The following is a 57,671-nucleotide window of genomic DNA, read 5'->3' on the forward strand; positions in this document are numbered from 1 at the left end:
AAATCTTTTTTATTATAGAGGTTTTCTTCTGATCCAACATGGTAAAAGTTATCTCCAAACAACGTTCTATCCGGATTTGGAAGAAAACAGCAGCAGGGGAATAAAATCAGGGGCGATATCTTGGTATCAACGAAACGTCTTTCTTTATCCTGCTGCTTTTCCTTTAGGTTAATTTTTTTAACTAATCTATATCTATTTTTTTCTATTTGCAAACTTACCATAGAAATGACATCCTTTTTTGTGGCGGGCGGAGCGAAGCGCAGACCGCAACAAAAAAGATATAATGGAGAGCGGGAAATAGCTACTGAAAAAAAGTCAGAGAGTGGGAGTGTTAGAGTGCTTGAGAGTTGGAGAATGTAAGGGTTGAAGGGTTTTGAGATTGCTTCGTTGCTACGCTCCTCGCAAGGACATATAAAAAAAGCAGAAATTAATTACTCTGCTTATCTTTTGTATATATCGTGCTTAAAAATTCTGCGTAGGATTTTTCCAGTCCGATGATGTCGCCACTTTTGAGGTTTAATCCTCCTACTCCGCTTTCGTCGGACTTTATTTTGGTGGAAGAAATCTGAAAATATTGATTTTGTTCTCCCGACTTAGGTTGTAACTTGATCGTAGAACCTAATAATTTCTTGGTCGAAATGGTATAAATTTCTCCGGGAACTGTTTTTAGCTTCAAATAAGTTCGTGGAGCTAAAGTATAATCTTTTTTATTGATGCTTATTTTCTGATCTTTATCTGCAGAAGCAAATAAATACAGATTTCCTGTTTGATCTTCCAATTTTTCCTTTGGCAAATAATATAAATTCAGTACATAATTTGCCGGATTGAATGTTACAGGTGAACCGTCTACGTTTTCAAAAGGTTTAAATGCAAAAGTATTTGCTCCGATTTCCTTTGCTTTCTTATAAATTAATGAAAAAATTTCTGCATCGTATTTAGAGAAACCCTGTACTTCGACTTCTCCTAAATATTCGGCATCTTTAATCTCTTCATTTATTTTGTATAAAAACTTATCTGTGTTGTCATGGGTTTTGGCAACTTTCGTCATGTACACATTTTGAGCATGAAAAAGCTGAGCAAAAACCGCAAAAACGATGATAATTAAATTTTTCATTCTTTATTTATTGTTTTGAAAGGATCTCAACACATTCTTCCAAGCTATTTTCCCAATGTTTTGGTTCTATTTTGTAGATTTCCTCGATTTTATCTAAAGACATCGTACTTCTTTTCGGTCTTTTTGCCGGAGTTGGATACTGCTCTGTTGTTAAAGCATTCAATTTAACTGAAGATTTTGAGAATTCAGCGATTTTTTTAGCAAAATCAAACCAAGTGGTTTCAGGATAGTTTGAAAAATGGAAAACACCAAACATTTTATTTTCAGATTTAATAATCTCCATGATCGCTTCAGCTAAATCGTTGGCATTTGTAGGCTGACCAAACTGATCGGCAACAATTCCTAACTCGTTTTTTTGCGAAAACAGATTCAGCATCGTCTTCACAAAGTTTTTGTTGAATTCAGAATACAGCCAAGACGTTCTTAAAATAATAGTTTTAGGATTGATTTCTAACGCCAGCTCTTCACCTTTTAGTTTTGATTCACCATACACTCCAATTGGACTTGTAAAATCGTCTTCGGAATAATCAAGATTCGTTTCACCATCGAAAACATAATCTGTTGAGACATGAATAAACGTAGTTTTATATTCCGCACAGGCTGTTGCAAGATTAGCAACTCCATCTGCATTTACAGCAAAAGCTTTTTCCTTTTCGGTTTCAGCTAAATCTACCGCTGTGTATGCTGAAGCATTGATGCAAAAATCGGGTTTGTTGTCATAGAAAAATCCGTTAACCTGATCTTCGTTGGTAATATCTAAAGTTTGTGAATCTGTAAAAATGAATTCATAGTCTAATTCAAAATCGGGTGCAATTTTTCTGATGCAGTTTCCCAATTGACCATTACTTCCAATGACTAAAATTTTCTTCATTATGAATTTTTTGCGTTTTGAACTCTTAAAAATTTAACTCTTGACTGGAAATCTTTCTGTTCCAAATCTACATAAAACTTACCGAATGTCTCGATGATATCTTGCGGATGAACTTCCGACCTTCTGGTTTTAATATTAAAATAAATAACGGTAACCCATAAAACCGCATGAATTGTTTTTTCATCTAAACTTTTCATTAAGATTTCCACTTTCGCAGTTCTATCTCCCACTTCGATGGTTTTGCTGCTGATGACGACCTGGGTATTATATCTTACTTCTTTTAGATAAGCTATTTCGTTTTGAATCGCAATCCAAGTGCAACCCGTTTTTTTTGTATATTCTTCGTAGGTAAAACCATAAAACGTTTCTACATGATCTTCTCTGGCATTGAACATATAATCCAGATATTTCACATTGTTTAAATGACCTATCGGATCACAATCGCTGAAACGAACTTTTACCGTAGTTGAGACTTCTTTTTCCATAGTGCAAAAATAAAAAAACCACCTCGAAGGGAGATGGTTATTTTATAAATGTTTGTTAATTTCTAAAAATTATTGAACACCTAGTTCTTTTTTCACAGCTGCAGTAGCATCAGGACCTCCTTTGAATACAAAAGCAGAAGAGTTTGCATCCATGATATAGTCATATCCGTTAGCTTTAGCCACTTTAGAAACTGCATCGTTCAATTTCTTTTCGATTGGTTCGTAAGCTGCATCTTGCTTAGCAACGAAATCCTTCTGAGCTTTATCGTTCATTTGTTGGATTTCTTCCTGCATTTTAGCTAATTCACCTTCTCTAGCTTTGTTCTCATCAGCAGTTTTCTTAGGAGCTTCCTCAGAGTATTGCTTTAGTTTAGCTTGCCCAGCATCTGCTTTTTTCTTGATTTCAGCTTGTTTAGTATCTAAGAAAGTTTTTAAATCAGCATCTGCTTTCTTTTTCTCAGGCATAACATTTAGTACCCCTGCAACGTCTAAAGTAGCTACTTTTTGTGCTTTCGCCATACCTACAGATACAACCATCATTGCAGCTCCAAATAATACACTTAATTTTTTCATAATTGGTAAATAAATAATTTAATTTGTTTTTAGATTTTAAAATTAGGTAAAAGTTAATTACTTTTTCCCTTTTGTATTAGTTTTTTCCTTTTTCTCGTTTCCTTTTAGCAAAATATCTAATACTTTATCTGTATAATCGTATCTTTTCTGTAGGAAAATTACATTAGTGGTTGTTTTATCAATAACCATGCCCAATCCGTTTTTTTCAGACATCGTTTTGATAGCCTCCCAAATTTGATCCTGAAAAGGCTGAACTAAATTTGTTCTTAGCTTTTTGATCTCACCAGTGGCTCCGAAACGTAAGCTGGTAGTGGTTTTGATGTTTTTATCCAAATCCATCACCTCTTTTTCTCTTAGCTTAAGTTGCTCGCCAACCAATAAAACTCTTTCGTTTTCGAAAGCTGATCTTTTTTTATCATACTCCGCCTGCAGACTTTGCAATTCTGACTGCCAAGTATCGATTTGCGAATTTAATCTTGCTTCCGCCTCTTTGTACTGCGGAAGTTTATCCAAGATATATTCCGTATCTACAACGCCTACTTTCTGTGCGTTTCCGAAACCGAAAAGCAAAAGTAGTACAAATGTGAAAACTATTTTAAAATTCTTCATATAATGGATTATAATGATTGGTTCATTAAGAAGTGCGTCTTGTTTCCTGAAACCTGACCACTGATTGTTTTATCAAATCCGTAAGCAAAGTCAAATCCGATCAAACCAAACGCTCCCATATAAACCCTCACACCAACACCGATTGATCTTTTCAACTGGAATGGATTATAATTACCCCACGAGTTCCAAACGTTACCACCTTCAGCAAATGTTAATGCGTAGATTTTAGCTGTTTGGTTCAAAGAAATCGGGTATCTTAATTCTAATGTAAATCTGTTATAGATTGTACCCCCTCCTTTTTGAGTAATATCGTCTGCTTCACCACCATACGTAGAAGCATTTTCGTAACCTCTTAAAGGAATAAGTTCTCTACCATCGAATCTACCTCCGAATAAACCAGTACCCCCTACATAGAATCTTTCAAATGGAGGAGCTCCCAATTCTTTGTTGTATCCGTCCATAAAGCCCATTTCAGCAGAAGACCTTAGTACTAATTTACCAATGATCTCGTTATAAACGTCTGCTTTGAACTTCACTTTATAGAATTCCATCCACTTATACTTATCCGTAGCACTCATTGTAGAGTAATCTTTGTTACTAAACAATGAATATGGAGGCGTAAATTTAGCAGAAAGTTCAATATTTGAACCTGTTGTCGGGAAGATTGGATCTATACCCGCCGAGTTTCTGCTTAATCCTACATTCAAACTGAAGTTGTTTGCCGTACCGTAATATTCAGTCGTATTTCCGAATTCAAAAGGATAATTCTGGAAATCATACTTTTGATATTGAATACCTGTATATAATGAGAAATAATCATCCGGCCATTTCAATAATCTGTTTAGACCAACTGATGCCGAGAAGATATTTAATTTCTGAGAATTTCCGTAAACATCAGAATATTTTACTCTTGAGTTGTTCAAACTTACAGAAAGTGCCGTAGGTCTTGTTCCGAATAACCAAGGCTCTGTGAAAGACACCCCATAGTTTTGGAAATACTGTCCAGCCTGTGCCTGAATCGATAATGTTTGACCATCACCTTGAGGAACTGGCTTGAAATCTTTAAACTTCAAGAAATTTCTTAACGAGAAGTTGTTGAACGTTAATCCCAAAGTACCGATGAAGCTGTTACCACCGTAACCTGCCTGCAACTGAACCTGAGAAGAACCTTTCTCTACCAATTTCCAGTTGATATCTACCGTATTATCCTGCTGATTTGGCTGAATGTCCTGACCTACCTGTTGTGGATCGAAGAACTGCATACCTGCTAAATCAAAGTATGTTCTTTTAATATCACTTTTAGCAAAAAGACTTCCCGGCTTTGTTCTCAAAGCTCTAAGGATAACGTGGTCATGCGTAGTTACGTTACCTTGCCAAGTTACTTTGTTCCAAGTTGCTTTTTCACCTTCAGTAATACGGATCTCAAGATTAATTTTATCTCCGTCTACAGATTTTTCAACCGGCGTTACGTTTGAGAAAAGGTAACCGTTGTTCATGTAGATAGATTTGATATCAGAATCATCTTCTTTACCACCATCTTCACCAACTTTTTTGTTGAATCCTACTGCATCGTAAATATCACCTTTCTTATATCCTAAAAGTCTTTGTAAATATTCTGTAGAGAAAACAGTGTTACCTGTAAATGTTACATCACCAATGTAATATTGTTTTCCTTCTTTTAGTTTAACATTGATTTCATAATTGTTTCTCTTGTTTCTCCAAACAGAATCTGAAACAACAATCGCATCTCTGTAACCCAAAGAGTTATAGTAATTGATTAAGTTTTGCTTGTCTTCCTGATATTTATCTTCAATGAATTTTGAAGACTTCAGGATACCGCCAATACCGAATCTTTTTTGTTTAGTTTCTTTGAAAGCTTTGTTTCTAAGCTTTCTGTCTGTAACATTATCGTTACCTTCAAACTCGATATGATCGATTTTTACTCTTTTTCCTTTTTCTACATTAATCGTCCAGTCTACCAAGTTAGGATCTCCTGCATTCACTTTATCCTGAATGGTGATCTTAGCATCTGCAAAACCTTTCTTTACGTAATCTTTAGGAATATTTGTTTTAAGGCTTGAAACTAAGTTTTGAGTAATTTTAGTTCCAGGCTTTAAATTATTATCTTTTGCAAGTTTTTCGTTTTTAGATTTACCGATACCTTTTCCGGTAAACTTCACTTCTCCAAGTTCTTTCAAATCCTGAAGATAGAATCTCAGCACGATCGTTTCGCCTTCAATACTTTGCACATACACCTCTACTTCCGAAAAAGACTGAGTATCCCAAAGTTTTTTTACAGCATTGCTGATTTTTTGCCCCGGAATATCTACACTTTCTCCTTTAGATAAACCTGTAAATCTTAAGATTTGCGCCGGTGTGTATTTTTTCACCCCATCTACAACAATGTCCTTAAGAACATAAGTTCCTGTTTGGCTATCTGCGTGTACAGCAGCATTATTTACTTTTGTGCTGTCTTGTGGCGTTGCCTGTCCATAGAAATGTGCAGAAGCAGCAAACATAACGATGGGTAATAGTCTAAACTTCATTTTATCGTAGTCTTTCTTTTCTTAAAATTATTGGATTTTTACTTGTTCACCGGTAAGGCCGTATCTTCTTTCTTTGTTTTGATAGTTTACAATACATTGGAAGAAAATATCCTTACTGAAATCCGGCCATAGAACATCTAAAAACTGCAGTTCAGCGTAAGCGATTTGCCAAAGTAGGAAATTGCTGATTCTAACTTCACCACTTGTTCTGATAAGTAGATCAACAGGAGGAAAATCTTTTGTATAAAGATAGCTTTCAAATAATTTTTCATCTATATTTTCTACATCCACCTTGCCTTCTTTCACATCAGAACTTATATTTTTTACGGCATTCAGAATCTCATTTTGTGAGCCATAGCTAATTGCTAACACCAAATTGCCTTTTGTGTTTTCTTTTGTAAGTTCTACCACGCGTAATAATTGTTCTCTTACCAGCGTAGGTAATTTTTCTAAGTTACCAATCACATGCATTCTTAGCCCTTTGCTGAAGATCTCCTCTGCTTCCAGCAATAGTGTTTCCACCAGCAAACTCATTAGTGTGTTTACTTCTTCAGCAGGTCGACTCCAGTTTTCTGAAGAAAAAGTATAAAGAGTCAGATACGGAATATCAATTTCATTACAAGCATTAATGGCATTTCTTACTGCATTAATGGCATTCTTGTGACCAAAAGTTCTTTCTTCGCCACGAGATTTTGCCCATCTTCCGTTGCCATCCATAATGATGGCTACATGTTTTGGTAAATTCTCAGAATTTATTTTATCTTTAATCAACGACATATTTAATTAATCACAATAACACGGAGGTCTTCCGAAAGAATAAGTTAACCCTAAGCTAAGAGTATTTATCCAATCTTTCGAATTACTGTCTCCAACGTTTCTTCCATTTGTAAATTCAGCTTCTCTTTCTTTAGAAACAACGTAATAAGCACCCGACTGTAATAAAGATCCGTTGGTAGCAGGGTTTATAATATCTGCATTATAGTGAGACTTTACATCTTTAGAAAGTATCGTGCTATAATCTAACTGATCTGTAAGTGTATATCTAAATGTTGCTTCCGCAAAAATTCCCCAATTATGGTTAAACTTATATTTTAAACCTACTCCAAAAGGAATATGTACGGTTGTTTTTGTTCCTGTAGAATATTGTGCCGTAGTCACAAAATCTAATTCATTAATCGGAGCCTGTGCCACCCCGTCTGCATCTCTTCTAAAATCATGATTCAGCGTAGCTTTTGGGGCATCATATACCAAAGCACCGATACCTCCAAAAATATATGGGCTTACCATGCTCACCTGCTCATTATTTATCGGCAAGAAGTTGTATTCAAATACCAAACTTCCTTCGTACACATCATTCTTTCCATAAGAGTTTCTGTGTCTTCTATAATCTTCCTTAGCAACTTTATCGCTAAACTGAATCTGGTTGTACCCAAGATCTAATCTTACAGTTTGATAGGGATTAAAATTAAATCGATATAATATACCTCCATAAAACGGCACCCCCCAATCTGATGCTCTCCCTAAATCCAATGGCTTTTGTAAAAGATAATTCGTTTTTCCTATATCCCCAACTAGGTTACTCATACCTAGACGAACCCCTAGTTCGTTTCTTTGAGCTTTAACACTTACCACAGTTCCTAATGCGGCAAGGAAGCTAAACAATAATTTTCTATTCATAAAAGAATATGGATTTATGGTTATTTTAAAATTTAATTTTTGCAAATATAAAACATTTTTATATTAATGATAATCTTAATGTTTAGTTAAAAATAAACAAAAAAACATAATTTGTTATAAAGTAAACGACAAAGTAGCAAAAATATTCTTTTTTTAATAGAAATCATATACTCTGTATAAAACAAACCCCCATTAAATGAGGGCTTGTGCTTTTTATTTTCTGCCTAAGAGCGTTTGTACTCTATTTCTGATTCTTATCAGGAATGGTTCTTTATAATTCTTATCTTCATCAAAATAGCCATAACCATAGCCATAACCGTAGCCATAACCATATCCGTAGCCATATCCCTGCTTCGTATTATAATCGTTGTAAACAAGCCCAAGATGCTCGATTTCGTTGTTATGATACTTTTCTGTAATCATTTTCAACATGTATTTTTCTGTGTATTCGTGACGAACAACGTAAATATTGGCATCAGAATATTTCATTAATTCATAAGAATCGGCAACCAAACCTACTGGCGGCGAGTCGATAATAATAAAATCATAAATCTCTTTAAGCTCTTCGATGAACTTAATATTTCTCTGGCTCATTAATAATTCTGATGGATTTGGAGGAATTGGCCCTGAAGTCGCCACATCCAGATTCGGAATATTGGTTTTGTTGATAATCTGGTCGATGCTTACTTCACCCGTCAGGTAATTCGAAATACCGTATTTATTATCAATTTTAAAATCTCCGAAAATCTTAGGTTTTCTAAGGTCCATCCCTAACAAAATGGTTCTTTTATCACTCAAACCAAGTACTGAAGCCAAGTTGATGGAAACATAAGTCTTTCCTTCACCACCAATGGAAGAAGTCACCAAGATCACTTTGCTCTTACCATTTTCATTCGAAAGAAACCTCACATTGGCTCGGACTCCCCTGAAGGCTTCCGAAACTGAAGATTTCGGCTGCTCCAACACCGTAAGCATATTTTCGTTATTATTGTTACCAATAACTCCCAACAAAGGAATTCTCGTTGCGCTAAGCAATTCTTTAATGTTTCTGATTTTATTGTCTAGCAATTCTCCGACTAGGATAAATAACAGCGGTAAACATAATAAGCCTCCGTAGATCCCCATCTTAGTAGCCTTTACATTCGGTCCGATTGGGCCTTGTCCTACATTTTTAGCAGGGTCAATTACCGAAATATCAGACTGGTTGGTAGCCATTCTCATCTGAGTTTCGTTTTGTCTACTCAATAAACTATTGTAGGTAGCTTCAATCATATTATATCCTCTCTCAGCATCAAGATATTTTCTCTGCTTTTCAGGGTATGCAACTAAATCTGAATTAGCTTCTGAAACCTCTGTGTTAATTTTATTAATCTCTTCGTAGAATTTCGCGTAATAATTTCTCAAAGAGCCGTTAGAAGCATATTTAGCATCATTTATCAGCCTGTCGATTTCCTTCATCGGCTCAGAGTTTGGCTTGTAAATAGAAGCCATCTCTCTTCTTTTAAGATACAAAGCTTTAAGCTCGGTAACAGACGCACTGAATAATCCATCTTCGAAACCAGCAGCATTTGTACTGATCATATTATCAAAATTCTGCGTTTCAAGATTTCTTTTAATTTGATTTAAAGAAGCCAATTTGCTTTCAAGATCTGCTTTTTTAGCCTCAAGATCTTTAATTTTAGTTAAAGATTTTTCATCTCTATCTTTAATATCATATAATTTTTCGGATGTTTTCAAATAATTCAGCTCTGCAGCACTAGAATCAAGCTTTTTTCTGACATTATTTAGATTACCCTGAAGATAATCTTCAGTATTCTTATCAACTGTATTTTTGTCAAGAAGTCTTTTCTTTTGAAGTTCATTTACCGATTTGTTCAGGAAATTCACCGTACCATTAAGATTAAAGCCTTTTTTGCTGATAATCATGATCGTTCCGATTTCCTTATCAAATTCAATATTAATTGTAGAAACGATATCGTTTACCGTTTGGTTTACAGTACCTAACGTTACAATAATATTGTCTAGTTTCAGTTTTGGCGTCACCATATTCTGAACTAGTTTGAACCTTAAATTCGGAGAATTATACCATTCTCCTATTTTAATGATTTTATTAGCCGGTCTTGAAAAAGGATTTATGCTTTGATATCCCTCTGCTTCATAACTATATAAATTGGTTGACTGACCTTCTTCCGGCAAAACTACTTCGTATGTATTTTCGCTCTTAGGAATAAGCGTGATCGGATAATTTACCTGCTGAAGATGCTTCTTATCGATTTGTAAAAAAACCGGAGAATCATCTTTGTCCAGATAAGTAGATTTTATCACTCCTTTTGTAGAATAGTTTACAAAAAGATCAAGTTCTTTTACCAAAAATTCGTTGTGAGATCTTGATACCAACATTTTTTTCAGGAAAATACCATCCTGATTTCCATTTTGTCCCCAAATGAAGTTGATGGACTGGCTTGGCGTAAAATAACTCGCCGTATTGCTGGAAACACTTAAAGAAAGGTTGGACGAATATACATTCTGTGCATAGTATTTGCCATATACCCAAGATACGGCATAACCTATCAGCAGCATGAATGCAAACCAATACCAGTTTTTAAGAATTCTTCTTATAAAATGTTCAATATCAAATAAAGCAAAAGAGCCGTATTTTTCTTTGGCTTCCGTTTTTTCTACAGTAGCGTCTTTTCCTGGAATCATGATTAAAGCGTTTTAAATAGTAGATAAACAGTTGCCACCGCTGAAACTAAAGAAACTACTGTTGTTAAAGTTTGTGAAGGATCTTTTCCGAATCCGTTCAAGTTTTTAGCTCTGGTATTTAATAAAATTTCGTCTCCGTTTTGTACATAAAAATAAGGAGAGTTCATTACATCTTCACGGGTAAGATCAATTTGCGCAATTTTCACCCCTTCCGGCAATTTTCTGTGGATAACGATATTTTTTCTATCAACAGTTCTGTTCAAACCACCGTTAATGGCTAAAGCTTCAGTGATAGTAAGCGTATTTTTGTGGGCAACCTTTTCACCTGTAAGACCTGTTGTTTCAACGTCTCCTAAAATATAATAAGTAATACCGTCTGTATTTAATCTTACCTCAGATTTACCTTCCTGGAAGTTTTCATTAACTTTCTGTTGAATTTCCTGAGTAACATCTTCTATTGTTCTCCCTTCAGCTTTGATATATCCAATTCCAAAAACATTGATATCCCCTTTAGAATCAACTTTTAACCCGTTAAAGTAAAAATTAATATTTCCTCCTCTAGAGCCTCCATTACCGCCACCAATTCCTCCACCAATTCCTCCGCCTCCTGCAGAACCTCCTGCGGCAGCATTATTAGTACCCGGAGCTACACTACTACCAGAAGTATTCAAAGAAGAATAAAACTGTGCAGCATCTCCTTTGGGAGTGGTAACAATATTAAGATTTAAAATATCATTTTTTGTAATTCTGTAAATAGGAACATTATAAGGAACAAGCCCTTCTTCATTAATAACGAGGGATTCATTAGGTTGCATATACCTCACATCTTTTGTTGTAACACAAGATGTTAATAGAAAAGGTGCTGCTAAAAATAAATACTTTAGGTTTTTCATCATATTTTTCAACGTTGTTTGCAAAAGTAAAAATTTAATTGGTTGTCTTCTTATTATTTTTGAAAAGATAAATAATATCAGGCAAATAAGCTCCTGCGAAGCCCAATAAAAGTATAATAAATAATAATAGATTTACATTTAAATGTCTGAAATAATACGCACTAGCGACTATAAAAAGATAATAACAAATAATATAAAAGCTAGATCGTCTATGCGTTAAATTCAGTTTTAATAATTTATGGTGAATGTGATTCTTATCTGCATCAAAAGGCGATTTTTTATTATACAATCTTATACAGATTACATTCAACGTATCTACAATAGGCAAAATTAAAATAGCAACCGCTACCGCCGGAGCAGATTGCAGGTGATATCTTGGGATGTTTGGAAGTGCCTTATCTATAAAAATATCAATAAAACAAATAGATGTAAATGCCAATAAAAAACCTAATAACATAGATCCCGTATCGCCCATAAAAATCTTATTGGTTCTGTAATTTGACAAATTATAATATAAAAAGGCGAGCACAGCCCCAATAATAATCACGGAAAGAACTACCAACGGATAATTATATTCCCCTAATCGATAATAGCTTATCCCAAAAAGAGCACTACAAATAACAGAATACCCACCGGCCAGCCCATCGATTCCATCAATCAAATTAAAAGCATTAATTAGGATAATAAACGTTACAATACTAAAGATAACGCTGATCCAATACGCCATTTGATATATACCGAAAATCCCGAAAAGATTTCTGATTCTGATATCCGAACCAATGACGATAATTGCAGAAACAACAATTTGTGCCACCAACTTTTTATAAGCCCTCATCACCACAATATCATCCATCACACCAATGTATAGAAGAATTACCAACGAGGCAAAAAGAAATTTATACAGATCAAAAAGTTCGTAAGCAAAAATAGAAGTACAGATTCCTATCGAGTAAAATATGGCGATTCCGCCTAAATTAGGGATTTTTCTGATGTGAGAACTTCTGACACCAGGCTCATCCATTAGATTTTTTCTTCGGGAGATCTTTATAATTGTGGGAACCGAGAAAAAGGTAATTAGAAAAGATAATAAAAAGCCAAGCCCTATTTTCACATAGAAAATAGAAATACCTATCTCGCGCAAGAACAATTCAAAATTTTTCATTTTTTTTCTTATCAAGTACGTGTTTAAAATACCATAGATAATAAAATCTTCGTTGTTAAGATTCTAAAGAAACCGAAACAATAGTACTTACATTTGTGTTAAATTATTTTTTTTATCAATTTTTTCTGCCCTGCAAAAAATAACAGATAAAATATCTTTTTTTTCAGAGGCAAATATAATAGATAATTTTTATCAAAACGACTATACTTCAATATATCTTTAATTTTAATATCTCTTTGCTTTAGAAAATCATCCAATTTATCAGACATTTTGTAAAATAACTCCTCATCTTTCACAAAGGCCAGATAGGCTAAAAAGGAATAAACTCCTTCAAAAATCTGAAAATTTTTCAGCTCATATTTTTTATTTGAATATTGAGAATCTTTAAAAGCAATTTCCACATCTTCAACGGCTTTTAAAATATCAAGACCTCTTTCCGTATGAGTTTTTGTGATAGAATCTGTTCGCTCCAGATATTGATAATGAAAATTCTGCGTCTGCGCAATTACATCACATTCAAGCAAAAGCTGCGGAATTAACTGAATATCTTCAAAATGAGCTCCTTTTTTAAATCTTTTTTCGCTAAAAAGCTCTTTTTTAAACAATTTATTACACGCAAAATAACTTAGATCCGAGAAAACAGAAAAGTTTTTATTCAAATCAATTTTCTCCGGCATGTTCGGTATTTGCGTCAGCTTTTGAGTTATATTTCCATTTTGATCAACCTTTTGGATGTTGCAGATCACTATTTTAGAATGATGTTTTTCAGCAAGATTCACCATTTCTTCAAACATCGTTGGCGTTACATAATCGTCGCTATCTACAAAACCAAGATAATCTCCGGTGGCTCTGTCAATTCCGAAATTTCGGGCATCGCTCAATCCGCCATTTTCTTTATTGAATGGTTTGATTTTTTCAGGATACTTTTGAGCATATTCTTGAATAATTTGCTCAGAATTATCTTTACTTCCGTCATTTACCACCAAAATTTCCATATTTTGATGAGTCTGATTAACTAATGAATCAAGACATTTTGCCAAATAATTTTCGACATTATAAACGGGAACAATGATGGAAACTTTTGAGGGAACGTTTGTCATACATTAAATTTTCGTCAGTCGTGCGTTGAGCCAACCTTTTTTGGCTTCATCAAAATCTTTCCTCGAACAAGGAATACAATTTTCTATATTTTCATCATCACCAAAATACCAAAGATTGCTGAACGTATCGCGTTTGAAGGCATATTGCCTTTCATCCACCAAAACATAAAAAATTTCGTAATGTCTTTCTTTCGGATGAGATTGCTGAATATTGATACCTTCTATCAAATACCAGATCATTTGTGCTAAAAGCTGATGATTTAATTGATTTTCAGAATAAATATTATAATTAAAAATACCTACAGATTTTAAATTTTCGCTTAACCCGATTTCTTTCATATAAGCGCAAACTTCTCTTCGGTTCAAACCATTTACTTGTGGATTCATAGAAAAAGGCTCGCTGAAACTTTCAATGGCGTCACAATTTACCGTTACCAGATCAGCTTTTCGGAAAAATGGCTCTGTTTTTTCGGTGGAATTCATCATTTCTGCCAAACGGATGATATCAAACTCAACTTCTTTAATCAATCTCACAGAATCAATTTCATTCAAATGCTTTTGATACCCTAAATGATGATAATTTTTGATGGCAAAACTTTTCGAACCAAACATTTTACTTAAAAAAGTATGTTCGTTGATTGCTTCGCCTTGCTGAAGCGAAATAATATTGCTGATCTGAGTATAATTAATACTTTTCGTATGAAAATTTAACGCTGAAAAAAGCGAAAAAGCAAAATCATTAGAACCGCCAATCACCACCGGAATCGCTCTTTTATAATGACAAGCCGACAACACTTCCTGCAAAATATAATGAGAATCCTGAACAGATTTTCCGGAGACCAAATCTCCTAAATCCACAATAGGAATTTCAAAATCCAGCTGTGACAATTTGTACAATTCTTTTCTGATGCCTGTAAAATCCTGCACTTCTGCATCGCCATTTGCCCCTCTGTAATCCGAAACAAAGAGAAGTACAATACTGTCTTCCTTTATATGTTTCGAAATTCTGCTACCAATCTGCCAGCTTTCAGTTTTGAAATTTCTTGGTGAAATGATAAAATCTTCAAAATCCATTCTCTTACTTTACAATTTTTATAGAAACATCGTTAGGTATTTGCTTAGAAAACTCGGTTAACTGCGCTCTAAGCTTGTCCGCATCCTGTTTTTTTATCGCATAAAAAGTAACAGTAGGACCTCCGCAAATATAGTTATTCTGAATAGAAAGCGTTCCTACTTTGGTAAAATCTTCCGGCATGTGTGCCCAATCTTCGTAAACAATCGCCAACTCGAAATGATCGTTAATTGCCGTTTTTTTGATGTAATTTTCTAATGGCTGATTTTTAACAAATTTAGCATGATCGTTTTTGCGAAGTTTGGCCACTTCTATACTTCCCAAACCAAATGTATCTAACAAATGAATATTGTTGAAATAAGCAATGGCACCAATATCATTTGCCACCACTTTTGAATTTCTGTAATATTGATGAAGAAAATCTGCCAGCTGAATCTGCTGATCGTAAATATTTTTAGAGGCAACCGTCTGATAATTCAACATTTTCACAAAACGAATGAAAAATGTAGTCGCAAACAGCAAAATGATCGCTGCGAAAACAAATTTCATCTGTTTTTTATTTTCGAAAACGGTTTCTAAAAACGGAGCAATCGACAATAAAACCAAAACGACCAAATAAGCTTCATAACGAATCAGCCAACCAAAATTCGCAAATAATACATGAATGGAAAATCCGCCTAAAACAACCAATGCCATAGCATTTTTTTTAATTTTATCAAGGAAAGAATTTTCTTTTTTGGAAGTGATAAAAATTTGAACCAATAAAATTAAAACTAAAATTACCACAGATAATCCGCGATAGGCATTTCCGGCAATTCTTAATAAAAATCCACCAAGTCCGCTGAAAGTGTTTCCTTTTAAAATCAATGAATTCGGCAAAAAGAATGAGCCTTGTTGCAAGGAAATCAAACCATAAATAACCACAGGCAATAAAGAGAAAAGCCCTAAGAGAATGCTTTTGACAAAATCTTTTTTAATAAAGAAAAGATAAGCGCATATAAAAATGATAAAAAATAAACTTTCGTATCTGAAACCTGTCGCCAAGATGGAAAATAAAATCAATGCCACGAAGCTTTTCATATTTCCTTTTTCCAGATATTCTCTGAAAAAAAGTAAGATGAGCACCATCGTCAAAGTATGGAAAACGTGCTCCATTCCTGAGATAATCATCAAATGCAAAGGCATCAGAAAAACTACTCCTAGCAATACAACAGCATACGTTACTAAAGAATATCTTTTTAAATATTGATGCAAAACCAATAATAATGCAGCTCCGGCAACCATATTCGCCACCAACGGAATATATTGCCAGTCTCCGAATAATTTAATTAAAACTGATAATAAAAAAGTAAAAAAAGGAGATGAAGTGGTGGAAGAAAACTCGTGCTTTGTAATTCCCCAAACTCCCGATTCTGCAAAACTTTTTGCCATCGAAAGGTGGATGTAGCTGTCATCCAACGGATAAATAAATCTTCCTGCAAATCCTGCCACCGATTGTATGCTGTAAACAACCAAAATTCCCAGTACGAGAAATACTGCGAAAAGTAATACCTTTTTTTTCATCTTTTTCATTTATTGAAAAAAAAGAATGTTTTTATTTTCTGTGTTGAAAATTTTCGGTGAATTGATACAATCGCCAAACTCCATTCTTTCGTTTCCTCTTATGGGAATCAAAAATATTAAAATTAAATTACTTATCAAGCATAAAAGAGCGATTGTTAATGGCTTCGTTGTATTAACGTTGATTAACTTTGTCAAAGTTTTAATCTTTGACAAAGTTGTGCTGTATCTAAGATTTCAAAATCTCAAAAACAAAAGTTGTAGAAGTATCATATTTTCCGCCCTGTGTGGCTCCGAATAAAAATCTTGGTGTTTCACCGTCTTTATCAAGCAAAATCATTGGTCGTTCTAATCTTCCGAATCGGTTTAAATTTTTCGGCGGAGTTAGTTCATTAATATAACTTTTCATATTCAAATAAGCGATTTCTGGTTTCGACCACTGAAGTCCGTTTTTTGAAGTTAAGTGTAAACCATATTCATGATTAAAAAATCCCATATCACGGGCAATCATGTGATATTTTTCTTTTTGTTTCCACACAAATGCATCTTCCAACTGTGCATTATTGGGTAATGATGAAAAATCAATCACCGGGTTTTCCGAAACTTTCACATAAGGTCCCGTTGGAGAATGTGATTTTGCTAAACCATATTTTCTGTTGCCACGAATTGATCCCTTTTGAGTTTCATACTCATGTGTGTTCCATGATTTGTAAAACAGCCAGTATTTTCCGTCATTTCCTTTTACAAAAGCCGGATTTGTGGTACAATGATCGTCCCACGAACCTTCTTTTCCGGGAAGTAGCAATGGTTCATCCGGCCTTTTCCATTCTCCATCCAGACTTTTCGAAGTCGCCAAACCAATTCTTTTCGTATTTGTTTTTCCGTTGGAAGTCCCCATGAAGAAAAGCAGATAATCTTTACCTACTTTTTTAATTAAAGGATTATGACAAGTTGTTGCATCCCAAAAACCTTCACCTCTCGGCGCAAGAACAACTTGTTTATGTTGAAATTCGTCAAAAGGAGAATCGGCTTCCGCACGACAAATTTCAGAACCGTTGAGCCAACCTCCCATTCCTTTTTCTTTTTTCCATCGGGAATAAAAGAGATGTACTTTTCCGTCTTCACCCCAAATCGGAGAACTGCACCAAATGTAATATCCTTCCACAGCCAATGACCTTCCGATTGGTTTTAAATTGAAATAAGGCTTTTCATCCGAAGACATCAAGCTTGTAAATGACGATCCTAAAAATACAGCAGCAATGCCTAAAGCTGAAGTTTGCAGAAATTCTTTGCGGGTGAAAGGTTTGTGATTACTCATCTTATTTGTTTGATGACTAATTTAGATTAAATGTATTCAAGCAGTGTCCTGCGCCATCAGGTTTAGTTTTTACTAATTATACTTTTCTTTTTAATTTCACACAGTTTGTCATCCTGGAAGGATCTAGGCTAACATATTTTCTTCCTACCTTCTAATACTAAGTTTCGATCCCTACGGGGATGACAAATGCGGATAATAATGGTAAAAAGAACTTTTCAAAAAAAATAGAAAGTGTATATTAAAATTTATTACTTTTAATTTCTAAATAAAAATTCACAAAACGATGAGTACAAAAAATCAAATCAGTGTAGAAATACCGCTGAACGTAATAGCAGAGGTAAACCAAAAATTACAGGATTGCAGAGCACTGCTTGCTCCTTATTTACAGGGATTAACCGTAGAAGACAGAAAATCTCTTTTTAAAATGGGCGACAAAACATTAGCCACTGTACAGAAAGTAAAAGGCTATATGGAAACCAATCCTGAATTCACGCCTAACTACATGAACCAAACAGAATTTCTAAAAGACGAAGCTGTAGTGAGCGCACTTACACCACTCGGAAATCTGGCAACCCAGCTGGCTGCCGATATTGAAGATACCGTGATGCTTGCCGGAAGCGAAGCCCTTACAGCTGCCCTTTTCTATTACGGAACCACAAAAGAAGCTTCCGACAAAGGAATTGCCACTGCAAAACCTATTTACGAAGATCTTAGTCAGCGGTTTGTAAGAAAAGGAAACAGAACGATTCCTAAAAAAGAATAATTTTTGACTTATATTTTAAAAAACGACTCTTTTAGACTCATCAACCAGTATAAAAGAGTCGTTTTTCATAGTAAAAGATTCAACAACGAGCCTAAAAGACTCATCCACGAATCTCAAAGAGTGAACAACGAGGTAAAAAGACTGGTTATTCAGCCTAAAAGACTCGTTTTTGAGTATAAAAGATTGGGTGGTGAGTGTTTTTGGGTGGATGAGAATTATTATATACTTAATTATTTAATGAAAAGATTCGAGCTTAGATCCTTACAGGATGACAAATAGTGTGGATAAAAGTCGTCTTCGATTTCGCATACTCACAATCTTCAGCTACCTATAATAAAAACAAAAGCGCAGGTTAATAATCTGCGCTTTTCTTATAAAGTTTTATTTCTTCGCTGCCGGTTTCTTAGCCGCAGGCTTTTTCACTGTTGTCGTTGCCTTCTTAGTGGTTGTTGTTTTCTTAGCCGCGGTTGCTTTTTTAGCCGCAGGTTTCTTTTTCTCTGTAAAAGCTTTCGGATCTTGATCGGTGATCCATTTTTTAACCTCATCAAGAGAAATATCTTTCAGCTCTTCGCTTTCGTATTTGGTATCGTCTTTCTTCTTTGGAATTTTATAGATATTCTTTCCATGTTTTACGATAGGACCCCATCTTGCATTTTCAATGGAAATTTTTTCAGCTTCCCATTGTTGAATATAACGGTTGGCTTCTTTTTCCAACTTAGCTTCTACCAATTCGTTGATGTCGCTTTGAGAAAGATTTTCGAAGTTATATTTTTTCGGAACATTAATGAAAATACTTTGATACTTAATGAAAGGGCCAAATCTTCCCGTTCCTTTTGTAATAGGCTCGCCTTTGTACGAAGCAATCGGTGCGTCTGCCAATTTCTTTTCATTGATGATCTCTTCGGCACGTTTTTGATCTACAGAAAGCGGATCTTCACCTTTCGGAATACTGATGTACGTTTCGCCCCATTTCACATAAGGTCCGAATCTTCCGACACCTACAGAAACCGGCTGACCGTCTACTTCACTCAGGTCGAAAGGCAGTCTGAACAATTCCATCGCCTCATCAAAAGTAATCGTTGCAATGTTTTGTCCGGCCATTAATGATGCGAAAATTGGCTTTTCCTCATCATCCGTCTCACCAATCTGAATCATCGCTCCAAATCTTCCGATTCTTGCGTGAACGTTTTTACCAGTTTTAGGATCAACACCTAAAAGTCTGTCTCCAGTTGCTCTGTCTGCATTTTCTTCTACATCTTCAATTCTCGGATGGAATTTTGAGTAGAAATCTGTCATCATTTCTTTCCACTTCTGGTCACCGTTGGCAATTTCGTCGAAGCTCTCTTCAACTCTTGCCGTGAAACCGTAATCTAAGATTTCTTTAAAATTATCTGTTAAGAAATCACTTACAACCTCACCCGTGTCCGTTGGAACGAATTTATTTTTATCCCCTCCGAATTTCTCGTCAAGAACTTCTTTTTTAATTTTATCTTTTGCTAGAGACATCTTCACCACTTCTCTTGTCTGTGGATCGATCTCTCTTTTATCAACATATTCACGGTTTTGGATTGTCTGAATTGTCGGTGCATAAGTCGATGGACGACCGATTCCCAACTCTTCCAGCTTTCTTACCAAACCAGCTTCCGTATATCTCGCGCTTGGTCTTGTGAATTTTTCTGTTGCAGTAATTTTTTTATATTCTAAAACTTCACCAACTGTTACTTTCGGAAGCAATTTATCGTTGTTTTCATCGTCATCATCTTCCGCTTTTACGATTCCGTACGCTTTTAAGAAACCATCAAAAATGATTACTTCACCTTGCGCTTCAAAGTTCTGAGGAAGTTTTGCGTTTCCGATTTCGATTACTGTTTTCTCAATTTTAGCATTTGCCATCTGAGAAGCCAGTGTTCTTCTGTAAATTAACTGATACAATCTGTTTAATTGTGCATCACCGATACTTTTCACAGCAAAATCAGTTGGACGAATTGCTTCGTGAGCTTCCTGTGCCGATGCAGATTTCGTAGTATAATTTCTTGGTGCAGAATATTCCGCGCCGTATTCTGAGGTGATTTGTTTTTTTGCCCCTTCGATAGCCTCTTGAGAAAGGTTTACCGAGTCGGTTCTCATATAAGTAATGTAACCTTCTTCGTACAATCTTTGTGCAAGACGCATCGTGTTGGTTACATTATATCCTAATCTTGAAGAAGCTTCCTGTTGTAATGTAGAAGTGGTAAACGGTGCAGAAGCAGAACGTGTTCCCGGTCTTGTTTCAACATTTAAAACTTTAAACTCAGTTGTTCTTGCTAATTCTAAGAATTTTTCTGCATCTTCTTCTTTTTCGAAGTCTTTTTTAAGTTTAGCAGCAATTTCCTGCTCGGTTTTGTTTAAGAAAACACCATCTAATTTGAAACTTGCCTTCGGAGTAAACTCACGAATTTCTTTTTCTCTTTCAACGATTAATCTTACCGCAACCGACTGTACTCTACCTGCCGATAATCCCGGTTTTACTTTTTTCCATAGTACCGGAGACATTTCGAAACCTACGATTCTGTCTAAAACTCTTCTTGCCTGTTGCGCATTTACCAAGTTTTGATCAATATCTCTAGGATTTTCGATAGATTTTAGAATGGCATTTTTAGTAATCTCGTGAAAAACAATTCTTTTTCTATTTTCCGGTTTCAGTTTCAGCTCTTCCGCCAAGTGCCATGCAATAGCCTCTCCCTCGCGGTCTTCATCGGAAGCCAACCAAACCATTTCGGCTTTTTTCACAGCGGCTTTCAACTCAGTTACCAATTTCTTCTTGTCTGCAGAAACTTCATAATCCGGACTGAATGTAGACAAATCAATCCCCATTCCTTTTTTAGGTAAATCTCGGATATGCCCAAAGCTAGATTTCACTTCGAAATCCTTCCCTAAATATTTCTGAATAGTTTTTGCTTTTGCCGGTGACTCAACGATTACTAAATTTTTCGACATTCTAAAAATTTTTTGCAAAAGTAAAGCTTTTTTATTATATAGGTTTTGTAATCTGAGTTTAATTTAAAAATGAATATCATTTAATTAAGATCCATTAAAAAGAACGGAACCTCATCAAAACCTTTCATTAAAGCATTTTAGGCTAAAAAATAAAACACCTGAATTTGAAATTTAACCATTGAATAGAAATTTTCTTCAATGATGATAGACGGGGAAATTTCATTTACATAAAAAAGGATGAAATATTTTAAATATTCCATCCCTTTCACATTAATCAATTAATTAACTTATTGCTTGATGATCTTTACCATTGTATCAGAGTTTACCCTTACCAGATACACACCGGAAACCAATGTTGAAAGATCGGTCTTTCCGTTTTCAAACTCTCCGGATTTTACGATTTGTCCGGACATATTGTAAACCTGAAAAAAATATCCTCTTTCCTCAGGAGCTTTTATATAAAGTACATCTTTCACAGGATTTGGGAAAAGTGAGATTTTATTTTCTTTAACCTGATCTACGACCTCAACCGCTTTTAAAACAGCTGATGGTTTCGTTAGAGGCAATGAAGTAATTTGCAACTTAGGAATTGGGCCGCTTTCGCTTCCGTTAGCCTCGAATTTCATTTTCACACAACGACAGTTCATTCCAAAGTATGGATCATTGTTATCATTGTAGGCAATCATTCGGTTGGCAGTAGAAGCTGCATCAAACATAATATTAACCGGCCTTCCAAGGTAATTTGAATTTAAAGCATCCGTCCAGATTCCCGGAAACTGGAAGTTGATCATATTATAAGTACCTTGCGCTGTTTGATTTCCGATAACACTTCGAATTCCTCTGGAACCCGAGTTTGGATAACTTCCGACGCTATAGGTAGGATCGTTGTACATATATCCAATGGTTGTAGAAGTACTGTTTCGCACCCTTACACCGAGATAATCTGTAAGCACGCTCCACCAACTTGCTGCATTTTTGCCTTTTTTGTACCAAGGTGAATGACCAAAGTCTTGATTTGAAACTATAGAAACACTTGTAACATCAGGAATTCTCCAACCTTCTGGACACGGATCGAATGGCGATTTTGGTCCTCCTCTACCCCATCTGTCGGAAGCTAAATTAGGCTCCGTTGCCAACCAGTCGGTTCCATTGGTATAAAGCGGCTGCGCTGAATTGTACGCAGCATAAGTACTCGGAATCATATACACTAAAGGATTTTTCACAGAATAAGACAATACTTTAGCTACTTTTTCTGAAGGCTTATCGGTTGTTAACACATTCGCGTTGGCTGCGTTGGAATATGTGTTATATGGAATGATATAGCTTCCCGCTAAATTATTATAAGTTGCATAATTCAATGTAGTGTAAGTAAGACTTCCGCTCGCTCCCATATTTCCTAAAAATACAGAATTCGAACTTCTGTTATCTGCGTTTTGTAAAATAGGAATCGGATCTTTTCTTCCCCATTGATAATGCAATCCTGCAGATGCTCTGATTTGCAATAATTCTGCACTTGTTGGCGTAAGAGGATTTGCTACTAAAGGAAAAGCATCAGTTGCTCCAAGGTTTCTATCCATAAATTCAGTTTGAAGCACAGAATATCCCTGAGTAACATAATTTACATAGTTCGTAATATTCAAAGGCAACTCCGTTACATAAGGTTTTGAGGCAATCGGAGTATCGGTTACCCAAATGTGCCAAGACCAATAGACAGGATTTGTGATGCTTCCGTTGTGAAGCGTAACAACAGCGTTTCCGCTTTGATTCGGATTAATAACCACTGAAATTTTTGAGTTGGCAAGTGCCGTTACTGAACTTGGCGCAGGATTCACAATAGATAAACCACCAACCAATGCCGTATTCGTAGTCCAAAGAACATTCGCTTTTAAATTATTAAAACTTGAAGGATCTAAAATCGTTTGGTTATTTAATAATTGACTTTGAACCGAAAATGCTTTACTTACGGGAATTTCAATCGTTGTTGCCACCGTATTTTTTACCATCTGATACGAGTTTGGATTATTAATTCCTTCTCTATATTCTACCGGTGCTGTTAAATATTCTGTCGGGAAATTGTAATTATTTACAATATATAACGGATCTTTAATGCATCTACATGCATTAGCATCGGATGTTCCCCCTGTCATTAAAGGCATATAAAAAAATCTTCCCTTTGCATTCGGAATATTTGGATCCTGAATATCCGGCTGATCTTTATCCGGAATCATCCACAACATTCTAGCTCCAACTGCCGGAGAAGCATCAAAATGTCTTGGCATGGTAGCCGTCCAAAGTGCTGTATGATGCTCATCACTATACTGCCCTTCGTGAGCATTTCTAATCAACTGACCCGATCCCGGGAAAACGCCCATATTATTTCCACCCACATTCGACATATCAAAACCGAAATTGGCATATACTCTAAAGCCCGTCATATATCCCGGAACTCCTGCATCGGTAGGTTTAATTAAATGATACTTATTAGTTTCAAAAGTATTCTTACCCAAGTTTGTTCTTACGCCAAAAGGGGAATAATCTATTCTAATATCATCAATATAAGACGTAGAACCCTGATTAGCTACTAAGACAGACGGAATACGCCAACCGTTGGGACAAGGATCAAAAGGAGACTTATCCCGATAAGGATTTGCATTCGCATCTGCATTATAATTGGTGGTAATAATTTTTCCCTGAGAATTATCAGACCATAAATTAAGCTCTCCCAATTGCGCATCTGCAATGCCAGAAGCTTTACCAAACCAATTGACAGGCAAGTTTAAATTGTTATTATAATACGCCTGCCCTGTATTGTCATCTTTGTTTACATAAATTAAACTCAACGGATTCTTTACCGCCAACTTCATATTATTTTCAACCAAAGCATTAGAAAGCATTACGTACTTTGTAAGATTATCTATCGTAGCGGCGTTGGTCATATTCTTCGCTTGTCTGTGGCGAATTCTACCAATCGTTCCACTTACTTCGTAAAAATCATCAGATTTGGTTACCAAAGAAGGAATAGGGTCTTTTCTTCCCCATTGATAAAGTAATCCGCCCCCTCTGTTCCATTCCGAAGAAGTCATAGAATTGCTTATTGCGCCTAGGTTTCTATCCATCCATTTCCAATCAGAATCCGGAATAACTTCTATGACTCCGTTGCTTCTCTGTCGTGTAACTCCAGGATAACTTTTGTATGTAGAACCATTTGTAGGATCATCCGTTACCCAAATATGCCAGCTCCAATAAATTTCACCATTGATTCTTAATGCAACAACCGCATTCCCCTTTTTAGATTTATTCACGGGGACCCTAATTTTAGCATTTTCTGCAGAATCTGTGAGCTCCAAAGAATAACTTGCTCCGGTTTTTATCAGCCCATGAACATCTTCCCACAATACCTCAGCAACCATCTTCCCATCCGGAATTTTTACCCCCAGCCATTTATTATTCTGCCACATGGCATAGGCTTTTGCTACGGGAATTATGATTCCGCCACTATTCTGTGAAGGATCAAAAATGTAACTGTTGGGAGCCTTCGTCCAATCTAAAGGCTCCGCTTTTAGTCTTTCCTGTTGATTTTGATTAAATTGAGTAGAGTTTACAATACCATGCTGAGAATTTTCATTTTTAGTTAAAGACTCCGTGTTTTTCAAGCCAGAAATACTTGAATTACTAAATTTCGAAGGGCTATCATTCCATTCCTTATTTTGGGAATACATGAAAACCGAGACCAGGCAACAGGTTGCCGCTAAATGTTTTACTGACTTTTTCATATTCCTTGATTTTGTGCTCTTTGTCTAAGTACAACATTTAAGCCTTTAATAAAAATCCATTATTAATTTTATAAATCATTTGATAATAAACGATTTATGGACACAAAAAATTATAATTATTAAATTATATATGCAGATACCACACTTTTCAACTTGAGCAATGCAAAAATACAGTAATATGGGTTGAATTTTTTATTATTAAAATCAATATAAATCAATATTAATAATCAAAAACTAATAAAACATTTACATTATTCAATTTCAAATAAAAAAAAGACAGCACGTGAAATGCTGTCTTGAATATCTTTTAAAGAAATAAATCAATTTAAGGAAGTAAGAAATTCTGATAAAGATCAATGGTAAATCTACCCGCGATAATATTTCTGAAACTTGCAAAAACTAAGAAATTAAAGATTACCATAAATATAATAAAGGCATATACCATGATTTTACTCTGTTTTGAAATCACATACATCGAGTTAGGAATAATCACAAGTCCTAAGCCCGTAAAAGCACCTACCAATCTCGACGAGAAAACCGGATTATTTCTAAAAATAAAGAAGAAACAAATCCCGACAAGCGCATAATTTCTATGATATTCATAATATGGATATTTTTCTTTGAGCTTCGTGTCATACACAAAAAGGAAAAAGGTAAGGATAGCAGTCATTAATTCAGGAATCCCAATTCCTCCATTAAGCCTTTCTACACTTTCTTCCATATAAGCATTAAAACCACCCACAACCGTACTATCTGAGGCAATACTATCTAAGAAACTACCAAAAACTCGATATACTTCGAATGGCGACATGATGATAGACGCGATAATTGATCCAAGCATAATACCTTTATTCACCGGAATACGTGCCACCCAATACATCGGAAGAAACGCATAACAAATATTATGAATACCTCCCGCCAGATAAATACAGAGCAAAAAATAAAATAACTTTCTCTCTTTAATAAATCTAATAGCAAAATACCCAATGGCAACACCTAAATTCTGTCTAATCTGCCCACTTTCCCCAATAAAAAAACCAGGAATAAACATAAACAAAAGAAAAGTAAAAGGATAAAACGTATTATCTTCCACATACTGAAGCTTAAAGAAAACCGCTAAGGCAGCAATTACCAGCGTCAGCATATAATAAGGGGAATCAAAAACATTTAAGAGAATCTTATTGATAAGTACATACAACCACTCCACATCCACAGATTGGGAAGGGGTGAGGTGCAACCCTTTGACAATAATACTGCTGTAATCTATCGTATCTGAGTAAATGTAAATCCCACGATAACTTCCGTAGTCTGGGCCTACATTATTTCTCAATCCCGCAACAAGTACCATAAAAACACCTAGAAGATACAGATACTTTCTATCTACCTTACCTCTAAAAACTTCTTGGAAGCTAAATATCAATAAGAAAAAGATTATGATCAGGAAATACGGGTGTAATAAACTCATTATTTTTTATTATGAATCTTTAATAAATATTTTTTCATCAAAAGGAACTTCTGCAAAAGTAGATTATTTTTTATTTCGCCTAAAATATTTTATTGATTTTCAGACAAACTTATTGTTAAAACATTTTGAACTACTCCTGAAAAAATTAAATTTGCAAACTTGATTTTCATAATGCAATGCATCGTTTTTTTATATTTTTATACTATCTGATCGCCAAAAACAAGCTTCTATCTGTATTTTTTGCAGTTGGAATCGCCGTTCTGTGCGGATTTTTTGCTTCAAAAATTAATTTTGAGGAAGATATTAATCAGATTATTCCTAAAAATGAAAAGTCGGATCTTACAGCAAAAGTTCTGAAGCAGCTCAACTTTTCCGACAAAATCATCGTTATTATTGAAAACAAATCCAAAGAAGAAAGTTTTCAGCTTTCGGAAACTGCTGATACTTTTTTAACCAAAATTGAGCCTTTACAAAAGTACATCGGTTCGGTTCAGGGAAAGGTGAATGATAATGAAATTTCGGAAACCTTCGATTTCGTGAATCAAAATCTCCCTTTGTTCTTAAATGAAACCGATTACAAAGAGATTGAAAGAAAACTCCAGAAAGACAGCATTGCAAAACAGGTTGAGAACAATTACGTTTCTTTGGTTTCGCCGACGAGTTTGGTTACAAAAGAATTCATCAAAAAAGATCCGCTTGGAATTACTTTTCTTGGAATTAAAAAACTGAATGCTTTAAATATCAGTAAAGATTTCAAACTGGAAGACAATTACATCGTTACCAAAGACGGAAAAAACCTTCTGCTTTTCATCGATCCAAAAAATAAAAGCAACGATACAAAAGCCAACGAATCATTTGTCAATCAATTAAACGAAATAAAAGACAATCTCAACAAACAATTCAAAGGGAAAACAGAAATCAGCTATTTCGGGTCACCTGTAATTGCGGTTGCGAATGCTCAACAAATCAAAAAAGATATTCAGAACACTGTTATTATTTCGATGACAGTACTTTTATTATTGTTGATTTATTACTTCAGAAATATCTTCACGCCGATTATTGTTTTTCTTCCAACAGTATTCTCCGTTTTACTCGCTTTGTTGATTTTATACTTTATTAAAGATAAAATTTCCGCCATTTCATTAAGCGTTGGAGCTATTTTGATCGGAATTACGATCGATTATGCGTTGCACATTCTCACGCATTACAAGCACAACAACAATATTGAAGAGCTTTACAAAGAAATTACAAAGCCAATCGTTTTAAGTAGCGCAACAACGGCTGTTTCGTTTCTGTGCTTGATTTTTGTTCGTTCGGAAGCGTTGAAAGATTTGGGACTTTTTGCAGCTATTACGGTTATTTTATCCTCAGTTACCGCTTTGATTATTGTTCCGCAATTATACAAACCTAAGGCGAAAGAAAAAGCAGTAAACACCAATTTCATTGATAAAATTGGGTCTTATCCTTACGAAAAGAATAAACCTTTAATTATCATCTGTTCGGTGATTATTATCGCTTGTCTATTTGGTTTCAGACATGTTGGTTTTAATGAAGACATTGGTGATTTAAATTATATTCCGAAAGATCTAAAGATAAGTGAAGCAAAACTGGAAAAACTTTCAGACATCACTTCAAAATCCATTTACACGATTTCTTATGGAGATTCTGAAGAACAAGCTTTGGCGAGAAACTCTCAATTGAGCCAATTTTTAGAAAAAGAAAAGAAAGACGGAAAAATTTTAAGTTACAATTCGCTTGGAAATGTTGTTTTATCCGAAAAAGATCAACAAAAAAGAATTGAAGAGTGGAAAAAATTCTGGGATGTGAATAAGAAAAATCAAACGATTTCTGAATTAATTAAAAACGGAAATCAATTTGGGTTCAACAGTTCTGCATTTGATCAGTTTAATGAAAATTTAAATAAAGATTATTCTACATTAAGTTTAAAAGATTACGAAAAAGTAAAAGCCCTACAGATTTCAGAATTTTTAAGTCAGGAAAATGGTTTTTATACGGTTTCGAATGTTGTAAAAGTTGATGAAAAGAAAAGAGATGCCTTTATAAAAGACATAGAGAAAAAGCATGAGGCATTGGCTATCGACCGCCAACAGATGAATGAAAACTTTTTAGGCTTATTGAAAAATGACTTCAATACATTAATCAATTATTCTCTTTTAGCGATTGTTTTAACGATTATTGTTTTCTTTAGAAATTTTGAATTGACAATCTTAACGATGTTCCCTATTGTTTTAACGGGAGTTGTTACAGCGGGAATTCTCTATTTCTTGGGATTAGAATTAAATATCTTCAGTACCGTTGTTTGTACGTTGGTTTTCGGAGTTGGAGACGATTTCAGCATTTTCCTGACACAGGCAATGCAAAAAGAACACACGAATGGTAAAAATGAACTTCCAACATACAGAACTTCAATTATTCTGGCGGTTTTCACGACGATTTTATCTATCGGTTCTTTGATCTTTGCAAAACATCCGGCATTACATTCATTAGCTTTAGTCGCTTTAATCGGAATGTTTTCTGTAATCATTATCACATCAACATTATATCCTTTTTGGTTTAGATTATTAATTACAAACAGAGCAAAGAAAGGACTTTCTCCTACTACTTTCAGAATGCTGTTTAATTCTCTTTTATCATTCTTATATTACGGATTGGGAGGATTGATATTTTCCGCTATTGGAAGCATTTTTGTTAAAAATTCCAAAGGAAGAACTTTAGACATTATAAAATTAATTTTGTCTAAATTTTTAACTTCTGTCTTATATACGAATCCATTTGTAAAGAAAAGACTCATTAAAAATCCAAATGAAGATTTGAGTAAGCCTGCTGTAATCATTGCCAATCACACGTCATTCCTTGATACATTGGCTTTGGCGATGACCACTCATAAAATTATTTATCTGGTGAATGATTGGGTGTACAATTCTCCTGTTTTCGGGAAATTGGTGAGAGCTTTAGGTTTCTATCCCGTTTCACAAGGAATCGAAAACGGAATGGAGAAATTGAAGGAAAAAGTTGAACAGGGATATTCATTGGTTGTTTTTCCTGAAGCGGAGCGTTCTTATACCAATGATGTGAAAAGATTCCACAAAGGAGCATTTTATATTGCGGAAGAATTTGGACTGGATATTGTTCCGATCTACATTCACGGAAATTCTGAAGTGCAACCAAAAGGCGATTTCATCATCTATGATGGAGCAATCACTGTGAAAGTTGGTGACAGAATTCATAAAGATGATGTTAATTTTGGGAAAAATTATTCTGAAAGAACAAAAAAAATTAATGCGTATTTCAGAGAGCAGTTTGCTCAATTGAGAAACGAACTGGAAGATGAAAATTATTTTAAAAAGAAACTGTTCTGGAGTTTTTTGTATAAAGATAATGAAGTTGTAAAATCGGTAAAGGAAGATTTTAATCAAAACAAATCCGTTTATTTTGAATTGAATAAACATATTCCAAGTGATGCCAATATTTTGCATTTTGCGAATGATTATGGGCAGAAAGATGTTTTGTTAACCCTTCAGCAAGCAAGCCGAAGAATGTTTACCTTAATAACTAACGATGAAAGAAGAGAAACGGCAGAACAGACGTATTTGGTAAAAAGAAGAAAAATTAGTTATATAAAAAACACCACAGAAATTACTAAAAAGATTGATGTTCTTGTGGTCTCAGACGAAAATTTTCACCTTAATACCGTTGCAGAACTTCCTGAAACTATCATTTTTGTAAATGTTAACTCAGATTCATTCAAGACTGATAATTTTACACTTAAGTTTAGTTCTGAATCATTAAAAGTATTTAGTCATAAATAATAAATATGAAAAGCATATTTTTGTAAACCCTTAATAAAAACTAATGCAGAAAAATATACTCGTTATATATTACACACAAACCGGACAGCTGGAAGACATTGTACGGAATGTAGCTCAGCCTTTTGAAGCCAAAAAGGATGAATATAACGTAACTTATTATAACATCAGAATGAAGGAAGACTTTCCGTTTCCCTGGCCAAATGATGTATTTTTCAATACCTTTCCGGAATCTTATTTGCAGATTCCCAGCGAGATCGTTCCGCCATCGGAAGATATTCTGAACAAAAAATATGATCTTATTATTTTTGGATATCAGGTTTGGTATTTAACGCCTTCAATTCCGATTATTTCATTTTTAAAAAGCGGATATGCTGAGAAAATTTTGAAAGATACTCCCGTTGTTACGATTTCCGGAACACGGAATATGTGGATGCTTTCTCAGGAAAAACTGAAGGTATATTTAAGAGATTACAAAGCTAAATTAGTCGGAAATATCGCATTGGTAGACCGACATGATAATTATACCAGTGTTTTAACTGTCATTCGCTGGATGATTGGAGGCCATAAAGAAAAATCGGGAATTTTACCTGCCGCCGGAGTTTCTGATGAAGAAATTAACGGTTCTGTAAAATATGGCAGAATTATTGAAACACATTTCCGCAACAATGATATGGATACCCTACAGACCGACCTGGTAAAAAACGGCGCTGTAGAAATCCGGGCATTTTTGGTAAGAGTAGAAAAAGTAGGAAACAAAATTTTCACCGTTTGGTCTAATCTTATTATCAACAAAAAAGAAAAACGACCGTTGCTTATCAAATTCTTTAAGGTATATTTGATGACTGCGATATGGGTTATTTCACCTATAGTATTGGTCTTACACTTATTAACAACACCTATCTTTTGGTTTAAAAGAAAGAAACAAAGAGAATATTTACAAGGAATTAATTTAAAATAGAATGAACGACGTATTTATAACAAAAGCATTTACATACTTACCCAATGAGCCGGTTTCTAATGACGAAATGGAAACGTATCTTGGTTATATAAACGACGCACCTTCCAAAGCAAAAGCCCTTATTTTAAGAAACAATAAAATCAAAACAAGATATTACGCTTTAGATAAGGAAGGTAATCCTACTCATACCAATGCGCAGATTGCCGCAAAAGCTGTAGAAGGACTTTTTGATGATCAATTCAAAAAAGAAGATATGGAATTGCTTTCTGTAGGAACTTCTTCACCCGATCAGATTCAGCCTTCACATGCATCCATGGTACATGGCGAACTGAGCGTGAACAAATCGTTAGCCATCAACACGGCATCAGGTCTTTGTAATTCCGGGATGAATGCCCTTAACTACGGATTCCTTTCTGTAAAAGCCGGGGTTCACAAAAATGCAGTCTGTGTAGGTTCCGAAAGAATGTCTGCATGGATGACTGCGGATAAATTTAATCATGAAGCCGAAAATTTAATTCTTTTAGAAGAAAGACCGATCATTGCTTTCAAAAGAGAGTTTTTGAGATGGATGCTTTCTGACGGAGCAGGTGCTTTCTTATTGGAAGGACAGCCGAGAGAAAACGAAGTTTCTTTAAAAATTGAATTCATTGATTTTTATTCTTATGCTCACGAGATCGAAGCATGTATGTATGCCGGAACAGAAAAACAGGAAGACGGAAGCTTAAAATCATGGGCAGATTATCCATCAGACGAATGGTTAAAGCAATCTATTTTTGCATTGAAGCAGGACACAAAAATTCTAGATAAATACATTCTTGTAAAAGGCGCTGAAAGTTTAAGAACATCATTCGATAAACATCAGCTTGATCCTGAATCTGTTGACCACGTTTTGGCTCACATTTCGTCAGGATACTTTAAAGAAGGCTTAAAAGACGAATTTGCAAAGGTAGGATTGGATTTCCCTTGGGAAAAATGGTTCTATAACCTTTCGGAAGTCGGAAACATCGGGGCTGGTTCTATTTTCATCGCTTTAGAGCAATTGATGAATTCAGGAAAGCTGAAAAAGGGAGAAAAAGTACTTCTTTGTGTTCCGGAAAGCGGAAGATTTGCTTATTCTTGTGCTTTATTAACGGTTTGCTAATGGAAAACAAATTACCAACATCTGATCAGAATTTTGTGGAAAGTTTAATTCCGCAAAGATTTCCTTTCGTGATGGTAAACAGCATTGCAGAATATTCTGAATCTCATTTGGTTTCAGGATTTGAAGTAAAAGAGGGAAATATTTTTGTTCAGGACGGAATTTTTCAGGCTTCCGGCTTGGTAGAGCATCAGGCTCAGAGCGTGGCTTTACACACCGGTTACAAATATTATTTGTTAGGAAAAGAAGCTCCGACAGGTTACATTGGTGCTATTAAAACTTTTGAAGCCATAAAGTTGCCGAAATTGGGAGAAAAACTAACTTCAGAAGTGTCTATCATTAATGAAATGATGGGGGTAACTTTAGTCGATATCGTAACGAAAATCAACGATGAGGTGATTGCAAAATCGCAGATGAAAACGGTTGTAATGTAATATTTAAATATTTGAATTAAAAGCTTTGCGATCTTGGCTAAGTGAAACGCCTTTGGGAACTTAAAAACGCTTAGCCGTCAAAAAAACTTTGCGAACTTTGCGTTAAAATTTAATTCAAAATAATATATAATTGAATGGAAATCAAGGAAGAAAATATCATCAATATCCACAACTTTTTGCCGCATCGCGAACCGATGTTAATGGCAGATTATATCCTGGAATTGACCAAAGAAAAAGTGATTACTTCCTTTGAAATAAAAGAAGACAATATTTTCGTTAATAATAATGAATTCGTTGAAGCTGGTTTAATTGAAAACCTTGCTCAAACCTGTTCATCAATTCTCGGACAAAGTTTCTTCGAAAATCCAGCAACAGATACGAAAGTTATTGGTTTCATTACCAATATCAAGAAAATTGAAGTTTTTGCATTGCCGAAAGTTGGTGATACAATCATTTCAAAAGCATCATTGATTTCTCAGTTTGAAAATATCTGTCAGATTTCTTGTGAGACTTTTGTTGATGATAAATTACTGATAAAAGGAGAAATTAATTTGTTTATTCAAGAAGTAAAACAATAACCGATGAAAAAGCAGGATCTTCCTCAAGACGAGAGCAATTTGAAATCAGCGAACATGACTGAAGTTTTATATGTTACGGATGAAAACAATAACTATACAACAGCAAACAGTATCGGTTGGGATGCTAAAAAAGCAGCTTTGGATGAATCTTTAGCATTAATTAACGAAAGAATTGAAGAAGCAAAACAAGATGTTGCCAATAATAAAGTAAGTCCGATTATTTATTTCATGGAACTGAATAAAATGGATCTACAGGTTCTTGCAGCCTACGTCGGAATATGGCAGTGGCGCGTGAAAAGGCATACAAAACCGAAAATTTTTAAAACACTAAGCGAATCCGTCCTGAAAAAATATGCCGATACTTTCGGTATTTCAGTGGATGAATTAAAAAACTTTAATGGTAAATAATTAATTGAAATAAATTCAATATAGAAAAACGCTCCAATTGTCATTCTGACAAAGGAAGAATCTATTTTAACTATTATTTTCCAGCGATAAAAAGATAAAAATTAAATGAAACTTAATTTTGAACACCATCAAACCGCGCATTGCGAAAACGGTGTTGCCTCTAATTTATTATTAAACAAAGGGTTAAAACTCAGCGAACCCATGATTTTCGGAATCGGTTCCGGATTGTTCTTTGTGTATTTACCTTTTTTGAAAGTAAATTTCGCTCCCGGATTTAGTTATCGTCCGATGCCGGGTGCTATTTTCAGCAAGGCGGCAAAAAGACTGGGAATTAAAATTAAAAGAGAAAAATTTTCAAATCCTGCCGATGCACAAAAAGCATTGGAAAGAAATTTGAATCAAAATATACCTACAGGATTACAGGTGGGGGTTTTCAACCTTACCTATTTTCCTGAAGAATATAAATTCCATTTCAATGCCCACAATTTGGTGGTTTATGGAAAAGAAAACGGCAGATTTTTAATCAGCGATCCGGTGATGGATTACGTTACTACCCTTTCCGAAGCCGAACTGGAAAAAGTAAGATATGCAAAAGGCGCTCTTCCGCCGAAAGGTCATATGTACTATCCTACTTACATCCCCGAACAGGTAAATCTGGAAGAAGCCATCAAAAAAGGAATTAAAGATACCTGCAAAAATATGCTGGCTCCCGTTCCGATCATTGGAATAAAAGCCATGCGTTGGGTCGCGAAAAGCATACCGAAATGGGCTGAAAAAAAAGGAACAAAAGTAACGAATCACTATCTTGGGCAGTTGATCAGAATGCAGGAAGAAATTGGTACTGGTGGTGGTGGCTTCAGATTTATTTATGGTGCATTTTTGCAAGAAGCAGCAGTTATTCTTAAGAACGATCAATTAAAGGAATTATCGAAAGAAATTACAACAATTGGTGACCTTTGGAGAGATTTCGCGGTAGATATTGCAAGAGTTTACAAAAACAGAAATTCAAAAAGCGATATTTATAATCAACTTTCTAAAACCATGCTTCACATTGCAGATCTGGAAGAAGCCTTCTATAAAAAACTTAGAAAAGCGATCTAAATGGAGAACTTTATTGAGATTAAAAATTTATATAAAAAATATAAAAATGCAGAAGAATTTTCTGTAAATGATATCTCGTTGAATATTGAAAAAAATGAAATCTACGGAATTCTTGGTCCAAACGGAGCAGGAAAAACCACATTGATTTCCATGCTTTCGGGTTTAATAAAACCTACATCAGGAAGCTTTAAAATCAATGGATTATCGCCTCAAAAAGATGGTTTTAAATTAAGACAAATCATCGGAATTGTTCCGCAGGAATATGCTTTATACCCAACTTTGACGGCTAAAGAAAACTTGATGTATTTCGGAAGTCTATACGGTTTAAGCCATAAAAAATTAAGAAATGCTATCGATGAATCTTTGGAAATCATGGGTTTATCAAAATTTGCAGATAAAAAAGTAGAACAATTTTCTGGAGGAATGAAGCGCCGTTGCAATCTGATTGCTGGAACTCTTCACAATCCGAAGGTTTTATTCTTGGACGAACCAACCGTTGGTGTTGATGTTCAGTCTAAAAAAGCAATCATCGATCATCTTTTGGATCTGAATAAAAAAGGAACTTGTATCATTTACACATCGCACCACCTTTCGGAAGCGGAAGAATTTTGTACAAAAATTGCCATCATCGACCATGGAAAAATCCACGCAGTTGGAACCCCTGAAGAATTGGTGAGCAAAGTGGCAAGTGCCGAAAATTTAGAAGATGTTTTCATTTCATTAACAGGAAAAGAATTAAGAGATGTTGTTGTATAAATTGTGGAGAAGTTTCGTTAAAGAAGTCCTTTTACTGAAAAGAGATATCGGAGGGATTGTCATTATTTTCGTGATGCCATTATTGTTGATTATCACGATCACTTTAATTCAGGATTCCACTTTTAAAAATCTGGAAGGCTCAAAAATTCCAATCATTTTTATTGATAATGATAAATCTGAGGTTTCAAAAAATATAAAACAGGAACTCAAGCGCAGTAAAAGCTTTGAACTTTTAACCAATTTCACCGAAAAGTCTGCACAAGATGCTGTTTTTGGCGGAGATTACCAAATGGCTATTGTCATTCCCGAAAATTTAACGAAAGATGTCAATTCAAATATTGATTCTAAGGTTCAGACCATCGTGAGTTCATTTGGTTTGGAAACAGATTCTTCCTCCGTAAAGAAAACGGTTTCAAAAGCGAAAGATATTCATCTGTATTTTGATCCGGCAACCAATATCGGCTTCAAAAACAATGTGATGAATGCCGTGAACAAAATGGTTTTTGAGATCGAAAATAAAAAAATTTACAAAGCTTTCCAAGATCAGCTTGGAACGACAGAAAATTTGGAAGAAAATAAAAATTTGATCAGCTTTAAAGAAATCACGCCTAAAAAAGGAGCAATGGAAGTTATTCCGAATTCCGTTCAGCATAACGTTCCGGCTTGGGCTTTGTTTGCTATTTTCTTTATTGTTGTGCCTTTGTCTATTAATTTAGTTAAAGAAAAAAGTCAGGGAACGAGCGTTAGAGCGAGAATCAGTCCGACACCTTATTTCATCCATATTTTAGGAAAAACATTTACTTACCTTATCATCTGTGTTATTCAATTTTTATTGATGGTTGCAGTAGGAATTTACCTTTTCCCATACATGGATTTACCGCAATTTGATGTCAGCGGAAAAATGTTCCAACTTATCGTTGTGACCTTATTTTCAGGTTTGGCAGCGATTGGTTTTGGTGTTTTATTGGGAACAGTTGCCGATACTCAGGAACAATCTGCCCCATTTGGAGCAACTTCAGTTGTTGTTTTGGCGGCTGTCGGAGGAATTTGGGTTCCGGTATTTTTAATGCCTGAATTTATGCAGACCATCGCCAAATTCTCTCCTATGAATTGGGGATTAAATGCTTATTACGACATCATTTTAAGAAACAGCGGAATAGGCGGAATTGCAAAAGAATTGATTTTCTTATTTTTATTCTATCTTGCAATGGTCGGAATATCATTAATTTACGAAAGAAAACAAAATGCAGTCTAAAGATTTAACTTGTACAGAAGTCGTTCGAGTAAGGTTCAACGAAACAGATCCGTTGGGAATTGTTTGGCATGGGCATTACATCGTGTATTTCGAAGACGGCAGAGAAGCTTTCGGAAGACAGCACGGTTTAACGTATCTTGATATTCAGAAAGCGGGTTACGTTACACCAATTGTAAAAAGCACCTGCGAACATTTTCTACCATTAAAATATGGCGAAACATTCAAGATTGTGACCACTTTCGTTAACTCAACTTCAGCGAAATTAATTTACAAATATGAGCTTTTTAACGAAGAAAATAAATTAGTCTGTTCTGGAGAAACGATTCAGGTTTTCTTGGATTCCGACAATAATTTATGTTTATATAATCCTGAATTTTTTCAGGCTTGGAAAGATAAAATGGGATTATAATGAGGAAGGAAATTTACATTACAGATTACAACTGCGTCACACCTTTAGGTTTTGATGTTTCTTCGAACTGGAATGCACTTCTGGAAGGAAAATCCGGCGTAGCTTTACATAAAATCATAGAAAATCAGGAGCCCTTTTATGCCTCAATGATTGATTCTGAAAAGTTGAATGAAGAATTTAATAGATTCTTCGATGGTGCTCAGAATGACAGTACGGAATTCACAAGGTTGGAAAAAATGTTTTTGCTGAGTTTAAAACCTTTATTTGAAAGACATCAGATTTCAGACGAAACTGCATTTATTTTATCAACAACAAAAGGAAATATCAGTTTATTAAAGAATCAAAATACTTTACTGGAAGGTGTATTTCTTTCGAATTTAGCTCAAAAAATTGCTGATTTTTTCGGGTTTAAAACGAAACCTATTGTGGTTTCTAATGCCTGTGTTTCCGGAGTGATGGCGATTGCCGTGGCAAAAAATATGATTCAGGCAGGAAAATATAAAGATGCTTTTATCATTGCCGGAGACGAAATTTCTGAGTTTGTAATTTCAGGTTTCAATTCTTTTCAAGCGATTGGAACAGAAATTTGCAAACCTTATGACAAAAACCGTGACGGAATCAACATCGGCGAAGCAACGGCAGCGGTTTATATAACTTCTGAATTAAACCAAAACGAAAAATTTAGTTTTAAAGTTTTAGGAGATTCAGCAATTAATGATGCAAACCATATTTCGGGACCTTCAAGAACAGGTGACGGATTGTTTGCAAGCATCAAAAATGCAATAGAAGAAGCCAATACTCCAACAGAAAAAATTGATTTTATTTCTGCACACGGAACGGCAACAATATATAACGACGAAATGGAAGCCATCGCTTTCAACAGAATGGAATTACAAGATGTTCCTCTAAACAGCATGAAAGGCTATTACGGACATTGTTTGGGTGCATCAGGATTGTTGGAAAGTATTATTTCAATGGAATCTGCATTAAATAATACCTTAATTCCATCTAAAAATTTCGAAGAAATAGGAACTTCCCAAGCTTTGAATATTATTAAAGAAAACCAACCTGCGGAAATCAAATATATTTTGAAGACAGCTTCAGGTTTTGGAGGGTGTAATGCGGCCATTGTTTTGGAAAAATGCTGAAAATAATTTTGTAATTTTATAGAATTAAAGTTTTAGGAAATGGAATCTACTGTAGACATCAGAAAAAGAATTCACGAGTTCATTGATATTGCCGATGAAAGGATTTTGCGAATCATCAACGGAATCATCGATGTTGAGGAGCAAGAAGATAATTATCCTGCTGTTCCTGATTGGTATTATGAAAAACTCGAACTTGAAAGAGAAAAATACTTAAAAGGCGAAACGCCCTCGTATACTTGGGAGGAAGTGAAGCAAAGATTAATGAAGGATTATGACTTATAAATTAATTTTAAAGTCAAGAGCTCACATTGATTTAGCAGAAGCAATTGAATATTACCAAAGTAAAAGAAAAGGTTTAGGTAATAAATTTCTGAAATGTATTCACAAGTTTTTTGACAGAATTGCCAAAAATCCTCTCCATTATTCTTTAAAAAGCAATAATTTTCGTGAGGTATATATTCAAAAATTTCCTTACGTCATTATCTATGAAGTTATTGAGAATGAAATTGTGGTGTTTTCTGTTTTCAACACTCACCCAAATCCAACGAAAAAGCCTTAAACTTTATTAATGAAGAAAACAGCCATTTGCACCATAGAAAATTCAAAAATAGTTCTCAATAATGAGGTTATTTTTGAAACGTCAACTGAAAATTTTTCAGACTTTTCGAAAGAAGCATATAAAAGTTTAGAATTAAATTATCCAAAATTTCATAAAATGGATAACTTGAGTAAACTTGCTTTTCTTGCTTCTGAAATGATTTTAAAAGACGAAGATCACAGCAAAACAGCATTGGTTTTTGCCAATAAATCATCAAGTTTAGACACCGATTTTAAATATCAGGAAAGCATTAATTCTCAAGAAAATTATTTTCCGAGTCCTGCCGTTTTTGTGTACACTTTACCAAATATTTGTGTTGGTGAAATCAGTATCAAACATAAAATGCAGACAGAGAATGCTTTTTTTGTTTTAGATGAATTTGATGAAAATTTTTTAAACGATTATTCAGAACATATTTTACAATCAGGCAAGGCTGATAAAGTATTGTGTGGCTGGGTAGAACTCTATCAGGAAAGTTATAATGCTTTTGTATATTTGCTAAACAAGTAAAAATTAAACTATTAAAATAAATAAAACAATGTATCGGTTATCCATCGAAAGCATTGATAAATAAAAAATTATGAGCGACTTAAAATTAGAATTAAAAAACAAAATCATCGAAGTACTTAATCTTGAAGACGTTGCAGTAGAAGAAATTAAAGATACAGATCCGTTATTCGGCGGAGGTCTTGGATTGGATTCTATCGACGCTCTTGAATTGATCGTTCTTCTTGATAAAGAATACGGAATAAAATTAGCTGATCCCAAAAAAGGAAAGGAAATTTTTTCATCGATCGAAACAATGGCGAAGTTTATTGAGGAAAACAGAACGAAGTAATTCAATCTAGCAATGTATCAGTCTAACAGTGTAACAATATTGGTAAACTGTTAGATTAATACATTGGTACATTATTAAAAAGATGGGTCAAAAAATTGCGATAACAGGAATGGGCATCATTTCCGCCATTGGAAACAATGTGGAGGAAAATTTGAGTTCGTTAAAAACCGGAAAACACGGAATTTCAGACATTCAATTGTTTAAAACTCGTCATGCGGAAAATATCAAAACGGGCGAGATAAAATTGTCTAATGAAGAACTGGTACAAAAACTTCAGCTAAGTGAAGACAATAATGCCACAAGAACCTCTTTATTAGGAATGGTTGCTGCAAAAGAAGCCGTAGAAAGTGCCGGAATTTCCGACATTAATGAATATAAAACAGGTTTGATTTCCTCAACAAGCGTGGGCGGAATGGATATCACCGAAAAATATTTCTACACCTACGAAGACTTCCCTGAAAAGCAAAAATATATCGACTCACACGATGCGGGAAATTCATCATTGTTGATTGCAGATTATTTGGGCTTAAAAGGCATGGTTTCGACCATCAGTACAGCTTGTTCATCTGCCGCGAATGCAATTATGATGGGTGCAAAATTGATTAAAAACGGAGTTTTAGACCGAGTGATTGTTGGCGGAACAGATTCTCTTTCAAAATTTACTTTGAATGGTTTCAGTACGCTGATGATTTTAACCGATTCTTACAACACACCTTTCGACAACGCCAGAAAAGGTCTGAATTTAGGTGAAGCAGCCGCTTTCATCGTTTTGGAATCTGATGAAGTTGTGAAAAAAGAAAACAAAAAAGTTCTCGGCTATCTTTCAGGCTACGGAAATGCGAACGATGCACATCACCAAACTGCTTCTTCGGAAAACGGACAGGGTGCTTATTTAGCGATGGAAAAAGCCTTGAAAGCTTCAGGTTTAGACAAAGAAAACATCGATTATATCAACGTTCACGGAACGGCAACTCCGAATAATGATTTATCAGAAGGAATTGCCATGATTAGAATTTTTGGAGAAAATCAAGTTCCGGAATTTAGTTCTACGAAAGCATTTACAGGTCATACTTTGGCGGCGGCAGCGGGAATTGAAGCGGTTTATTCGTTGTTGGCAATTCAAAATAATATCATTTTCCCGAATCTGAATTTTAAAACTAAAATGGAAGAATTTGATCTGACTCCTGTAACTGAGCTGAAAGAGAAAAATATTACCCACGTTCTTTCCAATTCATTTGGTTTTGGAGGAAATTGTTCAACCTTAATTTTCTCAAAATCATGAGTGTAGTTTACATCAACAGTGCAGCCTGTATCTCAGTTCAGGACACGTTAAATGAAAATTTTTTTCAAAATCTGAAACCTGAAAATTCAACTCAGGTCTTAAAAGCAATCGAGCCCAATTACAAAGAATTCATTCCGCCTGCAGCAAGCAGAAGAATGTCTAAAACTGTAAAAATGAGTTCTGTAGCATCAAAATATGCTTTGCAAGAGGCAGGAATTGAAAATCCTGATGCGATTATCGTCGGAACAGGAATGGGCTGTTCTCAAGATTCCGAAAAATTTTTAAAAAATGTGATTGATAATAATGAAGAGTTTTTGACTCCGACGTTTTTTATTCAATCCACACACAATACAGTTGCAGGGCAAATTGCTTTAGGTTTGCAGTGTCACGCCTACAATTTCACCTATGTGAACACTTCTTCGTCCTTGGAATTTTCATTTTTGGATGCAAAATTGCAGATTAATGACGATGAAGCAGAAAACGTTTTAGTAGGTTCCACAGACGAACAAACCGACAGAACAATGGAATTGTATAAATTAAACAAAACCATTAAAAAAGAAGAAAATCTTCCCGTTGATTATTTAAACTCGGCAACAGATGGAGTAATTTGGGGAGAAGGCGCAAGTTTTTTTGTTTTAGGAAAAGATAAAACAGAAAATTCTTATGCTCAATTGAAAGATATTCAAATCAGCAGCAGATTAGATTTAAACGAAACTCAACAATATATTGACGATTTTTTAGCTAAAAATAATTTAAAAAATGATGAAATTGATGCTGTGATTTTAGGCTTCAGCGGAGATGCAAAATCTGATATTTATTATACTAAAACAATGGATTTATTTGAAAATTCGTTGTTATTATATTATAAGCATTTGAGTGGAGAATTCAATACAGCAAGTGGTTTTTCGACATTTATGGCTTGTCATATTTTGAAAAATCAAGAGATTCCGGAAGTGATGATGATTAATGATTTGAAAAAAGAAGAAATTAAAAAAATTCTTCTTTATAATCATTTAGGTGGAAACGACCATAGTTTGGTTTTGTTGGAGAGAGCTTAGTTTGTTGAGTTATTTTTAAGGTAAAGAGCGCAAAGGCTTTATTTAAAAGTTTGAAAACATTTTTCGTTCGCAAAGGCGTTTCACTCAACAAAGATAAAAACAGAGTCTTTGTCATTCAGAGCGAAACGAAGTGAAGCGTGGAATCTAAACAATGTTAAAATAAAAGCCGAGATTTCTACGGAATGACAAACAAACCGTTTAGCCCTTTAAGAAACTGAATGTTTTAAACCAAAAATTCAATAAAGATGAAACATTACCCGTTTATTCTATTTTATCTTTTCTGCAACGTTTTTATTTATGCGTTTCATGGAGGTTTTTGGGTGTATTTGTTTTGCTTCTTACTATTTTCTGCGGTTGTCGTTTGGGGTTCTTTTGATATTGAATTTAGATATTTTGTCAACAGTATTACTCACAAAAGAACAAAAATCAAGGAAGTTGCTTTGACTTTTGATGATGGTCCAACCGAATTTACGCCGAAGTTTCTAGATATATTAAAAGAAAATAACATAAAAGCGACTTTCTTCTGCATCGGAAAACAGATTGAAAAATATCCTGAAACTTTCCAAAGAATTATTGCAGAAGGTCATACTATTGGAAATCATACCCTTTCACATTCAAATAATACGGGATTTTTATCAACATCAAAAATGGTCGACGAAATTCAAAAATGTGATGAAGTGATGTTAAAAATCGGGAATCTAAAAACTAATTTATATCGCCCTCCTTTTGGCGTTACAAATCCGAGTATTGCAAAAGCAATTAAAAGAACTCACAAGAAAAGTATCGGCTGGAATGTTCGTTCGCTAGATACGATTACAGAAGATGAGAAAAAAATTTACAAAAAAATCACAAAAGGATTAAAAAAAGGAAGTATTGTTTTACTTCACGACACTTCGGAAAAAACGTATCATGTTTTGGTAGATTTATTAGTATTTTTGAAGGATAAAAATTACTCAACTTTTACAGTTGATTCAATAATAAAAAATCAGAAAAATGATTAAAAATATTGCTGTCCTCGCCTATTTATTGGTTTCCAGCCTCATTTTTGCACAAAATACGGCAATGTCGGGAGCGGAAGCAAAAGCATTTGTAACAAAAGTTTCATCGGAAACAAAGGAAATAAAATCTTTACAGGCTGATTTTACTCAAACCAAAAAGATGGACTTTTTGGATAAAAGTATCGTAACTTACGGAAAGATGTCTTTAAAAACCCCAAATATGTTGGCTTGGAAATACACAAAACCTTATCAGTACAGCATTGTTTTTAAGGATAATAAAATTTTCATCAACGATCAGGGGAAAAAATCTTCGGTTGATGCAAAGAGCAAAACTTTTGAGAAAATCAATAAGTTGATTGTTGGAAGTTCAAACGGACAAATGTTCAACGATCCTGAATTTTCGGTGACTTATCTGAAAAATGCGAATTTCAACATTGCAAAATTTACTCCGAAATCGGCTCAATTGCTGAAATATATTAAGCAAATTGAATTGAGTTTTCCGAAAGGTCAATCAACAGTTTCGCAGGTAAATATGACGGAAGCATCGGGAGATACAACAAATATTGTTTTCAAAAACACAAAGATCAATGCGCCGATTGCTGCTTCAGAATTCAGTTTATAGTCTGATCTTCTTATTGTTGGTTTCCTGTAAAACGTATAAACTTACGGACGTAAAATCTGTTTCCAATCCTGAAAAAACGGTTGAAAATTTATACTTTTCTTCCAATGAAGATTATGTTTATAAATGCCAGATGGATATTTATAAAAACCATGTAAGCGGAATTTTAATTATCAAAAAAATCAACGAAACAATGCACCGTGTTGCAATGACTTCTGATTTTGGAAATAAATTAATTGATTTTGAAATTTCAGAGAATGATTTTAAACTCAATTATGTTCTTCCGGATTTGGATAAAAAAATTGTCATTAATTTTCTAAAGAACGATTTTCAAAAACTTTTAAAACAAAAATATTCTGTAACGGAAAGTTTTCAAAATGGAAATTCTAAAATCTATCTTTCAAAAATTGATAAAAAATCTTACTATTTATTCTTCAACAAAGAAAATGGTTTACTGAGACAAATCATTTATACGAAAAATAATAAGGAAAAAATCGATTTTACTTTTGATGCAAAAAAACATATCTTCGCGGATAGTTTGAATCTTCAACATAAAGATTTCAATATTAATATAAAACTATTTCAAATAACCGAAACTAAATAACTAAACCATGAAAAAACTATCATTATTACTTGTATTATTGATTTCGAGCATATCTTTTGCACAAGTTACCTTTAATCCGGGAATCAGAGCAGGCGCTAATTTTTCACATTTTACAAATGATGAAAGTTACAGTTATTATTGGGGTGATAATTATTATGATACCAACACTGTAAACATGAATTTTAAGACAAAAACCGACTTCTATATCGGATTGTTTGGTAATATTCGGTTCGCTAAATTTTATGCTTTGCAGCCGGAGATTAATTATTCAAGACAAGGAACAAAACTAGATACCAACATAAATAATTGGAACGGGCAAACCCTTACAGCAACGTATGTTGGAGTACAATTAGTGAATAAATTTTACTTCAACAAATTCAATATTCATTTCGGACCAACATTGGATTTTTTAGTTGAAAATAAAAATTTTGATGCTGAAAATGAAATAGACCTTGGTTTAACAGCCGGTCTAGGTTTTGATATTACTAAAAACTTTGGCGTAGAAGCAAGAGTGAAAAAAGGTTTTATCCCTGTATATTACTTTAATAACAACCATTCTAATGTTACTTTCCAAGCCGGAGTTTATTATACATTTAACATGAAAAAATAATTTTAATGCAGACAATTCTTACAGATTTTTACACTTTACAATCATACGAGCAGGCAGAAAACGGAAGTTTTGTGGCTAATATCAGGTTAAATCAAAATCATGAAATTTTCAAAGGGCATTTTCCAGGAAATCCGGTGACGCCGGGAGTTTGTATGATGCAGATTGTAAAAGAACTTTCTGAAGAATTCACAGAGCTAAAATTATTCTTAAAAACCGCTACAAATGTGAAATTTATGGCGATCATTAATCCGTTTGAAACACCTGATTTAAAATTACAATTAGATATTACGCAAAACGAAGAAGAAGTGAAAGTAAAAAATACAACTTCTTTTGGCGAGACTATTGCATTAAAAATGTCAGTAAACTATAAAAAATTGACAACATGAAACTTATCTTTTCATTCTTAACTGCAATTATTCTATTTTTTCAATCCGGTCTTGAATCTTTGAGAGACAGCTATGCAAAAGCCAATTCTTCGGAAGCCAATACAGAAGCTTTTATTACTATTGCCGAAAAACAATCTGGATCTGATGCTGTAACAACAGGTTATAAAGCCGCAGCAAAGATCATGGAAGCAAAAATTGCGAAAACCAATAGAAAGGCCTTGGTAAAAGCTGGTGCAACCAATCTTGAAGCGATTATAAAAAGTAATCCAAACAACGCGGAATTAAGAGTAATCCGAATGAGCGTTCAGGAAAATATTCCGAAAATTGTAGGATATAGAGGAAGCCTTAAAGATGATAAAGCATTTTTATTAAGTAATTACACAAAGCAAAATACTGCTTTGAAGAATTATATTAAAAGATTTGCCGCTCAGTCCAAAACAATGACCGACGCTGAAAAAGCCACTTTAAAATAAAATAATGACCCTGCCTGAAGTACAAAACGCAATTTCAGAAAAGAAAATCTGCGTTTTAATACCTACTTACAATAACGAAAAAACTCTGAAAAGAGTGATTAACGGTGTTTTGAATTACACTGAAAATATTATTGTGGTAAATGACGGCTCTACCGATTCAACAAAGGAAATTTTAAACGAATATCCTCAAATTGATGTAATTAATTTACCCGAGAACAAAGGTAAAGGTAACGGCTTGAAAATAGGCTTCAGAAAGGCAAAAGAATTAGGGTATAATTACGCAATAACCATTGATTCAGACGGGCAACATTATCCCGATGATCTTCCTGTTTTCGTAGAAGCTTTGCTTAAAGAACAAGATGATGTTTTGCTGATTGGAAATCGAAATATGGCTCAGGACGGGATTCCCAAGAAAAGCAGCTTCGGAAACCGTTTCTCTAATTTCTGGTTTTGGTTTGAAACCGGAATCAGATTAGAAGACACCCAATCCGGCTATCGTTTATATCCCTTACATAAAATTCCAAAAAAATATTTTACACCAAAATTCGAGTTTGAGATTGAAATTATTGTAAGAACGGCTTGGCGACACATTCCCGTAAAGAATGTTCCCATAAAAGTTCTATATGATCCTGCAGAAAGGGTTTCTCATTTCAGACCGTTCAAAGATTTTACAAGAATAAGTATTTTGAATACCATTTTGGTGACGATTACTTTACTTTACATTATTCCGCGAAATTTCGTGAATAATTTCAAAAAAAAAAGCTTTAAAAGATTCATTCAGGAAGACGTTTTGGAAAGTAACGGAACCAATCGTACCAAAGCATTTTCCATTGCATTGGGTGTTTTCATAGGGCTTTCTCCCTTTTGGGGATTCCATACCCTTCTGGTGATTTCTCTGGCAGTACTTTTCAAGCTCAATAAAGTTCTTGCTTTCGTGGCTTCCAATGTCAGTTTACCGCCATTTATCCCATTTGTGATCGCGGCTTCGCTATTTTTAGGTGCTCCATTCGTTTCGGGTGACAGCAATATTTTAAGTCAGGATCTTAATTTTGAATTGGTAAAAAATAATCTTCTTCAATACGTTATCGGCAGTGCTATTTTAGCAAGCACATTATCGTTGATTTCTGGAGTTGCTACTTTTTTGTTTTTAAATAAAGTAAGTCCAGAAAACAATTGATTTTATTAGGAGCTTAATCCTGCTTTCGCTACTCGCTTTTTCTATATTCGGCTCGGCGGCTTCGCCGCCGAGCCGAAACCCGAAAAGAGCTCAAACATACCGCTCAACCAGGGCTAGCCCGTAGTCGTTAATTAAAATATCTACTAAACCTCAACATATACAAACTGTCTTTCAAAGGCAGTCTTTTTTTATTTTGACCCTTTAGCACATTACGGCTCAATTTCAAAACTTGGGGAGAAAATATATTAACTTTTTATTGTCTTTTATAAGTGGAACGGCTTTGTGAAACTTAAAACATATCATAATCAGAAAACTTTGTGAGCTTTGTGTTCAAAGTTTAAGGCTTTGAATTTTTATAGTTAAGCCAATTAAATATTGCTATCATTTGCTGAGTAGAACGCCATTGCGACCGAAAATATTTAAAATGAGATGCAAAGCTTTAGCGATCGATAGCGTTAAAGAGAAAATAAAGAATTGTTTGAGTCTTGTTTTCTAATACTTTGCTTAGATCCCTACGGGGATGACAAACTTTATGGATACAAAATTTTTGCTTACTCCCCAAGTTTTGTAACTGATCCCACGTTACATTTCAATTCATTATTATAAATAATTGTATATTTATCTACAACAAATCAAAAAACTAAACCATGAAAAACAGTCAATTAAAAAATCTTTCAAGAAAAGACCTTAAAAACGTATTCGGAGGAACTTTATATCCTGCTTTAGAATGTTATTCCGATAGAGAATGCAGCCGTTACGGAGAAGCTCTTATCATGTGCCCCGACGGATCGTCATCGATGACAGGTTATATGTGCATGGGCGGAACCTGCATCATATACACAGGTTTCTGTCAACCTCCTGTTTTGGAACCATTTCCAGAGCCTATTTTAATTCCTTAAGAGAATATTTAAATTTTACATTTTCTAAACATTAATAAATTAAGATGCTAAAATTCTTTGCTTAAAAAACTTAATAAAAATCAATACATTGATTTCTTAATTAAATTTCCCTTCATTAACTTAAATTCTTAATGTTAAAAAAGAATAAACAAAGTTTATTTTAATTAAGAAAAATGAAGAGAAAACCAACTAAAAATTTCTACTATCAAATACAAATAGACTCTGAATTCAAAAAAAATAAAGTGAGCCAAATGGCTCACTTTTGTAGGTAAAAACCCGTTGAAAGAATAATATAGTAAGATATTATTTGCAATACATTACGCCGTTTCTTTATACTTTTTACGATACGCATAGTAAAACACAGCCGGTAAAATCGTAAAGGAAAGCAACATACAAATGATCAATCCGCCAACGATCATGATAGCTAATGGTTTTTGAATTTCAGAACCCATTCCGTTGGACATGGCCGCCGGCAACAACCCCATCGATCCCATTAAAGCAATCATGACAACGGGACGAATTCTGCTTTTTACCCCATCCGCAATGGCAGTCTTCAGAGGTATTTTATTTTGAAGATTTTCTTTCATAACGCCAATGAGGACAATTCCGTCGATCGTTGCGACTCCGAAGAGAATAATAAATCCGATTCCTGCCGAAATTCCAAAGATCGTTCCTGTGAACCATAATGACATAAACCCTCCGATAAATGCAAAAGCAAGCGTAATCGAAGAAATTAAAGTATCTTTCATATTTCCGAAATTGAAATACAGCAACATCAAAATCAACACTAAAGAAATAGGAACCACCATTGCAAGCTGTTTTCCGGCTCTTTCTTTACTTTCAAATTCTCCAGCCCAAGTCATTTTATGCTTTTTTGGAATATTTACATCTTTAGCCACTTTTGCTTTGGCATCTTCAATGGTACTTCCAAGATCTCGACCTTCAATATTAAAACCAACCCCGATATATCGGCTGTTTCCTTCTCGGTAAATAAATGAAGGGCCTGTATGATAATCAATCGTTGCGATCTCTTTCAATGGCACTTTTTTATTATCTTGAGTCGGAATCAGAATATTTCCTATTTTTTCGGGTGTGTCACGATAATCTTTTTCAAACCTCAACATGACATCAAACATTCTTTCTTCTTCATAGAATTTTGTCGCTGCCTGCCCGCCAATCGTCATTTCAATAACTGCCTGTGCATCGGCTGTCGACACTCCGTATTTTGCCATTTTAGAATCATGAAGCTGAATTCTCAGTTCTGGCAATCCAATATTTTTAAAAACATTCACATCCGAAATTCCCGGAACTGTTTTAATGGAAGTCGCGACCTGATTGGCATATTTTTCAAGTTCAAACAAATCATTTCCGAAAATTTTAATCACCAAAGGGGCTTTTACCCCCGCCACATATTCTTCCACATTATCCTGAATCGGCTGACTAAATCCAAAGTTAATTCCCGGATATCGTTCCAGAGAAACTCTCATCTGTTCTAAAAGTTCGTCTTTTGATATTTTTTTCTTCCATTCGTCTTCCGGTTTCAGCTGAATATTAAATTCGATATTAAAAAAACCGGTAGGATCTGTTCCGTCATTGGGGCGACCGGTTTGTGTCATCACGAATTTCACTTCATCATATTTCATCAGAATCCCTTTCATTTCTTTGGTCAATCTTACGGATTCATCGAGATTCACACTATTTGGCAATGTAGCTCGAACGTAGATGGCTCCCTCATTTAATTTAGGTAAAAACTCAGATCCGTAATTTGAAAATTTCCATACACAAAGAGCTAATAAAGCTAAGAAGCCAACCATAAATCCTTTTTTATGACGATAGCTGAATTCGTAAATTCTGTAAATATTAACTCTGAAAAATCGAGAAATAAAGTTTTCTTTCTCTTCAATATTTTTAGTTAATAACAATTTACACATCGCCGGAACATAGGTTAAACTTAGAATTAATGAGCCTAACAAAGCATATCCTAACGTAAATGCCAATGGTGAAAACATTTTACCTTCCACTTTCTGGAATGAGAAAATGGGCATTAACGCAACAATCAAAATCAACAAAGCAAAGAAAATATAGCTTGCCACGCTGCCTGCACTTTTCTTGATGATTCCAAGCTTTGACATTTTATTGAAACGCTTGAGCCCGACTTCCTTCGATTTTTGCTCGAGGGCGACAAAAACGTGTTCCACAATGACGAGGGTTCCTTCTAGCAACAGCCCGAAATCCAAGGCTCCCATCGAAATAAGATTGGCGGGCAATCCCTGAATTTTAAGCATAATAATAGCAAAAAGGAATGCTAAAGGAATGACTGAAGCGACGATAAAAGTCGTTTTCCAGTTGTATAAAAAGATAAATACGATGATGGAAACCAGAATTACCCCTTCAACTAAGTTTTTAGAAACGGTATGAACGGTTGTGTTTACCAATTCTGTTCTGTCGATGATCGGAACAATCTGCACATCTCCCGGCAGCTCGCCTCCGTTTAATTCTGAGATACGGTCTTTTAATCTGCCAATAACATCACTCGGGTTTTCTCCACGAAGCATGATGACAATACCTTCTACCAGATCATTTTCCTTATTGTAACCTACTTGTCCGAGTCTCGGTTTTGCGGAAACTTTAACTTCAGCCACATGCTTTACCAAAATCGGCGTAGACCCTTTTACTTCAATCTGAATATTTTCAATATCCTCTTTACTTTCCAGTAAACCTATTCCACGGACAACATAAGCCTGATCGCCTTTGGAAACCACATCTCCGCCTACATTGATATTGCTTTTCGAAACCGCTTCATAGACATCCAGAGGTGAAAGATCATAGTTCTGAAGTTCTGTAGGATTAATTTTGATCTCATACGTTTTCTCTTCACCTCCAAAACTCACCACATCGGCCACTCCGGGAACAGCAAGAAGCTCCCGCTCGATCACCCAATCCTGAATGGAAGTGACTTCTTTAATCGGTAATTTACTTTTAATAACATAACGATAGATCTCCCCGGTAGCTCCTGAAGGAGGTTCAATGCTGAATTCTGCGCCGTTGGGCAATTCTACATTTCCGAGTCGGTTGGAAGCATATTGTTGAGCATAAAAATCATCCACATGATCATCAAAAATAACCGTAACCACCGATAATCCGAAAAGGGAAATAGACCGCACCGAAGTTTTATTCGGAATGGTATTCATTTCTTTCGAGATCGGAAGCGTAACAAATTTTTCTATTTCTTCGGCACTTCTCCCCGGCCATTGGGTAATCACTCTCACCCTCGTATTGGTAACATCCGGAAATGCCTCGATGGGCGTATGAATATAAGAATAGATTCCTCCTGCCAATAAAAGAAGTGTCCCAAAAATAACAATCAGGGAGTTTTTTAAAGAGAAAGAAACAATATTCTGAACAAATTTTCTCATAATTCTCTTTATTTAGATTGGCTTTTCAGGTTTTCATAAATCAGAAGACCATTTGAAGTAATGATATTTTCTCCTGCTTTCAGGTTTCCTTCAACATAAATATATTGGCTGTTGGAAGCGATCTCCGTCACTGGTCTGATCTCGAGTTCGCAATCTTTTTTATAAACCACCACATAACTTTGATTATTATCAAAAATCAATGCTTTCTGAGGAATTGCCATCGCCGATTTATTCTGAGCATTTACAGGCAATACAATATCCGCAGACATTCCGGGTCTCAGGTGCATATTGGTATTATCCATTACAATTTTTGCCTTTAAAACTCTTTCAGTTTCATTAAAAACCTGAGAAATCACATCTATTTTTCCGGAAAAAACTTCATCGGGATATGCCAGCGTTTTTACGGTTACGGGTTGGTTTTCATAAACGTTTCGCATATTAGTCGCATACACATTCGCCATTACCCAAACCTTATCGAGATTTGAAATTTTAAACAACTGTTCACCTCCAGTCGTTACAGGCATTCCGTTGGAAATATTTTTTTCGATCACATAACCGTCTGCCGGAGATTTAATCTGTAGATTATTCCCTCCCGCAGAATATAATTGCAGATTTTTTTTCGTTTTAGAAATATTAGACTGAAGAATCTGCACATCGGCTTTTGCTTCCTGCAAATCTTTTTGAGAAGCAATATCATCTTTATACATAGCTTCTACCGAAGATAATTTTCTTTTCGCGACTGCTAATTGTGCTTGCAATGTTTGGGTATCGTCCTGCATTTCGTTTAACGAAGAAGATTTTATTGTCGCCAAAACCTGACCTTTTTTCACAAAATCACCAAGTGCAAAATAGGTTTCGGTAACTACTCCATCCACAAGGCTTACGTAGGGAACCGTTTTATCAGAATTGCTTTCTACCTCTCCCGTAAGCGTAATACTTTCCTGAATCGGCAGAATTTCAACTTTTGCTAATTTTATTTCTTTTTTAAGATCCGGGCTGATACAATAGGTCTTGTTTTCCGTTTTCTCCACCTGCTTTTTATCTGCACAGCCAGTGAATGTTACCAGCATAAAAGACGTTGCCGCAAGGTATAATACTATATTTTTTTTCATTTTATAAATCTTGTCCCACAACATACTGCAGGTTTTCATAATATTGGTTAAGTTCTTTTTTCGTATCCAGAATGATCATTTTATTGCCGATATAGGTATCCAGGAAATCCATATATTCAAGCATGCTGATATTTCTGAGTCGGAAGTTTTTTTCATGACTAATTAAAAGTCCGTCTAGTGTAGATTCGTATGCATCATCGATATCATGTGAAATCTCTTTTGTTTTGATATAATTTTTAAACACAGAAGAAATTTCGTTTTCAGATTTCAGCACATTCTTTCGGGTTTCGATCTTTGTTTTTTCAATTTCAAGTTTCGCTTCTTGAATATTTCCTTTATTTCGATCAAAAATCGGAAGATCAACCGCTACTCCCACTCCCACAAAATCTTTCATAATATTTCCGCCACGGTCGTAATTCATCGAAACGGTAACATCTGGCGTTTTCATGGCATTTTGCAATTCAAGATTTTTCTGCGCGTACTTTTCCTGATTTTTTGCCATCAAAATATCAGGTCGATTTTCTTTTGCTTTTTCCGTCCATTGATCGACTTCTAATTCCGACAAATCTTTTTCCGGCATTGTAAAAGGATCTGAGATCACAATGTATTTTTTGGCGGGAAGAATCAGTAAAGCTTTCAATTCCACCTGCTGCTCCTGAATTTCCTGATGAAGGGAGATGAGTTTCTTTTTAAACTCAATTTCCTGAGCTTTCAATCTTACATATTCCGCTTTACTGATATTCCCAAGACTCAATTGATTATTGTAAGACTTCGTGAGTTTCTCAATCGAAGCAATTTGCCCTTGATAAATTTTTTGCTGCTCCTGATTATAAAGAATTTCCGTTACCGTATTTCGCAACGTTTTTTTAAGCTCACGCAACACTTCCTGAAGTTCGTATTGCTCACCATCCACATCAATTTTGGCAAGTTCAATATTCTTTCTTCTCTTTCCGGCAGTTTGAATTACCTGTTCGATCTCGACAGCAACTTGGGAACTTTTTCCCCAATTTCCGATCAACGCAGGTTGCGCTTCAATATCATAGGTTTTCCACAAATTAACTTCGCTGATGCTTAATGTAGGATTGGGCCAGAATTTAGCCTGAATTGTTCGAGCTTCTGCCTGTGAAATCTCAAGCTTTTGAGCGATAAGATCTAAGTTATTGGCAAGAAAAACTGCTTCGGCTTCTTTTCTGCTTATGGTAATCGTATCCGAAACCTGCGCCGAAAAAAAACCGAAGACATGAATGTATAGTACAATTAATATATGCTTCTTCAAGGTCTTTGTATTTAAGACCACAAAGTTATCGGGGCAATATTAAAGGCAATTTCGAATAGAATTAAAGTTCGGTTAGCCCAACATTAGAGTTTGATTAGAGGATTTTTGGGTGGGAATATGGGGGATGGAAGATGGAAGTTGATGGAGGTGACAGAAAAATATTCTGTATACGCCAAAACTTCCAGCCTCCAGCTTCACTCTTCCAGCCAAATATTTTAGGCATTAAAAATTAAACAAACCTTTGTTCCTTTATTCACTTCAGAATCAATTTTCATTGAAATATGATGATGATCAAAAATACTTTTAGACAAAGACAGTCCGATCCCACTTCCTTTTACTTCATTTACATTTTTTCCGCGGAAGAAAGTTTCGGTTACATTGTTAAGATCTTCTTTGGAGATTCCCTTACCGTGATCTTTCACTTCGATATGCAATTTTTCTGTTTGCTCGAAAATATTAATCTCAATAGAATTATTTGAAGAATATTTTATCGCGTTCTCTACAATATTATATAAAGCTAAAAAAAGCAACGTTCCATTTCCTGGATATTCAAGCAATGAAGGTTTTATCACCTGCAAATCTATTGTTATGGAAGATTGATGCTCTTTAGCTTTGGGTTCAAGTTTAGAATAAATTTTCCAAATCAGTTCATCGATTCTTACGGTTTTATGCGATTCTTCAAGCTTTGCTAAACCGGACATCAGCAAAAGATTATTCAGAATATTTTCAATTTCGTAGACGTTTTCCAAGGATTCTTTTACCACTTTTCGATATTCCTCGGGCGTTCGGTCTTTTTGGGCAAAAACTTCAAGATTTCCGGAAATGGCGGCCAAAGGTGTTTTAAACTCGTGAGAAACATAGTTAATAAAATTCTGCTGCAACAGCATATTTTCAGAAATCCTTCCGAATAATTTATTGTAAGATTTTATGAGTTCTTCAATCTCATCATTTGTATTGGTAGTCGTTATCGCCTGGGAAATATTTTTATAATCAACATTATTAATATGTTTCACCACATTAGAAACCGGTTTGTAAACCACTTTTGAAAGATAACGACTTAGAATAAAAATGGCGGTTAATCCTAAAATAAGCACTGTAAACATGATGATCGACAACCTGAAAATCTGCGATAGAAAAGAAGCATTCGAAGATTTTACAAAAACCACAAAATCTCCCTGATTATCAGGATAAAAAATTCCGTAATAAAAATTATCATCCGACATAAACTGAACCCATTGGTTGACCCGTGCCGCGTTCAAATGTTTCTGCTTAATATAAGGATCATTAAAATCTTCCCCAAAAGTCACCTTATTATTCTGATCATAAATTGCCACTTCCCTATTTCGGATCAGACTTTTATACTCTTTTTTGATTTGCGCATGACGGTTGACCGAAAGTTCGTCTTTTTCAAGATAATAAATCGCAGAAATGAGCGCCGTATTTTTCAGCTTTTCAAAGTAAGAAATCTTTGTACTGTCGTAATACGCAAAATATATCACTGCAAATGTAATGATAGAAACAATGCCAAACGACAGGCTTGAAATAAGGGTAAATCTGTTTCTTAGCGTCATTTTAATCTTTGATCAGATAGCCGGTTCCTTTTATTGTATGAATAATTTTATTCTCGGTTTCGTCTATTTTATTTCGGAGATAAGAAATATAAACATCCACGAGATTTGTATTGTTGTCGAAATTAATTCCCCACACATTATGAAGAATCTGAGTCCTGCTCAGCACTTTATTTTTATTCTCCAACAGGAAATTCAGCAATTTATACTCGGTGGGAGAAAATTCTATTTCGTTCCCGTTTTGTGTTACTTTATGAAGATTTTTATCAATCGTCAGATTTCCGCAAGAAATTAGCTGAGATTCTTTTTCGTAGCTTAATTTATTTCTTCTCGTCAGCGCTTTGATTCTTGAAATTAATTCTTCAAAATGAAAAGGTTTAGACAAATAATCATCCGCACCCAAATCAAGCATTTTAATTTTATCATCAGGACTGTTTAATGCGCTAATCACCAAAATCGGTGTATAATTTTTCTTGAATCTGATGATTTGAGTTAATTGAATTCCGTCCAGACCGGGAAGCATAATATCCATCAGAATAATATCAAATTCATATAAACCGATGATCTCACGGGCTTTTTCACCCGATTCTGCCAACGTAATATGATAACCGATTTCGCTTAGACCTTTCACCAGAAAATTGCTGATTCTGGAATCATCTTCAACTAACAAAACATTCATGTTCCTGAAATTTGTCCTAAAGATAAGCATCATTTATTTCACATCCGAGACAAAGCTATTTTATTCCCAACGCTTTTTTCATAATTTTGAAAAATGGAGATCACCTATTTAATCATTGGTTTTGCGGCGGGCGGCGTTTTGGGCGCTCTGATTTCGTATTTTGCTTTAAAATCATCGATGGTTTTACGAAGCACGTATGACAATCTGAATCAATTACATATAAAAAACACAGCTGATTTTGAAAATGCAAACTTGAAAGTTCAGGAATTGCTTCAAAATAATGCAAAAGATAAAGAACTTTATGTACAACAATCAGACATTTTGGATGATCTGAAAAATGAATATAATAAAATATCTGCCAGAAATGAAATTCTTGAAACCTCACTGAATACCCAAAAAGAAGAGATCATTAAAATGCAGCAAGAAGCCAGACTTCAATTTGAAAATATGGCGAATAAAATTCTGGAAGAGAAAACCGAAAAATTTACTACACTTAATCAAAATAATCTTAAAAATATTCTTGAACCTTTTCAGGAAAAAATTACCGATTTGAAAAACCGTGTGAACGAAGCGTACGAAAAGGAAAATAAAGAACGTTTTTCTCTTGCAGAAAAAGTAAAGGAATTAGCCGAATTGAATCAGCAAATTTCAGAAGACGCAAAAAAACTGACCCGCGCATTGAAAGGTGAAAGTAAAACACAGGGAAATTGGGGAGAAATGATTTTGGAAAGCATCCTCGAAAAATCTGGCTTGGTACAAGGAAGAGAATATTTTCTTGAACATGAACTTCGCGATGAAGATAATAAAGCGTTGTTTTCTGAATTTTCAGGTAAAAAAATGCGCCCGGATGCAGTGATAAAATATCCTGACGAAAGAAATGTAATCATTGATTCCAAAGTTTCTTTAACTGCATTTATCGAATTGGTGGATGAAACCGACCAAGATATTTATCTTATGAGATTGAATCAACATTTAAACTCTATCAAAAATCACATTAATCAATTAAGCCAAAAAGCGTACGATGATTACGGAAAATCTCTGGATTTTGTGATGATGTTTATTCCAAGCGAGCCTGCTTATATTGCGGCTATGCAAGCCGATCAAAATCTTTGGAATTATGCTTATGACAGAAGAATTTTATTATTAAATCCAAGTAACTTAATTACTTCATTAAAACTGATTGCCGATCTTTGGAAAAGAGAATATCAAAACAGAAATTCTATGGAAATTGCTGAGAGAGGAGCTAAATTGTACGATAAATTTGTCGGTTTTGTCGATAATCTTGAAAAAGTAGGCCGAAATCTCGACCAAGCAAAAAACGTGTATAATGATGCTTACAAACAATTATCTTCAGGTAATGACAATTTGATTGTTCAGACACAGAAATTAAAATCTTTAGG

The 57,671-nt window shown here is 34.7% G+C and carries 51 protein-coding genes (1 of these 51 running past the window's edge); 28 read left to right on the forward strand and 23 right to left on the reverse strand.

The features are described 5' to 3' along the window. Positions 1-427: 427 nt before the first annotated feature. From ABEG63_RS02850 to ABEG63_RS02920, 15 genes are all read right to left on the reverse strand, one after another. Complete coding sequence (locus ABEG63_RS02850) at positions 428-1,114, reverse strand: hypothetical protein (RefSeq protein ID WP_346582841.1); 687 nt, start codon at positions 1,112-1,114, stop codon at positions 428-430. 7 nt (positions 1,115-1,121) lie between these two features. Next, on the reverse strand, positions 1,122-1,985 hold the full coding sequence (gene rfbD, locus ABEG63_RS02855; RefSeq protein WP_346582843.1) for a dTDP-4-dehydrorhamnose reductase: 864 nt from the start codon (positions 1,983-1,985) through the stop codon (positions 1,122-1,124). Continuing rightward, complete coding sequence (locus tag ABEG63_RS02860) at positions 1,985-2,470, reverse strand: acyl-CoA thioesterase (protein WP_312398760.1); 486 nt, start codon at positions 2,468-2,470, stop codon at positions 1,985-1,987. The genes rfbD and ABEG63_RS02860 overlap by 1 nt, the downstream gene beginning before the upstream one ends. Positions 2,471-2,539: 69 nt before the next feature. After that, complete coding sequence (locus ABEG63_RS02865; protein WP_267404401.1) at positions 2,540-3,010, reverse strand: OmpH family outer membrane protein; 471 nt, start codon at positions 3,008-3,010, stop codon at positions 2,540-2,542. 90 nt (positions 3,011-3,100) lie between these two features. Beyond that, a complete protein-coding gene (locus ABEG63_RS02870; protein ID WP_267404402.1) occupies positions 3,101-3,652 on the reverse strand; it encodes an OmpH family outer membrane protein in 552 nt (183 codons plus the stop codon). An 8-nt stretch (positions 3,653-3,660) separates the two neighbouring features. Then, complete coding sequence (bamA, locus tag ABEG63_RS02875; RefSeq protein WP_267404403.1) at positions 3,661-6,198, reverse strand: outer membrane protein assembly factor BamA; 2,538 nt, start codon at positions 6,196-6,198, stop codon at positions 3,661-3,663. Between the two features lie 27 nt (positions 6,199-6,225). Beyond that, the gene (locus ABEG63_RS02880) at positions 6,226-6,975 is read right to left on the reverse strand and encodes an isoprenyl transferase (RefSeq protein WP_267404404.1); all 750 of its coding nucleotides are present in this window, start codon (positions 6,973-6,975) and stop codon (positions 6,226-6,228) included. A 6-nt stretch (positions 6,976-6,981) separates the two neighbouring features. Continuing rightward, positions 6,982-7,875 (reverse strand): DUF6089 family protein, encoded by an 894-nt coding sequence (locus ABEG63_RS02885; RefSeq protein ID WP_267404405.1) that lies wholly within the window; start codon positions 7,873-7,875, stop codon positions 6,982-6,984. Positions 7,876-8,088: 213 nt separating this feature from the next. Next, on the reverse strand, positions 8,089-10,581 hold the full coding sequence (locus tag ABEG63_RS02890) for a polysaccharide biosynthesis tyrosine autokinase (protein ID WP_267404406.1): 2,493 nt from the start codon (positions 10,579-10,581) through the stop codon (positions 8,089-8,091). A gap of 2 nt (positions 10,582-10,583) precedes the next feature. Continuing rightward, positions 10,584-11,477, reverse strand: coding sequence for a polysaccharide biosynthesis/export family protein (locus ABEG63_RS02895; protein ID WP_346582846.1), 894 nt, complete (start codon positions 11,475-11,477; stop codon positions 10,584-10,586). A 31-nt stretch (positions 11,478-11,508) separates the two neighbouring features. Further along, entirely contained in the window at positions 11,509-12,636 is a 1,128-nt protein-coding gene (locus ABEG63_RS02900; protein WP_346582848.1) for an MraY family glycosyltransferase, read from the reverse strand. Positions 12,637-12,734: 98 nt separating this feature from the next. After that, positions 12,735-13,736 carry a glycosyltransferase family 2 protein gene (locus tag ABEG63_RS02905; RefSeq protein WP_346582849.1) on the reverse strand — a complete coding sequence of 334 codons (1,002 nt, stop codon included), beginning with the start codon at positions 13,734-13,736 and terminating at the stop codon, positions 12,735-12,737. A gap of 3 nt (positions 13,737-13,739) precedes the next feature. Next, on the reverse strand, positions 13,740-14,810 hold the full coding sequence (locus tag ABEG63_RS02910; protein ID WP_346582852.1) for a formimidoylglutamase: 1,071 nt from the start codon (positions 14,808-14,810) through the stop codon (positions 13,740-13,742). A 4-nt stretch (positions 14,811-14,814) separates the two neighbouring features. Further along, positions 14,815-16,371: a hypothetical protein gene (locus tag ABEG63_RS02915; RefSeq protein ID WP_346582855.1), complete on the reverse strand. Its 1,557-nt coding sequence runs from the start codon at positions 16,369-16,371 to the stop codon at positions 14,815-14,817. 226 nt (positions 16,372-16,597) lie between these two features. Continuing rightward, positions 16,598-17,686, reverse strand: a complete 1,089-nt coding sequence (locus ABEG63_RS02920) for a glycoside hydrolase family protein (RefSeq protein WP_346582857.1) — start codon at positions 17,684-17,686, stop codon at positions 16,598-16,600. 283 nt (positions 17,687-17,969) lie between these two features. Here ABEG63_RS02920 and ABEG63_RS02925 point away from each other — a divergent pair, with 283 nt between their 5' ends. Together ABEG63_RS02925 and ABEG63_RS02930 are read left to right on the forward strand one after the other, a co-directional pair. Continuing rightward, a complete protein-coding gene (locus tag ABEG63_RS02925) occupies positions 17,970-18,449 on the forward strand; it encodes a hypothetical protein (RefSeq protein WP_312398742.1) in 480 nt (159 codons plus the stop codon). Positions 18,450-18,452: 3 nt separating this feature from the next. After that, positions 18,453-18,728: a hypothetical protein gene (locus ABEG63_RS02930; RefSeq protein WP_346582858.1), complete on the forward strand. Its 276-nt coding sequence runs from the start codon at positions 18,453-18,455 to the stop codon at positions 18,726-18,728. A 102-nt stretch (positions 18,729-18,830) separates the two neighbouring features. Here ABEG63_RS02930 and topA read toward each other — a convergent pair whose 3' ends face one another. The 3 genes from topA to ABEG63_RS02945 all read right to left on the reverse strand — a co-directional run bounded on the left by topA (position 18,831) and on the right by ABEG63_RS02945 (position 26,663). Then, positions 18,831-21,425, reverse strand: a complete 2,595-nt coding sequence (gene topA / locus ABEG63_RS02935; RefSeq protein WP_346582860.1) for a type I DNA topoisomerase — start codon at positions 21,423-21,425, stop codon at positions 18,831-18,833. 287 nt (positions 21,426-21,712) lie between these two features. After that, on the reverse strand, positions 21,713-25,198 hold the full coding sequence (locus tag ABEG63_RS02940; protein ID WP_346582862.1) for a T9SS type A sorting domain-containing protein: 3,486 nt from the start codon (positions 25,196-25,198) through the stop codon (positions 21,713-21,715). Between the two features lie 325 nt (positions 25,199-25,523). After that, positions 25,524-26,663, reverse strand: a complete 1,140-nt coding sequence (locus tag ABEG63_RS02945) for an EpsG family protein (protein WP_267404425.1) — start codon at positions 26,661-26,663, stop codon at positions 25,524-25,526. Between the two features lie 176 nt (positions 26,664-26,839). Here ABEG63_RS02945 and ABEG63_RS02950 point away from each other — a divergent pair, with 176 nt between their 5' ends. From ABEG63_RS02950 to ABEG63_RS03070, 25 genes are all read left to right on the forward strand, one after another. After that, positions 26,840-30,493, forward strand: coding sequence for an MMPL family transporter (locus tag ABEG63_RS02950; RefSeq protein ID WP_346582864.1), 3,654 nt, complete (start codon positions 26,840-26,842; stop codon positions 30,491-30,493). Between the two features lie 43 nt (positions 30,494-30,536). Continuing rightward, positions 30,537-31,451, forward strand: coding sequence for a dialkylrecorsinol condensing enzyme DarA (locus tag ABEG63_RS02955; RefSeq protein ID WP_346582865.1), 915 nt, complete (start codon positions 30,537-30,539; stop codon positions 31,449-31,451). A gap of 1 nt (position 31,452) precedes the next feature. Then, entirely contained in the window at positions 31,453-32,592 is a 1,140-nt protein-coding gene (locus tag ABEG63_RS02960) for a beta-ketoacyl-ACP synthase III (RefSeq protein ID WP_267404431.1), read from the forward strand. Next, on the forward strand, positions 32,592-33,023 hold the full coding sequence (locus ABEG63_RS02965) for a hypothetical protein (protein WP_346582867.1): 432 nt from the start codon (positions 32,592-32,594) through the stop codon (positions 33,021-33,023). The genes ABEG63_RS02960 and ABEG63_RS02965 overlap by 1 nt, the downstream gene beginning before the upstream one ends. A 134-nt stretch (positions 33,024-33,157) precedes the next feature. Beyond that, complete coding sequence (locus ABEG63_RS02970) at positions 33,158-33,601, forward strand: ABC transporter permease (protein ID WP_346582869.1); 444 nt, start codon at positions 33,158-33,160, stop codon at positions 33,599-33,601. Positions 33,602-33,604: 3 nt separating this feature from the next. Continuing rightward, complete coding sequence (locus tag ABEG63_RS02975; protein ID WP_267404439.1) at positions 33,605-34,009, forward strand: hypothetical protein; 405 nt, start codon at positions 33,605-33,607, stop codon at positions 34,007-34,009. A gap of 105 nt (positions 34,010-34,114) precedes the next feature. Continuing rightward, entirely contained in the window at positions 34,115-35,110 is a 996-nt protein-coding gene (locus ABEG63_RS02980; protein ID WP_346582871.1) for a BtrH N-terminal domain-containing protein, read from the forward strand. Next, positions 35,111-35,866 carry an ABC transporter ATP-binding protein gene (locus tag ABEG63_RS02985; RefSeq protein WP_346582872.1) on the forward strand — a complete coding sequence of 252 codons (756 nt, stop codon included), beginning with the start codon at positions 35,111-35,113 and terminating at the stop codon, positions 35,864-35,866. Further along, entirely contained in the window at positions 35,853-37,121 is a 1,269-nt protein-coding gene (locus ABEG63_RS02990; protein WP_346582874.1) for an ABC transporter permease, read from the forward strand. Before ABEG63_RS02985 ends, ABEG63_RS02990 begins: the two co-directional genes overlap by 14 nt. Beyond that, entirely contained in the window at positions 37,111-37,530 is a 420-nt protein-coding gene (locus ABEG63_RS02995; protein WP_267404450.1) for an acyl-CoA thioesterase, read from the forward strand. Before ABEG63_RS02990 ends, ABEG63_RS02995 begins: the two co-directional genes overlap by 11 nt. Further along, a complete protein-coding gene (locus ABEG63_RS03000; RefSeq protein WP_346582878.1) occupies positions 37,530-38,678 on the forward strand; it encodes a beta-ketoacyl synthase N-terminal-like domain-containing protein in 1,149 nt (382 codons plus the stop codon). Before ABEG63_RS02995 ends, ABEG63_RS03000 begins: the two co-directional genes overlap by 1 nt. A gap of 39 nt (positions 38,679-38,717) precedes the next feature. After that, positions 38,718-38,960 (forward strand): addiction module family protein, encoded by a 243-nt coding sequence (locus ABEG63_RS03005; protein WP_346582880.1) that lies wholly within the window; start codon positions 38,718-38,720, stop codon positions 38,958-38,960. Then, positions 38,950-39,237, forward strand: a complete 288-nt coding sequence (locus tag ABEG63_RS03010) for a type II toxin-antitoxin system RelE/ParE family toxin (RefSeq protein ID WP_346582882.1) — start codon at positions 38,950-38,952, stop codon at positions 39,235-39,237. The genes ABEG63_RS03005 and ABEG63_RS03010 overlap by 11 nt, the downstream gene beginning before the upstream one ends. Before the next feature lie 9 nt (positions 39,238-39,246). After that, positions 39,247-39,786 (forward strand): 3-oxoacyl-ACP synthase, encoded by a 540-nt coding sequence (locus ABEG63_RS03015; RefSeq protein ID WP_346582884.1) that lies wholly within the window; start codon positions 39,247-39,249, stop codon positions 39,784-39,786. Positions 39,787-39,856: 70 nt separating this feature from the next. Continuing rightward, complete coding sequence (locus tag ABEG63_RS03020) at positions 39,857-40,114, forward strand: phosphopantetheine-binding protein (RefSeq protein ID WP_346582885.1); 258 nt, start codon at positions 39,857-39,859, stop codon at positions 40,112-40,114. Between the two features lie 82 nt (positions 40,115-40,196). Further along, the gene (locus tag ABEG63_RS03025) at positions 40,197-41,396 is read left to right on the forward strand and encodes a beta-ketoacyl-[acyl-carrier-protein] synthase family protein (RefSeq protein ID WP_346582887.1); all 1,200 of its coding nucleotides are present in this window, start codon (positions 40,197-40,199) and stop codon (positions 41,394-41,396) included. Then, positions 41,393-42,454, forward strand: coding sequence for a beta-ketoacyl synthase N-terminal-like domain-containing protein (locus tag ABEG63_RS03030; protein ID WP_346582889.1), 1,062 nt, complete (start codon positions 41,393-41,395; stop codon positions 42,452-42,454). The genes ABEG63_RS03025 and ABEG63_RS03030 overlap by 4 nt, the downstream gene beginning before the upstream one ends. A 245-nt stretch (positions 42,455-42,699) precedes the next feature. Continuing rightward, complete coding sequence (locus ABEG63_RS03035) at positions 42,700-43,455, forward strand: polysaccharide deacetylase family protein (RefSeq protein WP_346582891.1); 756 nt, start codon at positions 42,700-42,702, stop codon at positions 43,453-43,455. Next, entirely contained in the window at positions 43,448-44,074 is a 627-nt protein-coding gene (locus ABEG63_RS03040) for an outer membrane lipoprotein carrier protein LolA (protein WP_346582893.1), read from the forward strand. Before ABEG63_RS03035 ends, ABEG63_RS03040 begins: the two co-directional genes overlap by 8 nt. Beyond that, positions 44,040-44,675 carry a hypothetical protein gene (locus ABEG63_RS03045; RefSeq protein WP_346582894.1) on the forward strand — a complete coding sequence of 212 codons (636 nt, stop codon included), beginning with the start codon at positions 44,040-44,042 and terminating at the stop codon, positions 44,673-44,675. The genes ABEG63_RS03040 and ABEG63_RS03045 overlap by 35 nt, the downstream gene beginning before the upstream one ends. 7 nt (positions 44,676-44,682) lie before the next feature. Beyond that, positions 44,683-45,285, forward strand: coding sequence for a porin family protein (locus ABEG63_RS03050; RefSeq protein WP_267404494.1), 603 nt, complete (start codon positions 44,683-44,685; stop codon positions 45,283-45,285). A gap of 5 nt (positions 45,286-45,290) precedes the next feature. Then, positions 45,291-45,671 (forward strand): 3-hydroxyacyl-ACP dehydratase, encoded by a 381-nt coding sequence (locus ABEG63_RS03055; protein ID WP_346582896.1) that lies wholly within the window; start codon positions 45,291-45,293, stop codon positions 45,669-45,671. After that, the gene (locus tag ABEG63_RS03060; protein WP_312399592.1) at positions 45,668-46,144 is read left to right on the forward strand and encodes a hypothetical protein; all 477 of its coding nucleotides are present in this window, start codon (positions 45,668-45,670) and stop codon (positions 46,142-46,144) included. Before ABEG63_RS03055 ends, ABEG63_RS03060 begins: the two co-directional genes overlap by 4 nt. Before the next feature lie 4 nt (positions 46,145-46,148). Next, positions 46,149-47,321: a DUF2062 domain-containing protein gene (locus ABEG63_RS03065; RefSeq protein ID WP_346582898.1), complete on the forward strand. Its 1,173-nt coding sequence runs from the start codon at positions 46,149-46,151 to the stop codon at positions 47,319-47,321. Positions 47,322-47,968: 647 nt separating this feature from the next. After that, a complete protein-coding gene (locus ABEG63_RS03070) occupies positions 47,969-48,220 on the forward strand; it encodes a hypothetical protein (protein WP_346582900.1) in 252 nt (83 codons plus the stop codon). A gap of 317 nt (positions 48,221-48,537) precedes the next feature. Here ABEG63_RS03070 and ABEG63_RS03075 read toward each other — a convergent pair whose 3' ends face one another. From ABEG63_RS03075 to ABEG63_RS03095, 5 genes are all read right to left on the reverse strand, one after another. Beyond that, positions 48,538-51,636: a CusA/CzcA family heavy metal efflux RND transporter gene (locus tag ABEG63_RS03075; protein ID WP_346582901.1), complete on the reverse strand. Its 3,099-nt coding sequence runs from the start codon at positions 51,634-51,636 to the stop codon at positions 48,538-48,540. Positions 51,637-51,644: 8 nt separating this feature from the next. Beyond that, positions 51,645-52,748, reverse strand: a complete 1,104-nt coding sequence (locus ABEG63_RS03080; protein WP_346582902.1) for an efflux RND transporter periplasmic adaptor subunit — start codon at positions 52,746-52,748, stop codon at positions 51,645-51,647. 1 nt (position 52,749) lies between these two features. Beyond that, positions 52,750-54,024, reverse strand: coding sequence for a TolC family protein (locus ABEG63_RS03085; RefSeq protein ID WP_346582903.1), 1,275 nt, complete (start codon positions 54,022-54,024; stop codon positions 52,750-52,752). Positions 54,025-54,239: 215 nt separating this feature from the next. Next, a complete protein-coding gene (locus ABEG63_RS03090; RefSeq protein WP_346582905.1) occupies positions 54,240-55,595 on the reverse strand; it encodes a HAMP domain-containing sensor histidine kinase in 1,356 nt (451 codons plus the stop codon). Between the two features lies 1 nt (position 55,596). Then, a complete protein-coding gene (locus ABEG63_RS03095; protein ID WP_346582907.1) occupies positions 55,597-56,271 on the reverse strand; it encodes a response regulator transcription factor in 675 nt (224 codons plus the stop codon). A 93-nt stretch (positions 56,272-56,364) separates the two neighbouring features. Between ABEG63_RS03095 and rmuC the strand changes: the two genes are divergently transcribed. After that, positions 56,365-57,671: the 5' portion of a DNA recombination protein RmuC gene (gene rmuC / locus ABEG63_RS03100; protein WP_346582909.1), read on the forward strand. Its footprint extends 76 nt past the window's final position; 1,307 of the gene's 1,383 nt are visible here — the first part of the coding sequence; it begins with the start codon at positions 56,365-56,367; the stop codon falls past the right edge of the window.

Source organism: Chryseobacterium sp. C39-AII1 (genome assembly GCF_039672645.1).
In the GTDB taxonomy this organism is placed as follows: domain Bacteria; phylum Bacteroidota; class Bacteroidia; order Flavobacteriales; family Weeksellaceae; genus Chryseobacterium.

Bases quoted from the DNA above. Each gene is read 5' to 3' on its own strand.
- ABEG63_RS03050 (WP_267404494.1), top strand. From the start codon at position 44,683: ATGAAAAAACTATCATTATTACTTGTATTATTGATTTCGAGCATATCT.
- ABEG63_RS02960 (WP_267404431.1), top strand. From the start codon at position 31,453: ATGAACGACGTATTTATAACAAAAGCATTTACATACTTACCCAATGAG.
- ABEG63_RS03035 (WP_346582891.1), top strand. From the start codon at position 42,700: ATGAAACATTACCCGTTTATTCTATTTTATCTTTTCTGCAACGTTTTT.
- ABEG63_RS03065 (WP_346582898.1), top strand. From the start codon at position 46,149: ATGACCCTGCCTGAAGTACAAAACGCAATTTCAGAAAAGAAAATCTGC.
- ABEG63_RS03020 (WP_346582885.1), top strand. From the start codon at position 39,857: ATGAGCGACTTAAAATTAGAATTAAAAAACAAAATCATCGAAGTACTT.
- ABEG63_RS02985 (WP_346582872.1), top strand. From the start codon at position 35,111: ATGGAGAACTTTATTGAGATTAAAAATTTATATAAAAAATATAAAAAT.
- ABEG63_RS03000 (WP_346582878.1), top strand. From the start codon at position 37,530: ATGAGGAAGGAAATTTACATTACAGATTACAACTGCGTCACACCTTTA.
- ABEG63_RS02980 (WP_346582871.1), top strand. From the start codon at position 34,115: ATGAAACTTAATTTTGAACACCATCAAACCGCGCATTGCGAAAACGGT.
- ABEG63_RS02885 (WP_267404405.1), bottom strand. From the start codon at position 7,875: ATGAATAGAAAATTATTGTTTAGCTTCCTTGCCGCATTAGGAACTGTG.
- ABEG63_RS03090 (WP_346582905.1), bottom strand. From the start codon at position 55,595: ATGACGCTAAGAAACAGATTTACCCTTATTTCAAGCCTGTCGTTTGGC.
- ABEG63_RS02915 (WP_346582855.1), bottom strand. From the start codon at position 16,371: ATGAAAAAAAAGGTATTACTTTTCGCAGTATTTCTCGTACTGGGAATT.
- ABEG63_RS03095 (WP_346582907.1), bottom strand. From the start codon at position 56,271: ATGAATGTTTTGTTAGTTGAAGATGATTCCAGAATCAGCAATTTTCTG.
- ABEG63_RS02890 (WP_267404406.1), bottom strand. From the start codon at position 10,581: ATGATTCCAGGAAAAGACGCTACTGTAGAAAAAACGGAAGCCAAAGAA.
- ABEG63_RS02870 (WP_267404402.1), bottom strand. From the start codon at position 3,652: ATGAAGAATTTTAAAATAGTTTTCACATTTGTACTACTTTTGCTTTTC.
- ABEG63_RS03070 (WP_346582900.1), top strand. From the start codon at position 47,969: ATGAAAAACAGTCAATTAAAAAATCTTTCAAGAAAAGACCTTAAAAAC.
- ABEG63_RS03055 (WP_346582896.1), top strand. From the start codon at position 45,291: ATGCAGACAATTCTTACAGATTTTTACACTTTACAATCATACGAGCAG.
- ABEG63_RS02945 (WP_267404425.1), bottom strand. From the start codon at position 26,663: ATGAGTTTATTACACCCGTATTTCCTGATCATAATCTTTTTCTTATTG.
- ABEG63_RS03045 (WP_346582894.1), top strand. From the start codon at position 44,040: ATGCGCCGATTGCTGCTTCAGAATTCAGTTTATAGTCTGATCTTCTTA.
- ABEG63_RS02900 (WP_346582848.1), bottom strand. From the start codon at position 12,636: ATGAAAAATTTTGAATTGTTCTTGCGCGAGATAGGTATTTCTATTTTC.
- ABEG63_RS03040 (WP_346582893.1), top strand. From the start codon at position 43,448: ATGATTAAAAATATTGCTGTCCTCGCCTATTTATTGGTTTCCAGCCTC.
- ABEG63_RS03005 (WP_346582880.1), top strand. From the start codon at position 38,718: ATGGAATCTACTGTAGACATCAGAAAAAGAATTCACGAGTTCATTGAT.
- bamA (WP_267404403.1), bottom strand. From the start codon at position 6,198: ATGAAGTTTAGACTATTACCCATCGTTATGTTTGCTGCTTCTGCACAT.
- ABEG63_RS02970 (WP_346582869.1), top strand. From the start codon at position 33,158: ATGGAAATCAAGGAAGAAAATATCATCAATATCCACAACTTTTTGCCG.
- ABEG63_RS02990 (WP_346582874.1), top strand. From the start codon at position 35,853: ATGTTGTTGTATAAATTGTGGAGAAGTTTCGTTAAAGAAGTCCTTTTA.
- ABEG63_RS02965 (WP_346582867.1), top strand. From the start codon at position 32,592: ATGGAAAACAAATTACCAACATCTGATCAGAATTTTGTGGAAAGTTTA.
- ABEG63_RS03060 (WP_312399592.1), top strand. From the start codon at position 45,668: ATGAAACTTATCTTTTCATTCTTAACTGCAATTATTCTATTTTTTCAA.
- ABEG63_RS02975 (WP_267404439.1), top strand. From the start codon at position 33,605: ATGAAAAAGCAGGATCTTCCTCAAGACGAGAGCAATTTGAAATCAGCG.
- ABEG63_RS02955 (WP_346582865.1), top strand. From the start codon at position 30,537: ATGCAGAAAAATATACTCGTTATATATTACACACAAACCGGACAGCTG.
- ABEG63_RS03030 (WP_346582889.1), top strand. From the start codon at position 41,393: ATGAGTGTAGTTTACATCAACAGTGCAGCCTGTATCTCAGTTCAGGAC.
- ABEG63_RS02850 (WP_346582841.1), bottom strand. From the start codon at position 1,114: ATGAAAAATTTAATTATCATCGTTTTTGCGGTTTTTGCTCAGCTTTTT.
- ABEG63_RS03025 (WP_346582887.1), top strand. From the start codon at position 40,197: ATGGGTCAAAAAATTGCGATAACAGGAATGGGCATCATTTCCGCCATT.
- ABEG63_RS03015 (WP_346582884.1), top strand. From the start codon at position 39,247: ATGAAGAAAACAGCCATTTGCACCATAGAAAATTCAAAAATAGTTCTC.
- ABEG63_RS02940 (WP_346582862.1), bottom strand. From the start codon at position 25,198: ATGAAAAAGTCAGTAAAACATTTAGCGGCAACCTGTTGCCTGGTCTCG.
- ABEG63_RS03080 (WP_346582902.1), bottom strand. From the start codon at position 52,748: ATGAAAAAAAATATAGTATTATACCTTGCGGCAACGTCTTTTATGCTG.
- ABEG63_RS03010 (WP_346582882.1), top strand. From the start codon at position 38,950: ATGACTTATAAATTAATTTTAAAGTCAAGAGCTCACATTGATTTAGCA.
- topA (WP_346582860.1), bottom strand. From the start codon at position 21,425: ATGTCGAAAAATTTAGTAATCGTTGAGTCACCGGCAAAAGCAAAAACT.
- ABEG63_RS02995 (WP_267404450.1), top strand. From the start codon at position 37,111: ATGCAGTCTAAAGATTTAACTTGTACAGAAGTCGTTCGAGTAAGGTTC.
- ABEG63_RS02905 (WP_346582849.1), bottom strand. From the start codon at position 13,736: ATGACAAACGTTCCCTCAAAAGTTTCCATCATTGTTCCCGTTTATAAT.
- ABEG63_RS03075 (WP_346582901.1), bottom strand. From the start codon at position 51,636: ATGAGAAAATTTGTTCAGAATATTGTTTCTTTCTCTTTAAAAAACTCC.
- ABEG63_RS02925 (WP_312398742.1), top strand. From the start codon at position 17,970: ATGAGTACAAAAAATCAAATCAGTGTAGAAATACCGCTGAACGTAATA.
- ABEG63_RS02950 (WP_346582864.1), top strand. From the start codon at position 26,840: ATGCATCGTTTTTTTATATTTTTATACTATCTGATCGCCAAAAACAAG.
- ABEG63_RS02880 (WP_267404404.1), bottom strand. From the start codon at position 6,975: ATGTCGTTGATTAAAGATAAAATAAATTCTGAGAATTTACCAAAACAT.
- ABEG63_RS02860 (WP_312398760.1), bottom strand. From the start codon at position 2,470: ATGGAAAAAGAAGTCTCAACTACGGTAAAAGTTCGTTTCAGCGATTGT.
- ABEG63_RS02910 (WP_346582852.1), bottom strand. From the start codon at position 14,810: ATGGATTTTGAAGATTTTATCATTTCACCAAGAAATTTCAAAACTGAA.
- ABEG63_RS02865 (WP_267404401.1), bottom strand. From the start codon at position 3,010: ATGATGGTTGTATCTGTAGGTATGGCGAAAGCACAAAAAGTAGCTACT.
- ABEG63_RS02895 (WP_346582846.1), bottom strand. From the start codon at position 11,477: ATGATGAAAAACCTAAAGTATTTATTTTTAGCAGCACCTTTTCTATTA.
- rfbD (WP_346582843.1), bottom strand. From the start codon at position 1,985: ATGAAGAAAATTTTAGTCATTGGAAGTAATGGTCAATTGGGAAACTGC.
- ABEG63_RS02920 (WP_346582857.1), bottom strand. From the start codon at position 17,686: ATGAGTAATCACAAACCTTTCACCCGCAAAGAATTTCTGCAAACTTCA.